General features: G+C 71.2%; 48 protein-coding genes and 1 tRNA gene (1 of these 49 running past the window's edge). 31 read left to right on the forward strand and 18 right to left on the reverse strand.

Annotation, left to right across the window (positions count from 1 at the left end; genetic code table 11):
* Positions 1-1,227 precede the first annotated feature (1,227 nt).
* From AB0I21_RS38920 to AB0I21_RS38940, 5 genes are all read right to left on the reverse strand, one after another.
* Entirely contained in the window at positions 1,228-1,479 is a 252-nt protein-coding gene (locus AB0I21_RS38920) for a hypothetical protein (protein WP_360568705.1), read from the reverse strand.
* Positions 1,480-1,511: 32 nt separating this feature from the next.
* The gene (locus AB0I21_RS38925; RefSeq protein ID WP_360568706.1) at positions 1,512-1,973 is read right to left on the reverse strand and encodes a hypothetical protein; all 462 of its coding nucleotides are present in this window, start codon (positions 1,971-1,973) and stop codon (positions 1,512-1,514) included.
* An 86-nt stretch (positions 1,974-2,059) separates the two neighbouring features.
* Positions 2,060-2,575, reverse strand: a complete 516-nt coding sequence (locus AB0I21_RS38930; RefSeq protein ID WP_360568760.1) for a YbaK/EbsC family protein — start codon at positions 2,573-2,575, stop codon at positions 2,060-2,062.
* Entirely contained in the window at positions 2,575-4,281 is a 1,707-nt protein-coding gene (locus AB0I21_RS38935) for a substrate-binding domain-containing protein (RefSeq protein WP_360568707.1), read from the reverse strand. Before AB0I21_RS38935 ends, AB0I21_RS38930 begins: the two co-directional genes overlap by 1 nt.
* Before the next feature lie 98 nt (positions 4,282-4,379).
* On the reverse strand, positions 4,380-5,141 hold the full coding sequence (locus AB0I21_RS38940) for an arginase family protein (RefSeq protein WP_360568708.1): 762 nt from the start codon (positions 5,139-5,141) through the stop codon (positions 4,380-4,382).
* Between AB0I21_RS38940 and AB0I21_RS38945 the strand changes: the two genes are divergently transcribed.
* On the forward strand, positions 5,140-6,858 hold the full coding sequence (locus AB0I21_RS38945; protein ID WP_360568709.1) for a tetratricopeptide repeat protein: 1,719 nt from the start codon (positions 5,140-5,142) through the stop codon (positions 6,856-6,858). The two genes, AB0I21_RS38940 and AB0I21_RS38945, sit on opposite strands and share 2 nt — an antisense overlap.
* Here AB0I21_RS38945 and AB0I21_RS38950 read toward each other — a convergent pair.
* Complete coding sequence (locus AB0I21_RS38950; protein WP_360568710.1) at positions 6,798-7,565, reverse strand: DUF4184 family protein; 768 nt, start codon at positions 7,563-7,565, stop codon at positions 6,798-6,800. The genes AB0I21_RS38945 and AB0I21_RS38950 overlap by 61 nt on opposite strands.
* A gap of 224 nt (positions 7,566-7,789) precedes the next feature.
* On the opposite strand from AB0I21_RS38950, the gene AB0I21_RS38955 reads away from it, so the two are divergent.
* Complete coding sequence (locus AB0I21_RS38955; protein WP_360568711.1) at positions 7,790-9,082, forward strand: VWA domain-containing protein; 1,293 nt, start codon at positions 7,790-7,792, stop codon at positions 9,080-9,082.
* Here AB0I21_RS38955 and AB0I21_RS38960 read toward each other — a convergent pair.
* Both AB0I21_RS38960 and AB0I21_RS38965 read right to left on the reverse strand, forming a co-directional pair.
* A complete protein-coding gene (locus AB0I21_RS38960; RefSeq protein ID WP_360568712.1) occupies positions 9,065-9,502 on the reverse strand; it encodes a SufE family protein in 438 nt (145 codons plus the stop codon). The two genes, AB0I21_RS38955 and AB0I21_RS38960, sit on opposite strands and share 18 nt — an antisense overlap.
* Before the next feature lie 17 nt (positions 9,503-9,519).
* On the reverse strand, positions 9,520-9,945 hold the full coding sequence (locus AB0I21_RS38965) for a CBS domain-containing protein (RefSeq protein ID WP_344508461.1): 426 nt from the start codon (positions 9,943-9,945) through the stop codon (positions 9,520-9,522).
* A 146-nt stretch (positions 9,946-10,091) separates the two neighbouring features.
* Here AB0I21_RS38965 and AB0I21_RS38970 point away from each other — a divergent pair, with 146 nt between their 5' ends.
* Together AB0I21_RS38970 and AB0I21_RS38975 are read left to right on the forward strand one after the other, a co-directional pair.
* Entirely contained in the window at positions 10,092-10,859 is a 768-nt protein-coding gene (locus AB0I21_RS38970) for an SGNH/GDSL hydrolase family protein (RefSeq protein ID WP_360568713.1), read from the forward strand.
* Positions 10,860-10,863: 4 nt separating this feature from the next.
* Positions 10,864-11,703, forward strand: coding sequence for a sulfurtransferase (locus tag AB0I21_RS38975; protein ID WP_360568714.1), 840 nt, complete (start codon positions 10,864-10,866; stop codon positions 11,701-11,703).
* Positions 11,704-11,798: 95 nt separating this feature from the next.
* On the opposite strand, the gene AB0I21_RS38980 is transcribed toward AB0I21_RS38975, so the two are convergent.
* The 3 genes from AB0I21_RS38980 to AB0I21_RS38990 all read right to left on the reverse strand — a co-directional run bounded on the left by AB0I21_RS38980 (position 11,799) and on the right by AB0I21_RS38990 (position 16,286).
* Complete coding sequence (locus AB0I21_RS38980) at positions 11,799-12,749, reverse strand: hypothetical protein (protein ID WP_360568715.1); 951 nt, start codon at positions 12,747-12,749, stop codon at positions 11,799-11,801.
* Positions 12,739-15,192, reverse strand: coding sequence for a glycosyltransferase (locus AB0I21_RS38985; protein WP_360568716.1), 2,454 nt, complete (start codon positions 15,190-15,192; stop codon positions 12,739-12,741). Before AB0I21_RS38985 ends, AB0I21_RS38980 begins: the two co-directional genes overlap by 11 nt.
* Positions 15,193-15,341: 149 nt before the next feature.
* Positions 15,342-16,286 carry an ADP-ribosylglycohydrolase family protein gene (locus tag AB0I21_RS38990; RefSeq protein ID WP_360568717.1) on the reverse strand — a complete coding sequence of 315 codons (945 nt, stop codon included), beginning with the start codon at positions 16,284-16,286 and terminating at the stop codon, positions 15,342-15,344.
* Between AB0I21_RS38990 and AB0I21_RS38995 the strand changes: the two genes are divergently transcribed.
* From AB0I21_RS38995 to AB0I21_RS39050, 12 genes are all read left to right on the forward strand, one after another.
* A complete protein-coding gene (locus AB0I21_RS38995) occupies positions 16,285-17,508 on the forward strand; it encodes a hypothetical protein (RefSeq protein WP_360568718.1) in 1,224 nt (407 codons plus the stop codon). The two genes, AB0I21_RS38990 and AB0I21_RS38995, sit on opposite strands and share 2 nt — an antisense overlap.
* Positions 17,509-17,551: 43 nt before the next feature.
* Positions 17,552-19,327 carry an HSP90 family protein gene (locus AB0I21_RS39000; RefSeq protein WP_360568719.1) on the forward strand — a complete coding sequence of 592 codons (1,776 nt, stop codon included), beginning with the start codon at positions 17,552-17,554 and terminating at the stop codon, positions 19,325-19,327.
* Positions 19,317-22,148, forward strand: a complete 2,832-nt coding sequence (locus tag AB0I21_RS39005) for a tetratricopeptide repeat protein (protein WP_360568720.1) — start codon at positions 19,317-19,319, stop codon at positions 22,146-22,148. The genes AB0I21_RS39000 and AB0I21_RS39005 overlap by 11 nt, the downstream gene beginning before the upstream one ends.
* A gap of 52 nt (positions 22,149-22,200) precedes the next feature.
* Positions 22,201-22,824 carry a TetR/AcrR family transcriptional regulator gene (locus AB0I21_RS39010; RefSeq protein WP_360568721.1) on the forward strand — a complete coding sequence of 208 codons (624 nt, stop codon included), beginning with the start codon at positions 22,201-22,203 and terminating at the stop codon, positions 22,822-22,824.
* A gap of 67 nt (positions 22,825-22,891) precedes the next feature.
* Entirely contained in the window at positions 22,892-24,244 is a 1,353-nt protein-coding gene (locus AB0I21_RS39015; RefSeq protein ID WP_360568722.1) for a biotin carboxylase N-terminal domain-containing protein, read from the forward strand.
* Complete coding sequence (locus AB0I21_RS39020; protein WP_344508440.1) at positions 24,241-25,134, forward strand: hydroxymethylglutaryl-CoA lyase; 894 nt, start codon at positions 24,241-24,243, stop codon at positions 25,132-25,134. Before AB0I21_RS39015 ends, AB0I21_RS39020 begins: the two co-directional genes overlap by 4 nt.
* A 134-nt stretch (positions 25,135-25,268) precedes the next feature.
* Positions 25,269-26,303, forward strand: a complete 1,035-nt coding sequence (locus AB0I21_RS39025) for a hypothetical protein (protein WP_360568723.1) — start codon at positions 25,269-25,271, stop codon at positions 26,301-26,303.
* A 246-nt stretch (positions 26,304-26,549) separates the two neighbouring features.
* Positions 26,550-28,157: a chaplin family protein gene (locus AB0I21_RS39030; RefSeq protein ID WP_360568724.1), complete on the forward strand. Its 1,608-nt coding sequence runs from the start codon at positions 26,550-26,552 to the stop codon at positions 28,155-28,157.
* Positions 28,158-28,320: 163 nt separating this feature from the next.
* Positions 28,321-29,823 (forward strand): acyl-CoA carboxylase subunit beta, encoded by a 1,503-nt coding sequence (locus tag AB0I21_RS39035; RefSeq protein ID WP_360568725.1) that lies wholly within the window; start codon positions 28,321-28,323, stop codon positions 29,821-29,823.
* Between the two features lie 12 nt (positions 29,824-29,835).
* The gene (locus AB0I21_RS39040) at positions 29,836-30,993 is read left to right on the forward strand and encodes an acyl-CoA dehydrogenase family protein (RefSeq protein WP_360568726.1); all 1,158 of its coding nucleotides are present in this window, start codon (positions 29,836-29,838) and stop codon (positions 30,991-30,993) included.
* 48 nt (positions 30,994-31,041) lie between these two features.
* Complete coding sequence (locus tag AB0I21_RS39045; protein ID WP_360568727.1) at positions 31,042-33,201, forward strand: MMPL family transporter; 2,160 nt, start codon at positions 31,042-31,044, stop codon at positions 33,199-33,201.
* A 71-nt stretch (positions 33,202-33,272) separates the two neighbouring features.
* A complete protein-coding gene (locus AB0I21_RS39050) occupies positions 33,273-35,633 on the forward strand; it encodes a helix-turn-helix domain-containing protein (RefSeq protein ID WP_360568728.1) in 2,361 nt (786 codons plus the stop codon).
* 341 nt (positions 35,634-35,974) lie between these two features.
* Here the strand turns inward: AB0I21_RS39050 and AB0I21_RS39055 are convergent, their stop codons facing one another.
* Entirely contained in the window at positions 35,975-36,469 is a 495-nt protein-coding gene (locus AB0I21_RS39055; RefSeq protein ID WP_360568761.1) for a MarR family transcriptional regulator, read from the reverse strand.
* 108 nt (positions 36,470-36,577) lie between these two features.
* On the opposite strand from AB0I21_RS39055, the gene AB0I21_RS39060 reads away from it, so the two are divergent.
* Positions 36,578-37,153, forward strand: a complete 576-nt coding sequence (locus AB0I21_RS39060; protein ID WP_360568729.1) for a YceI family protein — start codon at positions 36,578-36,580, stop codon at positions 37,151-37,153.
* Positions 37,154-37,344: 191 nt separating this feature from the next.
* The gene (locus tag AB0I21_RS39065; protein ID WP_344508425.1) at positions 37,345-38,820 is read left to right on the forward strand and encodes a glutamate--cysteine ligase; all 1,476 of its coding nucleotides are present in this window, start codon (positions 37,345-37,347) and stop codon (positions 38,818-38,820) included.
* A 244-nt stretch (positions 38,821-39,064) separates the two neighbouring features.
* Here the strand turns inward: AB0I21_RS39065 and AB0I21_RS39070 are convergent, their stop codons facing one another.
* Entirely contained in the window at positions 39,065-40,525 is a 1,461-nt protein-coding gene (locus AB0I21_RS39070) for a hypothetical protein (protein WP_360568730.1), read from the reverse strand.
* Between the two features lie 151 nt (positions 40,526-40,676).
* On the opposite strand from AB0I21_RS39070, the gene AB0I21_RS39075 reads away from it, so the two are divergent.
* Positions 40,677-41,522 carry a PASTA domain-containing protein gene (locus AB0I21_RS39075; protein ID WP_360568731.1) on the forward strand — a complete coding sequence of 282 codons (846 nt, stop codon included), beginning with the start codon at positions 40,677-40,679 and terminating at the stop codon, positions 41,520-41,522.
* A 44-nt stretch (positions 41,523-41,566) separates the two neighbouring features.
* Here the strand turns inward: AB0I21_RS39075 and AB0I21_RS39080 are convergent, their stop codons facing one another.
* A complete protein-coding gene (locus AB0I21_RS39080; RefSeq protein ID WP_360568732.1) occupies positions 41,567-41,830 on the reverse strand; it encodes a hypothetical protein in 264 nt (87 codons plus the stop codon).
* 359 nt (positions 41,831-42,189) lie between these two features.
* Between AB0I21_RS39080 and AB0I21_RS39085 the strand changes: the two genes are divergently transcribed.
* From AB0I21_RS39085 to AB0I21_RS39105, 5 genes are all read left to right on the forward strand, one after another.
* Entirely contained in the window at positions 42,190-43,038 is an 849-nt protein-coding gene (locus AB0I21_RS39085) for a helix-turn-helix transcriptional regulator (RefSeq protein WP_360568733.1), read from the forward strand.
* Entirely contained in the window at positions 43,038-43,265 is a 228-nt protein-coding gene (locus tag AB0I21_RS39090) for a DUF397 domain-containing protein (protein WP_360568734.1), read from the forward strand. Before AB0I21_RS39085 ends, AB0I21_RS39090 begins: the two co-directional genes overlap by 1 nt.
* 145 nt (positions 43,266-43,410) lie before the next feature.
* Positions 43,411-43,920 carry a hypothetical protein gene (locus tag AB0I21_RS39095; protein ID WP_360568735.1) on the forward strand — a complete coding sequence of 170 codons (510 nt, stop codon included), beginning with the start codon at positions 43,411-43,413 and terminating at the stop codon, positions 43,918-43,920.
* 115 nt (positions 43,921-44,035) lie between these two features.
* Positions 44,036-45,004 carry an adenosine deaminase gene (gene add, locus AB0I21_RS39100; RefSeq protein WP_360568736.1) on the forward strand — a complete coding sequence of 323 codons (969 nt, stop codon included), beginning with the start codon at positions 44,036-44,038 and terminating at the stop codon, positions 45,002-45,004.
* Positions 45,005-45,119: 115 nt separating this feature from the next.
* Positions 45,120-45,425 (forward strand): hypothetical protein, encoded by a 306-nt coding sequence (locus AB0I21_RS39105; protein ID WP_360568737.1) that lies wholly within the window; start codon positions 45,120-45,122, stop codon positions 45,423-45,425.
* Positions 45,426-45,516: 91 nt separating this feature from the next.
* Here AB0I21_RS39105 and AB0I21_RS39110 read toward each other — a convergent pair whose 3' ends face one another.
* From AB0I21_RS39110 to AB0I21_RS39120, 3 genes are all read right to left on the reverse strand, one after another.
* Positions 45,517-46,323, reverse strand: a complete 807-nt coding sequence (locus AB0I21_RS39110; protein WP_360568738.1) for a WecB/TagA/CpsF family glycosyltransferase — start codon at positions 46,321-46,323, stop codon at positions 45,517-45,519.
* 1 nt (position 46,324) lies between these two features.
* Positions 46,325-47,398, reverse strand: a complete 1,074-nt coding sequence (locus AB0I21_RS39115; protein ID WP_360568739.1) for an NAD-dependent epimerase/dehydratase family protein — start codon at positions 47,396-47,398, stop codon at positions 46,325-46,327.
* 212 nt (positions 47,399-47,610) lie between these two features.
* Positions 47,611-47,693 (reverse strand) — tRNA-Leu (locus AB0I21_RS39120).
* Positions 47,694-47,829: 136 nt separating this feature from the next.
* On the opposite strand from AB0I21_RS39120, the gene AB0I21_RS39125 reads away from it, so the two are divergent.
* The 7 genes from AB0I21_RS39125 to pknB all read left to right on the forward strand — a co-directional run bounded on the left by AB0I21_RS39125 (position 47,830) and on the right by pknB (position 57,230).
* Complete coding sequence (locus tag AB0I21_RS39125; RefSeq protein WP_344508403.1) at positions 47,830-48,606, forward strand: DUF3662 and FHA domain-containing protein; 777 nt, start codon at positions 47,830-47,832, stop codon at positions 48,604-48,606.
* Positions 48,607-48,691: 85 nt separating this feature from the next.
* The gene (locus AB0I21_RS39130; protein WP_327007183.1) at positions 48,692-49,171 is read left to right on the forward strand and encodes an FHA domain-containing protein; all 480 of its coding nucleotides are present in this window, start codon (positions 48,692-48,694) and stop codon (positions 49,169-49,171) included.
* Positions 49,168-50,586 carry a BofC C-terminal domain-containing protein gene (locus tag AB0I21_RS39135; protein ID WP_360568740.1) on the forward strand — a complete coding sequence of 473 codons (1,419 nt, stop codon included), beginning with the start codon at positions 49,168-49,170 and terminating at the stop codon, positions 50,584-50,586. The genes AB0I21_RS39130 and AB0I21_RS39135 overlap by 4 nt, the downstream gene beginning before the upstream one ends.
* A 75-nt stretch (positions 50,587-50,661) precedes the next feature.
* Positions 50,662-52,131 (forward strand): FtsW/RodA/SpoVE family cell cycle protein, encoded by a 1,470-nt coding sequence (locus AB0I21_RS39140; RefSeq protein ID WP_360568762.1) that lies wholly within the window; start codon positions 50,662-50,664, stop codon positions 52,129-52,131.
* On the forward strand, positions 52,128-53,648 hold the full coding sequence (locus AB0I21_RS39145) for a penicillin-binding transpeptidase domain-containing protein (protein ID WP_344508396.1): 1,521 nt from the start codon (positions 52,128-52,130) through the stop codon (positions 53,646-53,648). The genes AB0I21_RS39140 and AB0I21_RS39145 overlap by 4 nt, the downstream gene beginning before the upstream one ends.
* Positions 53,649-53,661: 13 nt before the next feature.
* A complete protein-coding gene (locus tag AB0I21_RS39150) occupies positions 53,662-55,383 on the forward strand; it encodes a serine/threonine-protein kinase (RefSeq protein ID WP_360568763.1) in 1,722 nt (573 codons plus the stop codon).
* A 119-nt stretch (positions 55,384-55,502) separates the two neighbouring features.
* Entirely contained in the window at positions 55,503-57,230 is a 1,728-nt protein-coding gene (gene pknB, locus AB0I21_RS39155) for a Stk1 family PASTA domain-containing Ser/Thr kinase (RefSeq protein WP_360568764.1), read from the forward strand.
* A gap of 112 nt (positions 57,231-57,342) precedes the next feature.
* Here pknB and AB0I21_RS39160 read toward each other — a convergent pair whose 3' ends face one another.
* Positions 57,343-57,671, reverse strand: the 3' portion of a protein-coding gene (locus tag AB0I21_RS39160) for an aminodeoxychorismate/anthranilate synthase component II (protein WP_360568741.1). The gene runs 316 nt beyond the window's last position; only the last 329 of its 645 coding nucleotides appear in the window; its start codon lies beyond the right edge, outside the window — the gene reads right to left on this strand; it ends in the stop codon at positions 57,343-57,345.

The raw sequence follows: 57,671 nt of genomic DNA on the forward strand, positions 1-57,671 counted from the left end.
GCCCGCTCGGCCGGGACGCCACGTCCAGGCCGAGCAGAGGCACGTGAAGTAGGACAGCTGAAGGTCCGCGTAGACGCCTCAAGATTTGGGCTGCCGCGACGTCCGCCGGGCGAAAGACCGTCGCTCCCGCGGCCGCTTCCTCCGCTTGTAGCTGAGCACCCTTGACCAACTTGGGCTCAGTGCGGGACTGACGGTCCGGCGACACCCTCCCCGGCGCCATCATTGTTGTGAAGGCCCGACCGGGTCAAGGTCGTACGTCCAGTAGGGCGCTCCACCTTGACCCGGTCGGGCCTTCACACAAGCCTGTCACCGGTGAGGGCGGCGCCTCTCTGAGCGCCCGCCTCAGAACCCGCTCACCGTGCGGCGCCGTCGTGTTCGGCCGGCGCCGCGTCCGCCGTGGGGCCGCGCCGCCGGCCACGCACCCTGATCGGTGGCCACGAGCGCCGCAGCCGGTAAGGATCCGGTAAGCCAGAGGATGTAAAACGCTGTTAGGCGTTGGCAGACGATGGCAAGCGTTGCGCAGGTCAGGGGCATGATCCGCCCGATTTAGGTGATCTCCAGACCGGCTTGCGGTCTAGGGGTTCGAGTCCCCTCGCTTCCACAGGCTTGGGCGCCCCCTGCTCGCGCGGCCCCTGCGGGGCCGGCTCACCGGGGCGCCTGTCATTCCCCGCGCAGCCCTTCGGGCCGCTCCCCAATGGGGGAGCTTCGCTCCACCCACGCCCCCTCAAGACCGTCGCCGGCCCTACTTGTGCGCCGCGGCCGCTCGCAGGGCGTCAGCGGGCCTGCGCCACAAGGCTTCCATCGCGCTCTCGTATGGTTATCCGGCTCGGCGGGCAAGCGGCGCCCGGTCCTGCGGGCCGGCGTCGAAAGCCCACTCGGCCGGGACGCCATGTCCAAGCCGAGCGGAGGCACATGAAGCAGGACAGCTGACGGTCCGCGTAGACGCCTCAAGATTTGGGCTGCCGCGACGTCCGTCGGGCGAAAGGCCGTCGCTCCTGCGGCCGCTTCCTCCGCATGTGGCTGAGCACCCATGACCGAGTCGGGCTCGATGCGGGACTGACGGTCCGGCGACACTGAGCGTTCGCCTCAGAACCCCGATCATCGTGCGGCGCCGTCGTAGCTGGCAGGGCGCGGCGTCCGTCGGGGTTCCGCGCGGCCAGCCACGAACGGTCCGCTGAACAAGACGGCGCACGCGGCAGCATCCACCCGCGTGCCGGCAAATGTTGATCAGAAGGTCGGAGCCCTGCCAGCGGCCAAGGCGCCGGTGTCGAGGTTGATGGCGAACGGAGTGTCCGAGATCAGAATCTCCCCGTCGCCCACGACCATGTGCTCGACGTAGTGCTCGCCTTCGAGCCGGAGCAGGTGCAGGTGCAGCACGACCGAAGACAGGGAGCCCTGCTCCACGAGCAGGTACCAGCCGATGCCCTCCAGGACCAGCAGACCGGCGGCAGAAGCACCCGGGTCGAGCGCCGGGTACACCAACGATCCGCGGGTTGGGAGTGCTCGGAGCCTCATCGGATCTCAGTAGGGGCGTTCTGCTCGGTGCTTTGCTGTGCGGTTCGCCGGCGGTCCAGCAGGAAGCCCGCGACGACGGCGATGAGCCCGGCGATCCACAGCGACGTGCTCGTGCCCGTCAGCTCCTCGTCGAAGGAGTCCCCGAACGACGTGATCAGGCCGTCCACGGCTCCGCTCCCGGCGAACATGACCAGGCCTCCGATCAGTACGGGATGCAGACCGGTCCGCCAGCCGATGGTGACGGCCAGCAGCATGGCAAGGCCGTTGATGACCATGGCGAGCAGACCCAGCTCGACCCACCACCCGATGAGCTCGTCCCGCTCATTGAGCACGGTGGACGCACCCACCGCGAGCACCCCGACGGTCAGTCCGGCCAGCCGCCACCCCAGGCCCACCTGAGCCAGGGACCACAAGATCGCCCCGATGAAGAACACGCCCCAGGCCACGTCGCTGATCACGGTCGCAGTCGATCACGCCCAGCATCTTTCGCGCTACAACCGTTCCCCTGAATGCCTGCTTTGGCCGGACGTTGCTTCGGCGGGGGTCAGCGGGCCAGGTCTGGGATGACCTCGGCGGTGGGGAGGGTGGCCAGGGCGGCGCCTGGGAGGACGATTTTGCTGCGGCGAAGGCCGCTGCCCACGATGACCCAGGGGACGTCGACGACGCGGGAGTCGATGAGGACGGGCCAGTCGGCGGGGAGGCCGATAGGGGTGATGCCGCCGTACTCCATGCCGGTCAGCGACACAGCGTCGTCCATGGGGGCGAAGCTGGCCTTGCGGACGTCGAGGCGTTTGCGGGCGGTGCCGTTCACGTCGGCGCGGGTGGTGGCCAGGATGACGCAGGCCGCATAGCGGACCGAGCCCTCGCGTTTGCCGGCGACGACGACGCAGTTGGCGGACTGTTCGAGGGAGACGTCGTACGCGGCGCAGAACTCGGCCGTGTCGGCCAGGGAAGGGTCGATCGGGGCGGCGAAGATGTCAGGGGAGTGCAGCGCCGCGAGGACCGGGGCGGCCAGCAGGTCCGGGGCCGAGGCGGCCGGGACCGTCTCCAGCTTGCCGATCAACGGCCGTCGTCCAGGGCGAGTGCCTTCATGAAGATGTCTCCGATCTTGGACGGGTCCTGGGCGATGAAGACCGCACCGCCCGTCGCGTCGACGATCTTCTGCATCTCGGCCTGGTTCACTTCGGAGCCGACGCCGATGATGATGATCTGCACCGGCTGGTCCTTGTTCTCCGCTTTTCGCAGAGAGCTGACGAGCGTGTCGAGGGACATGCCGGCGGGGTTGTTGTTGCGGCCGCCGGTGATGACCACGACCGAGTTGCCGCGGGTGGGGTCCCAGCCCTGCTGGACCGACTGGTACGCGGCGAACACGGTGTCGTAGAGGTTGCTGCCGCCCTTGGGGTTGGGCTTCAGGCTGCCCAGCGCGCCGCGGAGCTGGTCGCGCTGGGCGTTCAACGGGCCGATGGGCACCAGCTGCTGGTGGCCGGTGGAGAACGACCAGAGGCCGACCGCCCAGCTCTCGGGGAACATGTCCAGGCCTCCGAGCGAGGCCTGGACGGCGATCTGTTGCTTGGTGAGGCCGCCGGCGGACGGGACGGCCGTCTTCATCGCTGCGGAGGTGTCGAGGACCGCCAGCATGCGTGACGGTTGGGTGATCTCGATCCACATCTGCAGGGCCGCGTTGATGACCTTCGGCTCCGGCACGGGGGTGACGGTGCCGCCGGTCGAGGCGCTGGGGCCGAGGGTCATGTTGGCGCCGACGCTGCCGTCGTTGGCGCGCAGCTGGTGCGAGGAGAGCATGTTGCGGAAGTCCGCCCCGGACAGCACGACGCGGAACTGCTCCGCGGCGGCGGCCCGGTTGGGTGACAGGCGGGGCATCGCGGCATACGGGTAGTCCAGCGCGATCGGCGCCGGGTCCGGGTAGACGGCGATGAGCGGGACCGCCGGCCCGGTCGCGTTGTAAGCGTGCAGCGCCTGCTCCGACAGCGGCGCGAGCGTGACCGCGGTGGACAGGGTCCGCGGGTCGGCGTCGCGCGGGAACCGGGCTATGAGGCCCGACTGCTGCTCCGACTTCCCACTGGTCAGAGCCTTGATCGCGCCGACCGTCAGGGCGTCGCCCTCAGGGCCGAACTGATCTCGTACCGACGCCATCGCCACCATCGTGGAGATGCCGACGGCGTCGTGTTTGGGGTCGACGATGCCCGCGGTGATCCGGGTGTCGCCGACGATCTGCTGCAGCACCTGCTTCCAGGTGAGCTTGTTCTCCAGCCAGCCGAGTGACTTCGCCGTCGGCTCCGGCACCGCCAGCACTATCGGGCTGCGCGCCAGCGACGGTGCGGCCTGCGGCACCAGGTCCTCGCGGGCGGCGCGCATGCGCTGAAGCCAGATCGAGGAGTCCGGGATCCACACGTGCGGCACCACCGTCTTGCCGTCGGCCTGGCCGAGCGTGTTGATGGAGACGCCGTGCTCACCGGCGATCGCCGAGGCGACCTCCGATGCGCCCACGGCGGCCACATCGACCGAGACACACTCGTTGTCGACCCGCGGCTCGGTCTTGATCCACCGATTCGCGGCGTCCTTGATGGCCGGCGCGATCTCCGGGCTCGCCGCGACTGACAGCCGCACCGTGCCCGAGCACCCCGCCGACGACATCACTTGGTAGCCGCCGTAGACGGCACCGATGACGAGGAGGGGAAGGATCATGCCGGCGGCGAGTGCGACGAACCCGTTACTCCTCAGGTCCGCCGCTGCGTGCCGTCCTCTCACGGGTACCAATATTCCCTAGATACGAGGTAAATGGGTCCCGCGTTCGGCTATTCGTCCCACAAGTTCGCGCGACACGAGTACACTCCGCACTTCAATGATCACGTTGAGTCTGAAACTTGTTCGGATCCTTTCGGAAGCCTTTGCAGATCGTTTGGACGAACTCCCGCGCCTCGGCGCCGTTTCCGGGCCGCCAGGTGCACGCGAGGTCCACCGCGACCACCCTCCCCGTCGCGATGATCTCCTCCACCTTCGCGAGCACCGCCCCGAGCGACGGCCCGCCCGGCACGGGGAAGAGCAGACCGGGTAGCGGGTAGCTCCGCCCCGTCCACCACGTCGAGATCCACATGTACGACCAGCGGGCCGTCCGGAAGTTTCAGGTCCTGCAGCCGGAACCGGCGGATCCCCGACCCCCTCAGGTACTCCTCCTCGGCCGGATCGAGGTCCCGGGCGTCGACCAGCACGGCCCGCTCCTCGGCCAGCGCCCGGATCCCGAGCCGGTCGGCGATGAGCTCCGGCCGGTACCCCACCAGCACCCGCAACGGCATCCCGCCGATGTACCCCGAGGTGGTCGTCTCCAGCGTCTGCACATCCCCGTGCGCGTCGAACCACACGATCGCCGGGTCGACCCCGCGCCGCTGCAGGCCGGCGACGGTCCCCAACACGGTGGTGCAGTCCCCGGAGATCACCACGGGCGCCTCGGCGCCGCTCACCTCATCGGCGACCCGTTCGTACAGCACCGCCAGCCGCCCCCAGATGTCACCATCCTCGGGGAACTCGACGATGACGGTCACGTCCGCCGGCTCGTCGACCAGCCCGTCCAGCCGCTCGTCCAGGTGGTAGGGAACGTAGATCGTGGTCATGCCCTCAGTCTCCCCCGGCGTCGCCTGGGGACCACCGCCGGTGCGCGGCCGCCCGGCCCGGCTCACCGTCCTGTCCGGCCCGTCCGGCGTCGGCAAGACCCGGCTCGCCGACGCGTACGCCCACCAGTGCATCGCCGACGGCTGGCCGCTGGTCCTGCGGCTGTCCGCCACGGACGAGATCAGCCTGCTCGTCGGCCTCGACCAGGTCGCGGAGTCGCTCGGCGCCTGGGACGCCGGCTCCGACGTGTCGCGGACCGTCCCGGCGGCGCTCACCCTGCTCCGCGACCATCCCGGCCCGGTGCTCATGGTCTACGACGACGCGCCCGACATGGATCTGGTGCACCGGTGGCGGCCGTACTTCGGCGCGATCCACGTCGTCGTCACCACGCGGGCCGCGGTCCCCGGCGCCGTCGAGCTGGGCGGCCACCCGCCGGCCGACGTGCCGCCCGACCTCGCCGGGCTCGCCGCGCGGGTCGATCACCACCCCGAGGCGCTGGCGATCGCGGCGGCGACGTGCGGGCCGGGGCGGCGCTTCCCGGCCCCCGACGACCATCCCGGCACCGACGTGGTCCGTCTCGCGCACGAGTCGCTGTCTCCCGAGGCGTACTGGCTGCTGGAGTGCCTCGCCGTCCTGGCGCCGTGCGGCATCGACCCGCGGCTGCTCGGCGGGAAACAGCCCCTCGACGTGCCGCCCGCGCTCGCGACGGTCACCGCCGGCCGGGTCACGCTCACGAACTTCGTCCGGCACGCGATCGCCGCCCGCAGCCGCGAGCTGGGCCGGGCCGACACCGTGCTCACCCACGTCAGCGGCGCCCTGGCCCGCATGGTCAAGCGGATCGACGGATCGAGGGCCGCCGCGGCCGAGCTCGCGCTGCATCTGCAGGCGGCGTTCCTGCACGCCGACACCGCCACCGCCAAGACCCGCAAGCGGCTCGTCCACCTGCGCAGCAAGAGCACCGACCTGCTGCTGCGCAGCCACAACACCAGCGCCGTCGACACGCTGGGCCCGGCGATCCTGACCGACGCGACCTTCGTGCACGGCAATATCGCGCACAGCGACCTGGTCTTCGCCCACGCCACCCTCAAGCGGGCCCGCGACGCGCTGGGCCACCCGGCCGACACGCTGCGGGCGGCGCGGGACCAGGTCGCGGCGGCGACGCGGGTGCTCGGTCCGTGGCACTCCGAGACGCTGGACCGCCGCGTGACGCTGGGCATCGTGCTGCGGCGCCAGTACGCGTTCGAGGACGCCCTGGCCGTCCACGCCGCGCTCCTGGCCGACTGCCGGGCGGCCCTGGACGCCGATCATCCCGACACGCTGGAGGCCCAGTACCAGGTGGCCGTCGACCACCGGCTGCTCGGCCGGCTGGACGAGTCGGAGCCCCTGCTCGAGCACACGTACGCCGCCCGCCGCCGGCTCCTCGGCCCGCACCACGTCGCCACCTGCTACAGCGGTGAGTCGCTGGCCCTCGACTGGCTGGAGACCGGCCGCGTGGACGAAGGCATCCAGCTTCTCTCGCAGGTGCTGGCCGACCAGTTGGCGTCGGCGGCTCCTGTACCGGAGTGCATCGCCAACATCGAGCACAACCTCGCCGACGCCTACCGGCTCGTGGGCCGCCACGCGGAGGCGAAGGCCCTGTATCAGCGGTGCATCGCCGGCTACCCGCGCGGAGGGTTCGTGGAGCTCATGGCGCGGGGCGGGTTGGCCGCGCTGCGCTGAGCCCTGCGGGTGGAGACGACGGCCGCGGCGGTGAGCAGGGCGAGCATCAGGGACGTGATGAGCCGGACGATCACGATGTGCGGGCCGTGGTACCCGAGGTGCCACGTCACCAGGGCGCCGGCGGTGAACACGGCGGCGGTCGTCGGCCAGAACAGCTTCGGGGCGGGCCTGACCGGCGGTGGCGTGCCGTGCCAGTCGCGGAGGAGGCGGTGGCTTCCGGCGTACCAGATGAACAGCGGCGTCAGGAGCAGGGAGGCGTAGTCGCTGGTCTGCCGCACGGCGAACCACGAGGTCAGCGGGCCGGGGTGGGTGACGAGGTCCCACAGCAGGTGGCTGGCCACCCCGATCGCCGCCGAGCTCACCGTGATCCACCACCGGTGTCGGACCCGGCCGAGGACGCCGTAGTCGCGCGCCCAGCCGCCCTCGCGGCCCAGGTGCGCGGCGACGGCCGGGGCGCCCAGGCGGATGAGCCACGCGACGAGCAGCGCGACCGGCAGGCTGAACCACAGCGCGCCGAAGAGGTGGTCGGGCTCGTAGCCCCAGGCGTGCACGGCGTGCCGCGGCGCCGCGACGGGGAGCCGGTCGAAGAGGTAGGCGGTGTCGGGCGCCGCGGCGCCGGCCACCAGCGCGACGCCGTCGAACCACCTGGGCCGCCACAGCTTCAGCGGCAGGACGGCGAGCGGATGGGTCGGCAGCGTCGAAGGCAAAGTCTTTCCGCTCCTCGTGTCGAAAGGGTTCGTCGTCGTTCGACGCGTCATTAGAACCCAACCTGAAGGAGCACCGAGATGCGCAAGATCGTTGCCGGGCTACTCACGTACGGGCCGGCCTGAGCCCAAGCATCGGCCGTTTCGCAGGTCGCGGCGACGTTGCACGTGAAACATGAGCCGTTCGTGCGAGGACCCGGTGATCGCCGCGTGCGAGGTTGTCAGTCGTGACAACGCTTGGCAAGGGTGGGAACACGGCGGTGCAGGTCGGCACCGTCCGGGTGGTCGTCGGCTGGCAGCAGGGGGCGGGGGTGCCCGACGTCGACTGCACGGCGTTGCTGCTCGACCCTGCGGGCAAGGTGCGCGGCGACAACGACATGGTGTTCTACAACCAGCCGAAGCACCCGAGCGGCGCCGTCGTCCACGACGGCAAGCAGCAGGCAGGTGGCTGGGGGTACGACGCGGTGAGCGCCGACCTGCGGGCGGTGGAGCCGGGCGTCGACCGGATCGTGGTCGCCGCGTCGGCGGACGGCGGCTCGTTCGGGCAGGTCCCCGGGCTGCACGCCACGGTCTACGACACCGCCACCGGCGCCGAGATCGCCCGGTTCACCGATATGCGGGCCACGACGGAGACCGCGTTCGTCGTGGGTGAGCTGTACCGCCGGCAGGGTGCGTGGAAGTTCCGCGCGGTCGGGCAGGGGTGGGACACCGGGCTGGCCGGGCTGGCGACCGCCTTTGGCATCTCGATCTCCGGGGAGGCCGCGGCGCCCGCGGCGCCCGCGCCGGCTGTTCCGGAGCAGCGGCCGGGGGTGCGGTTCACCAAGGGCGAGGAGCGGCTGCCCGCCGCCGACCGGCAGCGGCTCAACCTGCGCAAACAGCAGGTGCTGGTGTCGCTGGCGAAGCGCGGTGCCGCCGGGATCCGGGCCAGGGTTATCGTGGTGCTCGACGCGTCGGGGTCGATGCATCGGCTGTACAAGAGCGGCATCGTCAGCCAAGCGGTCGAGCGCATGGCCGCGGTCGCCGCTCAGCTGGACGACGACGGGACCATGCAGGTGTGGGCGTTCGCCGACCTCGCCCGCCAGCTGCCGGATCTGACCATCGCCGAGATGCCGGGCTGGCTCGCCGCCCAGACGCCGAAACGGCCCTCGGGCGTCGGCGGCAGCAACAACGAGGCGAGCGTCATCGACCAGGTCCGGCGCTGGACCGCCGCGAACCCGGTGCCCGACCCGACCCTGGTGCTGTTCTTCTCCGACGGCGGTGTCCACCGCAACGTCGAGATCGAGCGCCAGCTGCGCGACGCCGCGAGCGAGCCGACGTTCTGGCAGTTCATCGGCCTGGGCAAGGGCAACTACGGCATTCTCGAGCGGTTCGACCGGATGGCGGGCCGGGTCGTGGACAACGTCGGGTTCTTCGCGGTCGACGATATCTCGAAGGTCAGCGACGCCGAGCTCTACGACCGCCTGCTCGGCGAGTTTCCGACCTGGATCCCGGAGGTGAGGAGGCTAGGCATCCTGCGCTGAGGCGGCCTCGCGGACCTGGCGCTGGAGGCGGGTCAGGACGGCGGTGCCGCCGCGGACGCGCAGCGGGCTGATCGCCGTGGCGAGACCCATCCGGTGGTACAGGTCGGAGGGGACGGCCAGGACCTCGGCGGCGGTGGCACCCTCGAGGCCTTCGCTCAGGATGCCCGCGAAGGCGCGGGTCGTCGGCGCCTCGGGCGGGCAGTCGAAGTGGAGCTCGACCTGATCCGTGGGTGTCACCACCGCCTTGAGGAAGAACGGCGTCTGGCACTCGGGCACCTGCTCCATGCCTTCGTGCCCGTCGAACGACGCCGGCAGCGGGCGCACCGCGTCAGCGAACTCGAGCAGCATCTCCAGCACCACGTCGCGGGGCGCGGAGGCGAACTCGTCGACGATGGCGGCCAGCTTGCCGGGCATGTCCATACCTCAAATCTAGCCGCTCAATTGTTGGGTGCGGCCTTGCTGATGCCGCCGAGGACCGAGTCGGGGTCGATCTCCTCGGCCAGGTCCCCGATCGAGACGATACCCACGAGGCCCTGCGCGTCGTCGCAGACGAGCACCCGCCGCACGGCCTGGTCGCGCATGAGCAGCGCCGCCGTGTGGATGGAGTCCTCGGGGCGGACCGTGACGAGGTCGCGGGTGACGATCTCGCCGATCGTCGTGGCGGCGGGGTCGCAGCGCTCCGCGACGGCGCGCACGACGATGTCGCGGTCGGTGACCACGCCGGTGAGACCGGGGCCGTCGGCCACCACGACGTCGCCGATGTCCTGCTCACGCATGGTGCGAGCCGCCTCGGCGAGGGTCGTCTCACTCGGGAGATACACAACATTGGTGGTCATCACGTCGCGGACGGTCTGCATCGTCATGGTCGCCCTCCCGGCTGTTGATGCCCGTTTGTTACCCGAACCCGGAAGGGCTGAACCAGGTGTGGCGTGCGGCAAAGTCGCTTCCAACCCCCCTGGTGCCCTGAAAAGATGCGATGCAGGCATGCAGACCATGGGGAGGTTGTGCAGTGGCGGGGTGGACGAGCTACGTCGCGGTCGGTGACAGTTTCACCGAAGGCATGGACGATCCGAGACCGGACGGCAAGGGCTACCGCGGCTGGGCGGATCTGGTGGCGGGCTGTCTCGCCCAGGACCTGCCGGACTTCCGCTACGCCAACCTCGCGGTGCGGGGCCGCCTCTTCGACAACATCGTCGCCGAGCAGGTGCCGCTCGCCACGGCGATGAAGCCGGACCTGATCAGCTTCGCCGGCGGCGGCAACGACGCGCTGCGGCGCGGGTTCGAGGTGGACATCCTGGTCGCGCGGTTCGACAAGACGATCGAGCGGCTGCGGGCCACCGGCGCCGACGTGGTCCTCTTCCGCTTCGCGGACCTGACCGGCAGGATGCCGGGCGGCAAGATGCTCCGCCCGCGGGTCGATGCGCTCAACACCGCGATCGACGGCATCGGCGCGAAGCACGGCGCCCACGTGGTGAACATGTGGGACGACGCCGAGTTCGGCAACCCGCGGCTGTGGGGGATCGACCGGCTGCACCTCTCGCCGGCCGGGCACCGCCGGGTCGCCGGCCACGTGCTGACGGCGCTCGGCGTCGACTGCGACGCATCGTGGCTGGCCGCACCACCACCGCCGGAGGATCTGTCGTGGATGTCGCGCAAGGCGGCCGACGCGCGCTGGGCGACGCAGCACCTGGCCCCGTGGGTCAAGCGGCGGCTGACCGGAAAGTCTTCCGGAGACATGGTGACCGCCAAACGGCCCGAGCTCGCGCCGCTAGATTGAACTCATGAAACTCGTCACCACCGACTGGCTGGCCGAGCGGCTCCACGACGACGGTCTCGTCGTCGTCGAGTCCGACGAGGATGTGCTGCTGTATGGCACCGGCCACATCCCAGGCGCCGTGAAGGTCGACTGGCACACCGAGCTCAACGACCAGGTCACCCGCGACTATCTCGACGCGGAAGGCTTCGCCGCGCTCTGCGAGGCCAAGGGCATCGGCCCCGACGACACCATCGTCTTCTACGGCGACAACTTCAACTGGTGGGCGACCTACGCGCTGTGGGTGTTCTCCCTCTTCGGCCACCGCGACCTGCTGATCCTCGACGGTGGACGGTCCAAGTGGATCGCCGAGGGGCGCCCGCTCACCAAGGACGCGCCGGATCGCCCGAAAACCACCTACCCGGTGCCCACCAGGGACGACACGAAGATCCGTGCGTTCCGCGAGGACGTCATGGCGCACATCGCCGCCGACCGCCCGCTGGTCGACGTCCGCTCACCCGGCGAATACACCGGCGAGCTGCTGCACATGCCCGACTACCCGCAGGAGGGCGCGCTTCGCGGCGGCCACATCCCCGGCGCGGTCAGCAAGCCGTGGAAGCAGGCGACCCAGGAGGACGGCACCTTCAAGCCCGTCGACGAGCTGCGCCAGATCTACGTCGGCGAGCTCGGCCTCTCCCCGGACGACGACGTCATCGCCTACTGCCGCATCGGCGAGCGCTCGTCCCACACGTGGTTCGTGCTGACGCATCTGCTCGGCTTCCAGCACGTACGCAACTACGACGGCTCCTGGACCGAGTGGGGCAACCTGGTCCGCGTCCCGGTCGTTAAAGGCAGCAGCCCGAAGTAGCGACAAACAGGACGGCGGCCCACTGCAGGGGGCCGCCGTCTTGTGTAGGCAGCCGAACGGCGGCCCGGTGTGGGGCCGCCGTTCGGTTGGCAGAGCTATTCGTTCTCGGCGGGTAGGCTGACCAGGTAGTCGACCACCTCGGAGAAGCGGGCGCTGGCCATGGCGACGCACAGGTCGGCGGCGCCGTAGTACAGGCGGAGCTCGTCGCGGGCCTCGTCGTGGACGAGGCCGGTGGGGAAGACGACGTTGGGCACGTCGCCGACCCGCTCGTACTCGGCCTCGGGGCCCAGGACCCAGCTCGGAGTCCGCCGGATGATTTTCGTGGGGTCATCCAGGTCGAGCATGACCAGGCCCACGCGGTACAGCGACGTCGCGACCATCTGCTTGACGCCGTGGTAGACGCAGAGCCAGCCGTGCGGGGTCTCGACCGGCGGCGGGCCCATGCCGATCCGGGTGGCGTCCCACCAGGGACCGGAGCGGGACTGCATGACCGGCTCGGGGGTCGTCCACGCCTGCAGGTCAGAGGACTTCGACAACCAGACGTCGGCCCGCGCGGACAGCACGGACACGGGCCGGTGGAACAGCACGTACTGGCCGTCGATCTTGCGGGGCAGCAGCGAGGCGTTCTTGTCCTCGGGCGGCATGACGATACCGAGCGGCTCGACCGACTCGAAGTCCTCGGTGCGGGCGAGCGCGACGCAGGGGCCGCTGGGTCCGTACGCGGTGTAGGCGATCACGTAGCCGCCGAGCCCGTCGACGTACGTGACCCGGGGATCCTCGACGCCCCAGCAGCTGTGCTGGTCGGTCGGGTCGTCGGCGATCAGCGGCTTGGCGTCCACGACCCAGTCGGTGCGGCCGTCCTTGCTGCGGGCGACGGTCAGGTGCGAGATGCCTCGCCGGTCCTCGATCCTGCACAGCAGGACCGTGTCCCCGTTGTGCAGGCAGGCGCCCGGGTTGAACACGCTGTTGATCGGATAGGGCCAATCCCCGGCCGTGAGCAGGGGATTGGTGGGTTCCCGGTGGAACAGCTCCGCGTCAAAGTGCATCAGGTTGGCCCTCCGTGGTGCGCAGGCGGGGCGGCTGGGCGGTCGCGCTGAAGCCGGCCGAGGCCCGTCCGACGGCCCGGGTGCCCGTCGGCGCCTTGTTCGGAGTCGGCCGTGACGGGCCGGTGACCGGCAATGACGTCGGGACCGGCGTCGTGGCGACGACAGGGTGGGGCAGAGCGGCCAAACCGGCCTTGAGCAGGCTGAGTAGCGCTTGGTAATAGGCTAGCGTGGACTCGGCACCCTGGTTCCCATTTGGCTCAGTAGCAGACAAACCATCGTGGCAGGCGCCCGTCGCGTCGATGTAGAGCCGCGCGCCGGCCCGGTTCCTGCCGAGGAACCAGGAGTAGCCCCAGCCCGCCAGCCGCGCCAGCGCCGGGTCCGCGGTGTACTGCCAGGCGTCGACCATCGCCTCGGTGATCGCGGCCGCGTCCAGCGGCTGCTCGTCGCCGTCGTCGGCCAGCCAGACCGACGGCGACTCTCCCCGCCGGTGCCACCGGTTGCCGACGCAGCGCAGGGTGCCGTCGGCGAGCCCGACGTGCTGGGCGTACCAGTCCAGCGCCGCCATCGCCCGCGCCGCGATCGCGTCGTCCTCCAGCAGCGCCGCGCCGAGCAGCATCGCCTGCGGCAGCCGGGCGTTGTCGTAGGTCAGCTCCGGCTCGAACCAGCGCCACGACGGGTCCACCGCCGACGTCGCGACCAGCGCCTCGTCGAGCCGGCGCAGCAGCGGCGCCGCCTGGTCGGTGCGGCCCGCCCGGGCCAGGCCGATCAGCGCGTACGCGGCGGTCCGCAGCCCGATGTCCGGCAGCTGGTGGGTGCGCGCGCCCAGCTCGTCGAGCAGCGCCGCCGCCGGCCGCCGGATGTCGTCGGGGACGGCCGGCGTGCCGACCAGGACACCGAGCGCCCAGACGGCCCGGCCGACGTGGTCGCCCTGGTGCGGCCAGTCCTGCCATGTGCCGTGGTAGCTCAGCATGTTGTGCATCGCGCCCGACGGGTCGTAGGCGGCGGTCAGGAAGCGGATCGACTGACGCAACCAGCGCGTCGCCTGGGCCGTCTGCTTCGTGTCGATGCCGATCGCGAGCAGGTCCGCCGCGACGATCGCGAGCCGGGCCACGTCGTCGACGCAGTAGCCGGACTCCAGCGAAGGGTTGGCGCCGTGCGAGAACTGGATGATGCCGATCTCGTCGGTGAGCCGGTCCAGGTGCGCGAGGTTGAGCAGCGGGGCGGCCGCGGTCGAGTGACCGGGGCGGGCCGTCGCGGCCTGCGTCTGGCGCAGCACGTCGGCGACCAGCTCCGCCTCCCGCGCGGCGACCGCCGGCCAGGGCAGCCACACGGCGCACGCCTCGGCCACCGACTTCGCGGCGGCGAGCGCGCGGCCGTCGGTGAGCAGGTCGATGATCTCCGCCGCGAGCGCCGCGTCGTCGCCGCACGGCACCACCCGTCCGGCGCCGCCGGCGAGCATGTCCTCCGCGTAGCTGTACGACGACGACACCGCGGGCAGGCCCGCGCCCAGCGCGAACGTGAGCGCACCCGAGCAGATCTGCTCCGGCGACCGGTACGGCGTCACGAACAGCGTGCTCGCGTGCAGGATCGCCGACAGCTCGTCCAGGCCCAGGAAGGCGTCGACGAAGTGCACGTGGCCGGCCAGGCCCAGCAGCTCCACGCGGGACCGCAGGCTGTCGCGGTAGGCCTCGCCGTCGCGCCGCTTGATCTCCGGATGCGTCGCGCCCGCCACGATGTACTGCGTGTCCGGGTGCTCCTTGACCACCGCGGCCAGCGCGTCGATCGCGATGTCGATGCCCTTGCCCTCACTGAGCAGGCCGAACGTGGTGAGGGTCGGCTTCCCGGCGACCGTGTCCAGCAGGTCGCGCAGCTCCGGCCGCAGCGTCGCGGGGTCCGGTGGCTGGCGCATCGCCTCGGGCGCGCCGTGCGGGACCACGACCAGCTGGTGGCCGGCGGCCACGCCGGTGCGGATCGCGACCCGGCGGGCGGTCTCGGTGAAGACCGTGACCCTCGCCGCCCGGGCGCAGAGCGCGCGCAGCGTCGCCGCCTGCCCGGACGAGGGGCGCGACAGCACCGTGTGCAGTGTCAGCAGGTAAGGAATGCCGCACGCGTTGAGCGCGCGGGTCAGTTCGAGCAGGTGAGAGCCGTCGGTGCCGCCGAAGATCCCGTACTCGTGCTGGATCAGCACGACCTGGACGCCGGCCTCCCGCATGGCGCGGGCGGCGGCGGAGTAGTCCTCGATGCGGTCCTGATTGATGGTGACGACGACCTCGTCACCGTAGCTGTGCCCGTCACGGTCGATGGCCACGACGACTGTTTCCAGATCGTCGCTGGCGACACCAAGTGCCTCCCGCAGGTCCGCGGTGTACGTCGCGAGCCCGCAACGGCGAGGCAGATAGGTCGACACGATACCGAGGCGATAGGTCGCGGCAGGGTGTGACATGAGCACATTGTTACCCCCGGGCCTGCCAAAAAACCTTGATACGCCCGGATGGGACTCTGGGGTGAATGTGCTGCTCAGTACATCTTCGTGGAAACCTGGTCCGGCGTGATCGTTCGGGTGAATTACCGTTCAATTATCACGTAGAGTATTCAGGCCCACATGGGTAGCGGTTCACGTGACTCGATCCATTCCGGCGGCACGCCGACCGTGTCACCGCGGGCGCCGACGCCCGTGTGCGCCGCGATGACGCCGCCGGCGATCGCGCACATCGAATCGGTGTCGCCGCCCACCCGTACACACGCCGCCAATGCCTCCGGATAGTCGTCGAGATACCGCGCGGCCACCCACAGCGCGAACGGCACGGTGTCCTGCGCCAATGCGTGTGCGCCGTTACCGACCTCCGCGGCGACCTCCCCGGGATCGGACGCCTCCGCCATGCGGGCGGCGCGGCCGATGCCGTCCCGGACGTCGGACGGCGGCAATGCGTTGAGCACCATGCGCAGCAGCGACTCGCGCGGCGTGTGCCGGGCCGCGAGCGCCGCCGCGAGGGCGACCGCGACGGCACCCGACACGCCTTCCGGATGCCGGTGGGTGACCTCCGCCGACAGCGCCGCCTGCCGCGCCGCGACGTCGGGGTCGCCGGAGAAGAACGCGCCCAGCGGCGCGACCCGCATCGCCGCCCCGTTGCCCGCGGAGCCGCGGCCGGCGAACAGGGCGCCGGCGGCGACCCGCCACGGGACACCCTCGTCGATGCTGGTCAGCAGCGACCGCGCGCCGCGGCCGTAGCCCCGGTCGCGGCTCCAGCGCTGCGCGAACGCGCCCGCCAACCAGTCCTGGTCGACCCGGCCGTCCCGGCGGAGTCCTTCCAGCAGCGTGCAGGCCATCTCGGTGTCGTCGGTCCAGCGCCACGGTGCCGGCGGCGGGGCGAATCCGGCACCGGCGGGCAGCGGCGGGTGCATCTCGAACGGCGCGGCGAGCGCGTCACCGACGGAGAGACCGGTCAGGCTGTCGAGCGCGGCGCGGAGATCCACCCGCCGAAAATAGTCGATGCGGGCCGGGAACGGCGCCGGCGGATCGCGGCTCGTGGTGGGCATGAAGCGTCGTGAACTGCTCGGCCTGGGCGGGGCCGTCCTGATGGCGTCCTGCGGATCCGGCTCGAAGCCGAAGAACATGGAGCCGGGGGAGCTGCTCGCCGTCTCCGTGGGGGACGGGATGACCGTCGTGGAGTCCGGCACCGGCCGCCGGGTGGTGACACCCGCGGCGACCCTCGCGACCGCCGACGGCAGGCGGCTCGTCAGCGCCGTCGCCGAGCCGGGCGCGTCGCGCGTCGTCACCCGCGACGCGCGCACCGGCGACGTCGTCGCGCAGACGACGGTGCGGGGCGCCGGACGGCTGGCCGCGGTCGCGCCCGACGCCGGGCTGGTCGCGCTCGTCGACGGCGATCCCGCGGGCCGGCTGGAGACGACGATCGTGGTTGCCGGGCCGGCGGGCGAGCGGCACCGGCTGAAGCTGCCGGGGTTCGTGCAGCCCGAGGCGTTCTCGTCCACCGGCACGAGCCTCTTCGTGCTGGACATGCTGCCCCCGGAGCATCCGGACAGCTACCGGGTGCGGGTCCTCGACCTCGCGGCGGGGCAGCTCACCGCGCTGAACCTGCCGAACGCGGAGGCGGGCGTGAAGGTCCTCGTGCCGGAGGGCGCGGAGGAGCAGATGCGCGGCGAAGGGCGGCAGGCGGTCTTCGACGCCCGGCGGCAGCGGCTCTTCACGCTGTACAGCCACCAGCCGGACCACGTGCACGTCCGCGACCTGCTGCACCCGGAGACGGGGGCGCGGGACGGCAGGCCGGACGTGCACGCGTTCGTGCACACGCTCAGCGTCGCCGACGGGTGGGCGGTCTGCGTCGACCTGCCGTCGTCGTTCGGCACGGGGCCGGTCGAGGGGCTGACGATCGCTCAGCGCGGCGAGGAGGTGTGGGTCGCCGACGCGGGCAAGGGCGTTCTTGCGGTCATTTCCGCCGATGTACTGGCCGTCACGCAGGAGATTCGGTTCACGCCGGTGGCGGGCCGGGCCCGGTTGGCGGTGTCCAGCTCGGCGGCGTACCTCGCGGCCGGGCGGCAGGTGCAGGTGTTCGACACCGGTTCGAAGTCGCCGCGGGCGACCTGGGCCCTGCCGGGCGACGCGCGGGGCGTCGCGGTGTCGGACACGGGGCTGTACGTGGGGCAGGCGGAGGCCGTACACCGGCTGCATCCGGAAACCGGAGCACCGGTGGCGACCGTCGCCGTGCCGGGGCTCACCGCCGTGGAGCACGTCCTGGGGTGAGAACGGGGCGGAGAATGTCGGTGGGTCGCGGTAGCGTGCGCGCGTGGATCGGACGTTCCAGGTGGACCTGCGCGGGGTCGTGGACCTGCTCAGCCACCATCTCTATGCGAGCCCGCGGGTTTACGTGCGCGAGCTGCTCCAGAATGCCGTCGACGCGATCACCGCGCGGCGCGCGCTCGACCCGGCGGCGCCGGCACGGGTGCGCATCGACCCGCCCGACGTCACCGGCGACGGCACCCTGCGCGTGTCCGACACGGGGATCGGTCTGACCGAGGAGCAGGTCCACCAGTTCCTGGCCACGATCGGGCGCAGCTCCAAGCGCGACGACTTCGGCTTCGCCCGGCACGACTTCCTCGGCCAGTTCGGCATCGGCCTGCTCTCCTGCTTCCTCGTCGCCGACGAGATCCGCGTCCTGACCAGGGCGGAAGGCAGCCCGACGGTGCTGTGGCGCGGCTTCGCCGACGGCCGCTACAGCGTCGCGCCCGCCGGCGAGGACCGGCTGCACGTCGGCACGACCGTGACGCTGGTGCCCCGGCGCGACGCCGACCAGTGGCTGCTGCGGCGGACCGTGATCGAGCTCGCCACCCTCTATGGCTCGCTGCTGCCGGTGACCGTCGAGGTCGGCGACGTCCAGGTCACCGGCGACGGCCTGCCGTGGCGGGCGGGCGACGACAACCGGCGGGAGCGGCTCGTCGCGCACTGCCGGGAGGTCTTCGGGTTCACCCCGTTCGACGTGGTGGACCTGTCCGTGGCCGAGGCGGGGCTGACCGGGGTCGCGTTCGTGCTGCCCACCCCGGCCAACCCGGCGGCCCGCGCCGGCCACCGCGTCTACCTCAAGCGGATGCTGCTCGCCGAGGGCGCCGAGGGCGTCCTGCCCGAGTGGGCGTTCTTCGCGCGGTGCGTCTTCGACGCCGGCGAGCTGCGCCCGACCGCGAGCCGCGAGGCGCTGTATGAGGACCAGCTGCTCGAGTCGACCCGCGAGGCGCTCGGCGACCAGCTGCGCGGCTGGCTGGTCCGGCTCGCCACCCGCGACCCGCGGCGGCTGGCGGAGTTCCTGGAGATCCACCACCTCGGCGTCAAGGCGCTCGCCGTGCACGACGACGAGATGCTGCGCCTGGTCGAGCGCTGGTGGCCGATGGAGACCAACACGGGCCGGATGACGCTCGCCGACTTCCGCGCCCAGCACGGCCTCGTGCGATACACGGTGCAGGTCGACGAGTTCCGCCAGATCGGCGCGGTCGCGGCGGCGCAGGGCATGCCGGTGGTCAACGCCGGCTACGTGTATGACGCGCAGCTCATCGAGCGGCTGCCGCTGATCGAGCCGGGCGCGCTGATCGAGCGGGTCGAGCCCAGCGACCTGACCACGCACTTCGACGCGCTGGAGCCGGGGCTGGAGCTGGCCCGGCGGCCGTTCGTGGCCCGCGCGCAGCGCGCCATGGACCGGCTCGGCTGCGAGGTGGTCCTGCGCGCGTTCGACCCGGCGGGCATGCCGGCCATGTATCTGGTGAACCGGTCGGCCGCGTTCGCCGCCGAGCTGCGGGCCACCCGGGAGCGGGTCGACGAGGTGTGGGCCGACGTGCTGGACGCCCTCGCCCGCACCGACGACGAGGACCGGCCCCAGCTGGTGCTCAACCATCGAAACCCGCTGGTCCGGCGGGTCAGCGAGCTCGCCGACGAGGACCTGGTGCGCCTCGCCGTCGAGGGCCTGTACGGTCAGGCGCTGCTGCTCGGACACCATCCGCTGCGGCCGGCGGACGCCGCGCTGCTCAACAGCTCATTCCTGGGCCTGCTCAACAAGGCGGTCGCGCATGAAGACTGAAGACGAGCTCTGGACCCTGCTGCGCGAGGCCGACCACATGCCGTATGGCAGTGGCCAGATCGCGCTGGTCGAGCAGATCGTGCAGCACGCCGACGCCGGCGGCTTCGACGAGCTGCGCTTCGCGGCGCGGATGCAGGCCACGACGGCGTATGTGCACGGCGGGGAGACCGCGAAGTCGTTCGTGACGTTCTCGTGGTGCCGCGCGGAGTATGACGCGCACCCGGATCGCTTCGACCGGCACGCCGAGAGCCTGCTGCTGTGGCAGTTCAAGTACATGGTGTCGGGCCTGCTGAAGTTTCCCGAGGTGCCGCTCGGCCGCACGCACGACGTGCTCGACGACATGGAGCGCCGCTTCCGCGCCGGCGGGCACAGCCTGCAGGCCGTCTACTCCTACCGGCACGCCGTGGCCGCGCACATCGGCGACCCGGCCGCCGACGAGTGGTATGAGCAGTGGTGCGCGACGCCCCGCGACGACAACTCCGACTGCGTCGGCTGCGACCCGACGTCGAAGGTGTATCACCTGGTGTCGGCCGGCGACGACGAGGCGGCGGTCGCGCTCGCCCAGCCGGTGCTCGCCGGCCACCTCACCTGCGCCGAGCAGCCCCAGTCGATCCTGACGTCGCTGCTGGTGCCGTATCTGCGCACCGGCCGGCTCACGGAGGCCGCCGACGCGCACCGCCGCGCCTACCGCAGCCTGCGGGGCAACCTCGCCGACCTGCAGCGCATCGGCGAGCACGTGGTGTTCTGCGCGCGGACCGGCAACGAGACCCGCGGCCTGGAGATCGTCGAGCGGCACCTGACCTGGCTCGACAAGGCCCCGCACCCGCAGGCCGACATGTGGTTCTCCGCCGCGGCGGCGCTGCTGCTCAGCCGCCTCGACGCCACGGTCGTGATCACCGGTGTGCCGGCGGCGGAGCGGGCGGCGCCGGGGGGTGCCGAGGGGCTGCCGGCGCCGGTGCTCGCCGAGCGGCTCGCGGCGCGGGCGCGGGCCCTGGCGGCGCGCTTCGACGCCCGCAACGGCACGGCCAACATCGGCCGGCTCATCGAGGCCCGGCTGCACGCCGAGCCGCTCGTGGACCACCTGCCGCTCAGCGCCGTGGCCCGCACGCTGCGGACCGCCGCCGTGCCCGCCGCGACCAGCGCGCCGCGCCCGCTGCCGACCGACCCGGCGGAGCTGCTCGACCGGGCGGAGGAGCTGTTCGAGGAGTACCGCTTCACCGAGGCACGGGCCGCGTGGCAGCGCTTCGACGAGCTCGTCGACGACCCGGCGCCCGCGCTGGCGGTCCGGCGGGTGGAGGGCCGCGGCCGGATCGCGAGCGTCGACGAGGAGCCGGAGGTGGCCGAGGCCGCGTTCCTGGAGGCCGCCGCCGGTCACCGGCGGCTCGGTGACGAGCGGTCCGCGCTGATCGCCGAGGCCCGCGCGCTGCTCGCCCCCGACGCCGAGGACCGGCAGGAGGAGGTCCTGGCCCGGCTGACCGAGGTCACCGAGCGGATCGTCGCGATCGGCGACGCCGACACCCGGGCCGAGGCGCGGCTGCGGCTCGAGTATCCGCTGCTGGCGCTCGACCGGCTCGACGACGCCCTCGCCGCGGTCGAGGCCGCGGTCGCCGAGGAGCCGGCCCGCCCGGCGTTGCGGGCCGAGCTGGCCGGGCGGCGGGCCCGGTGCCTGCTGGTGCTGGAGCGCTTCGAGGAGGCGGTGGCGGCCGCCGCCGACTGCCGCGAGCAGTATGGCCGGCTCGGCGACCCGCCGCCGGTGGCGCTCGCGTCGCTGATCCAGGGGCACGCGCTGGCCAACCTCGAGCGGTTCGACGCCGCGGTGGAGGCGTTCGACGCCGCGCTCGCCGCCGCGGTCGAGCGCGACCCGCGGCTGTCGGCGCTGGTCGGCCGGGGGCGGGCCAGGCTCGCCGGCGGCCACCCGGCCGAGGCCGTCGACGACCTCGTCGAGGCGATCGCCGACCACGTCGCGCACGGCGAGGACGGGCCCGCCGCGATCCTGCGCTTCGACCTGGCCAACGCCTATGACCAGGCCGGGCAGCCGCTCGACGCGGCCGAGGCGGCGGAGAGCTCGATCGACGTGCTCGACCGGATCGGCGCCCAGGAGTATGCGGACCGCACCCGCTACCTGCTGTCGCGGATCTACCGGGAGCTCGACGAGCCCGACCAGGCGCTCGCGCTGCTGGAGACGCTCGCCGGCAACCTCGACGGGTTCGACAACCTGCAGTCCCGCGGCCGGATGCTGCAGGAGGCGGCCCAGCTGCTCTACCGGGCCGACCGCGACGCGCAGGCCGCCGAGCGGTTCGGCGCGGCCGCGGCCGCGTTCGGGGCCGCCGGGGTGGTCCAGGCCGAGCTGTACAACCGCCGGATGCGGGCCCTCGCGCTGCGCTGGGCCGGTAGCGTCGAGGAGTCGCTCGCCGCGCTCGCCGAGGCCGACGCGCTGGCCGCGTCGTTGAGCCAGACGGTCGGGCCGTCCGAGCCGTGGCTGGTCTGGCAGCGGGCGATGCTCGACTGCGACGCGGCGCGGGTGCTGCTCGGCGCCGGCCAGGGCGACGAGGCCCTGGCCCGGGTCCGCGGCGCCGCGGACGTGCTGCGCGGCATCGGCGCGCTCGGCGAGGCCCTCGAGGCCGACCTGCTGCACGCCGAGCTGCTGCTGCGCTCCGGCGATCCGGCACCGGCCGAGCCGCTGCTGCGCTCGGTGCTCGGTGCCGCGCCCGCGGGCTCGCAGGCGGGGCAGAACGCGGCCTGGATGCTGGCCGAGGCGCTCGAGGCGATGGATCGCTCGGAGGAGGCCGCCGAGATCCGTCAGCTCCACCTCGGGCAGTGACAAACTTAACGACCGTTCAGCAGTTGTCTTGACACAAGGTTAGGCTTTCCCCATGACGCTGGAGCAATCGTCCGTGCGCCCACCTGCACAGACCCGCGGTGCCGGGCCTGCCGGACAACGCCGCCGCTCACGGCGGGAGGAGATCCTCGAGATCGCCGTCGGGCTCTTCGCGACCCGCGGCTATCACGGCGTGTCGATGGACGACATCGGCGCGGCGGCCGGCGTGACCGGCCCGGCCCTCTACCACCACTTCGCCGGCAAGGAGGCGATGCTGGCGGCCGCGCTCATCCCGGTCAGCGAGCAGCTGCTCGACGGCGGGCAGAAGCGCATCGCCGACTCGTCCGACGACCCGGCCGCCGCGCTCGCCGCGCTGGTCGACTTCCACGTCGAGTTCGCCCTCGCCAACCCGGCGGTCATCGCGCTGCACCTGCACGAGCTCGACCGGCTGCCCGAGGAGCCCCGCCGGCAGATCCGGCGCCTGCAGCGGCTCTATGTCGAGGAGTGGGTCAGCACGCTCACTGCGCTGCGCGGCGAGCTCAACGCCGGGGAGGCCCGAGTCCTCGCCCACGCCGCCTTCGGTCTGATGAACTCCACGCCGTTCCTCGGCGGAGAGGTCGACCGGACCCGCCGCGCCGAGCTGTTGCGCGCCGCGACACTCTCCGCGCTGCAAGGGTGACCCTCCGAGGGTTATCCACAGGCCATTCACGTGTTAACCCACAGAGTTATCCACAGGAGCGGTCCGCATGCTGAGTTCGCTGCTCGTCGCCAACCGCGGAGAGATCGCTCGCCGGATCATCCGGACCGCGCGCAGGCTGCGGATCCACACCGTCGCCGTGCACTCCGAGGCCGACGCGGGGCTGCCCTTCGTCAATGAGGCCGACGAGGCGGTGCTGATCGGCCCGGCGAACCCGGCCCAGTCGTACCGCAACACCGAAGCGATCCTGGCCGCGGCGAAGTCGACCGGCGTGGAGGCGATCCACCCCGGCTACGGCTTCCTGTCGGAGAACGCGGCGTTCGCCGCCACCGTCACCGAGCACGGCCTGATCTGGGTCGGTCCCGGGCCGGCGGCGATCGCCGCGATGGGCGACAAGATCAACGCCAGGAACCTCATGGCCGCCGCCGGCGTGCCGGTCGCGCCGGGCAGCACCGACCCCGCCACCACCGTCGAGGACGCCGTCTCCGCCGCGGCCTCGATCGGCTTCCCCGTGATGGTGAAGGCCGCCGCGGGTGGCGGTGGCATGGGCATGGCGGTCGCCGCCGACGAGGCCGCCCTGGTCGTGGAGTACGAGAAGGTCCGCGGCTTCGCCGAGCGGATGTTCGGCGACGGCTCGGTGCTCATCGAGCGCTACTTCCCCCGCGTCCGCCACGTCGAGGTGCAGATCCTCGGCCTCGCCGACGGCCGGGTCGTCGCCCTCGGCGAGCGCGAGTGCTCGGTGCAGCGGCGCAACCAGAAGCTCGTCGAGGAGACCCCGTCGCCGGCCCTCGACCCGCGGCAGCGCGCCGACCTGCTCGCCGCCGCCGTCCGGGCGGGCGAGGCGGTCGGCTACCGCAACGCCGGCACCGTCGAGTGCCTGTTCGACCCGACCTCCGGGCAGTTCTTCTTCCTGGAGATGAACACGCGCCTGCAGGTCGAGCACCCGGTCACCGAGGCCGTGTTCGGCATCGACCTGGTCGAGGAGCAGCTGCGGGTCGCGTCCGGCCTCGCGCCGACCTTCGACCCCGCGGCGCTGCGCGTCACCGGCCACGCCGTCGAGGTCCGGGTCAACGCCGAGGACCCGAAGCGCTTCCTGCCCGGCCCCGGCGCGATCACGACCTGGGTCGAGCCGACCGGCGACGGGGTGCGCGTCGACGCCGGGTACGGGCCGGGCAACGTCGTCACGCCCAACTACGACTCGCTGATGGCGAAGCTCGTCGTGCACGGCACCGACCGCGCCGACGCGCTGGCGAAGCTGCGGGCCGCGGTCGCCGGGTTCGAGGTCGTGGGGCCGAAGGTCAACCTGCCGTTCTTCGCCGAGCTGCTCGACAACGCCGAGTTCCTCTCCGGCGACTACGACACCGGCATCGTGAGCCGGATGCGCCCAGGAGGTGCGCGATGAGCTTCATTTCCATCCGTGAGGTCGGGCCCCGCGACGGTCTGCAGAACGAGGACCCCGTCCCCGCCGCCGCCAAGGTACGGCTCCTCGACGCGCTCTCCGCGACCGGTGTCGGGCGGATCGAGGCGGTGTCGTTCGTCCACCCGAGGGCGATCCCGCAGATGGCCGACGCCGACGAGGTGTGGGCCGCCGCGGTCAAGAACCCCGCGGTGCACTACTCGGCGCTGGTGCCCAACTCGCGGGGCGCCGAGCGGGCGCTCAAGGCCGGCTTCGGCGAGATCGAGGTCGTCGTGTCGGCGTCCGAGACGCACAACCAGCGCAACGTGAACCGGTCGACGGGCGAGTCGCTCGACGACATCGCCGCGCTGATCGCGCTGCTGCACGGCGCCGGCGCCACCGCCGAGGTGATCATCTCCACCAGCTTCGGCTGCCCGTTCGAGGGCGACATCGACCCGGCGCGGGTGGCCGGCATCGTCGACCGGGTGGTCGCCGACGGCGCGGACCGTGTCGCGTTCGGCGACACGACCGGCATGGCCACCCCCCGCCGCGTGCAGGACGTCGTCGGCCTCGTCCGCGACCGCCACCCCGACCTGCCGCTGCTGCTGCACTTCCACAACACCCGCGGCGCCGCCCTCGCGAACATCCTCACCGCGATGCAGCTGGGCATCACCGAGTTCGACGCGAGCGTCGGCGGGCTCGGCGGCTGCCCGTATGCGCCGGGAGCCACCGGCAACGTCGCCACCGAGGAGGTCGTGCACCTGCTGCACGACATGGGCCACGACACCGGCATCGACCTCAAGGCGATGATCGAGGCGGCGGCGATGGCGCAGGAGATCGTCGGGCGGGAGCTGCCATCGGGCGTGCTCAAGGCCGGTCCGCGAATCCCTTTCTGACGCCCGCTGTCCCACTTGTGCCCGATTCGCCGGGATAGTGGCGTGTCCCCGGCCGGGGCGATTCGTTGCTCAGTACGGAAACAGTCAGATGTCGGGCGACCCGCCCGGCACCGAGCCCGTACTGAGAGGCAGCCATGGCCCGGTCAAGGAGCGAGCGCAACCCGCGCACGGCCCCCTGTGCCCGGTCTGCTGCCCGTTTCGCCGTCAAGGGTCTGGTCGTCGCCGGTTTCGCCGGCGTGGCCTGGCTGCTGTCGGCGTCGGCGGCGCACGCCTCGGAGTCGTCGGGCTCGGACGGTTCCGCGTCCGGGACCTCCCTGATCGCGCCGGTGACCAACCTGGTCACCGGGGGCGGCGGGACGGGACTCGACCTGCTCGACCTCGGCGCCGGCGGCAGCCGTCACGGCGCTGATGGTCACGCCTCTTCCAGTGGCCGCACCTTCGGTCACATCGGGTCCACCGGTGTGCCTTCCAGGGTGTCCTCCGGCGCGCCTTCCGGGGTGTCGCCGCGCGAGTCGAGGGGTGACCTGATCACCGGGACGGTGCTGACCGTCCTGCGACCGGTGACGGGCACGGTCCTGGCCACGACCGACGGGGTCACGGACAAGGCGGCCGGCAAAGCCGCCACTCCGGCGTCCACCAAGATGCCCCGCTTGACGACGGTGAACGCGTCGAGCGCCACGAACTCACGCACCAAGAGGCCGGCAAAAGCCGGCATCACGATCGCCCGCAAGACGCAGACGCAGGAGCCGGCCGTCCAGGCCGAGCCGGTCGGCGTCGGGTCACCCGGCGACGTCGTAGCCGCGGCGACCGGCACCTCCCGTGCCGGCGTCGACTCGACACGCGTCGTCGTCTCCCGTGCCATGGGTCAGCTCGACCGGCTCGACGCCGGCGACGCCACGCACGAGAAGCCGGTCGCGGACCGGACCGAAGCGCAGGGTACGCGCCACGTGCCGCTGCTGCCCCGCCCGGCGCCCGTTCCGGCGCCGGCGGCCGGCATCACCTCGGGAGTTCCGGGCACCGGCTCGGGCCTCAACCACGACGGTGGCGCCGCCGCCACGCTGCCCGCCGCTCCGGCCGGCACGAAGGTGGTCACCTTCAGGCTGGATGCGGTCGAAGACGCCGAGCTGCGGTTGCTCGCAGCCGAGGAGCCGACAGTCTCACCCGACTGAGGCCGGCCGGCCAGCCGACGCGAAGCGAAGCGGGCCGAGCCGGAGCCAGCCAGGGTCCCCTGGGCCAGCATCGACCCGCATCGACCACATCGCGGCATCTCGCAACACCGAACACGCACCATCCGGGCGCACGTCGACAGGGCGGAGCCGGGCAGAGCCTGCCCGCACGCAGGTTTCGCGGCTCCGATCCGCGCCCACGCAAGCAGCACTGAACAGAAACACCTACCGAAGGGTCTCACTTTCACCATGAAGACGTGGGTTCGTAAGTCGCTCAACGTGGGCGTGCTTTCCGCGGGCTTCCTGCTCATCTCGGGCGGGGCCGCGCACGCCGACTGGACGACTGGCTACAACGCCGGCCTGCTGAACGGCAATCAGTTCGACACCACCCTCCAGCTGCCGGTCAACGTCTGCGGCAACTCGATCGCGGTGCTCGGCTTCGCCGACGCGTCCTGCGGTGGCGGCGCCGCGGCGGTCGACACCGAGAGCGCCACCACCGAGGACTGGACGACCGGCTACAACGCGGGCGTCGCCAACGGCAACCAGCTCGACACCACCCTCCAGGTGCCGGTCAACGTCAGCGGCAACGCCGTCAGCGTCCTGGGCTTCTCGAGCGCGTCCAGCCAGGGCGGCGCGTACGCCGTCAAGGGCGGCATGGCCTCCGACAACGGCCGGGGTCACGGGCACGGTCACGGCCGGGGCCACGGGCACGGCGGCGGCAACGGTGGCGGCAACGGCGGCGACAACGGTGGCTACACCGGGAACAACAACGGTGGCTACGCCGCCGGCGCCGACGACTACACCGAGAGCACCGGCAACCGCACCGAGGACTGGACCTCGGGCTACAACGCGGGCGTGCTCAACGGCAACCAGTTCGACACCACGCTGCAGCTGCCGGTCAACCTGAGCGGCAACGCGATCAGCCTGTTCGGCTTCTCCAGCGCGCAGAGCGCCGGCGGTGCCTGGGCGGTCAAGGGTGAGAGCGCCTCCACCGAGAGCGCGACCACCGAGGACTGGACCACCGGCTTCAACGCGGGCCTGCTCAACGGCAACCAGTTCGACACCACGGTCCAGGCGCCGATCAACGTCTGCGGCAACGCGATCGCGGTGCTCGGCTTCTCCAGCGCCTCCTGCGGCGGCGGCGCGGTCGCTGTCGACGGCGACGGCTGGGGCGGCGGCAACGGCGGTGGCAACGGCCACGGGCACGGCCACGGTCACGGCGGCGGCAACGGCGACTGGGACGACGACTGGGACGACAACGGCAACGGTGGCGGCAACGGCGGCTACGGTGACGACGACGCCGACAACAACGGTGGCTACGGCAACGGTGGCAGCAACGGCAACCCCGGCGCGTACGGCAACGCCGCGGGTAACGCCAGCAACATGAGCTCGCACGGCGCCTCCGCGTCGCACGGCAAGGCGAAGACCAAGAAGGTCACCAGCGAGCACAGCCGTGGCAACGGCGCCGGCACCGGCACCGCGAACGACGGCGGCTACGGCAACGGCGGCGGCAACGGCCAGAACAACGGCGGTTACGGCAACGGCAACGGCAACAACAACGGTGGCTACGGCAACGGCGCCGGCAACGGCGACGACGACCGGGGCCACGGCCGGGGCCACGGCCACGGGCACGGCAACGGGCACGGCAACGGCGGCGGCTGGAGCAACGGCGGCGGCGCGACCGCCGTCAAGAACTCGTGCAGCGACTGGACCACGGGCTACAACGCCGGTCTGCTGAACGGCAACCAGTTCGACACCACGCTGCAGGTGCCGGTCAACATCAGCGGCAACGCGATCAGCCTGTTCGGCTTCTCGCAGGCGTCCAGCCAGGGCGGCGCGGTCGCGTACTCCTGCTGACACCGGTGCCGGGGTCCCTCTGATCCGCAGGGGGACCCGGGGCCCCGCCGGGTGCACACCGACCCGTGCCCGACGAGCCATTGGTACTTGACCTCCGCTTCGGCTAACCTGAACGATCGTTAGGCATAACGATCGTTCAGGTTGCTGACGCGGAGGTCGCGCCATGTTGGAGGAGCTTCGGAAGCGGGTCGAGGCCGGCGGTGCCGAGAAGTACCACGCGGCCAACGCTGCCCGGGGCAAGCTCTTCGCCCGTGAGCGGATTGCCCTGCTCGTCGACGAAGGAACCTTCGTCGAGGACGGGATGTTCGCCAACGTGCTGGCCGAAGGCCTGCCGGCCGATGGCGTCATCACCGGCACCGCGACCGTCGACGGCCGCCCGGTCTGCCTGATGGCCAACGACTCCACGGTCAAGGCCGGCTCCTGGGGCGCCCGCACCGTCGAGAAGATCATCCGGATCATCGAGAAGGCCTACGACACCGGCGTCCCCATGGTGTACCTGGTGGACTCCGCCGGCGCCCGCATCACCGACCAGGTCGACCTCTTCCCCGGCCGGCGGGGCGCCGGGCGCATCTTCCACACGCAGGTCCGCGCCAGCGGCAGCATCCCGCAGGCCTGCGCCCTGTTCGGCCCGTCGGCCGCCGGCGGCGCCTACATCCCCGCCTTCTGCGACGTCGTCGCGATGGTCGAGGGCAACGCGTCGATGTACCTGGGATCCGACCGGATGGTCGAGATGGTCACCGGCGAGAAGACCACCCTCGAGGCGATGGGCGGCGCGCGGGTGCACTGCGCGGAGTCCGGCGTCGGGCACTTCCTGTGCAAGACCGAGGCCGAGGCGATCGAGACGGTCCGGCGCTACCTGTCCTACCTGCCGTCCAACTGGACGCAACCCGCGCCGGTCGCCGCGGCGGCCGCCGCCACCGGCCTGCCCGAGATCCCCGCCAGCGAGCGGCAGGCCTTCGACATGCGCAAGTTCGTGCGCGGTCTCGTCGACGAGGGCTCGTTCTTCGAGATTCAAGCGCTGTGGGCGCGGGAGCTCACCGTCGGCTTCGCCCGCATCGACGGCCGGCCCGTCGGCGTCGTCGCCAACAACTCGATGTTCAAGGGCGGCGTGCTCTTCGTCGACTCCGCCGACAAGGCGACCCGGTTCGTGCAGCTCTGCGACGCGTTCAACGTGCCGCTGCTCTTCCTCGCCGACGTGCCCGGCTTCATGGTCGGCTCGGCCGTGGAGAAGCAGGGCATCATCCGGCACGGCGCCAAGATGATCACCGCGATCTCCGAGGCGACCGTGCCCAAGCTCTGCGTCGTGGTCCGCAAGGCGTATGGCGCCGGCCTCTACGCCATGGCCGGCCCGGGGTTCGAGCCCGACGCCACCATCGCGCTGCCCACCGCCAAGATCGCCGTGATGGGGGCGGAGGCGGCCGTCAACGCGGTCTACGCCAACAAGATCGCCGCGCTGCCCGACGACGAGGCGCGCGCCGCGTTCGTCGCCTCGGCCCGGGCCGAGTATGAGCGCGACATCGACATCATGCGCCTGGCCAGCGAACTGGTCGTCGACGCGGTCGTCGAGCCGGGCGCGCTGCGCGGCGAGGTGGCCCGCCGGTTCGCCGCCGCCACCGGGAAAGACCGTCAATTCTCGCGCCGCCGTCACGGCGTCACGCCCGTCTGAGAGGTACCCGTCATGGTCGACTTCACCCTCGGCGAGGAGCTCGAGGCCCTCCGTCAGAGCGTTCGCGAGTTCGCCAACGACGTCGTGGCACCGGTCATCGGCGACTACTACGAGCGGCACGCGTTCCCCTACGACATCGTGCGCCAGATGGGCAAGATGGGCCTCTTCGGCCTGCCCTTCCCGGAGCAGCACGGCGGCATGGGCGGCGACTACTTCGCCCTCTGCGTCGCCCTGGAGGAGCTGGCGCGCGTCGACTCCTCCGTCGCGGTCACCCTGGAGGCCGGCATCTCCCTCGGTGCCATGCCGATCTACCGCTTCGGCACCGACGAGCAGCGGGCCCAGTGGCTGCCGCGGCTCGTCACCGGCGAGGCGCTGGCCGCCTTCGGCCTCACCGAGCCGGGCGCCGGCTCCGACGCCGGCGGCACCCAGACCCGCGCGGTGCTGGACGAGGCCACCGGCGAATGGGTGATCAACGGCTCCAAGGCCTTCATCACCAACTCCGGCACCGACATCACCGCCCTGGTCACCGTCACGGCCGTCACCGGGGTCAACCCGGACGGCTCCAAGGAGCTCTCCTCGATCATCGTGCCGAGCGGCACGCCTGGCTTCACGGTCCAGCCCGGCTACTCCAAGGTCGGCTGGTGCGCCTCCGACACGCACGAGCTGAGCTTCTCCGACTGCCGGGTGCCGGCCGCCAACCTGCTCGGGCAGCGTGGCCGCGGGTATGCGCAGTTCCTGCAGATCCTCGACGAGGGGCGGGTCGCGTTCGCGGCGCTCGGCGTCGGGCTCGCCCAGGGCTGCGTCGACGAGTCGGTGGCCTACGCCAAGCAGCGCCGGGCGTTCGGCAAGGCGATCGGTGAGTACCAGGCGATCCAGTTCAAGCTCGCCGACATGGAGGCCCGCGCGCACACCGCCCGGCTGGCCTACTACGACGCGGCGTCCCGGCTGGTGAACGGCCGGGACTTCAAGCGCCAGGCCGCCATCGCGAAGCTGCAGGCCAGCGACGCCGCGGTCACCAACGCCCGCGAGGCGACCCAGGTGCACGGCGGCTACGGCTTCATGAACGAGACGCCGGTGGCCCGGATGTGGCGCGACGCGAAGATCCTGGAGATCGGTGAGGGCACGTCGGAGGTACAGCGGATGATCATCTCGCGGTCGTTGGGTCTCTAACAAGACGGAGGATTTCGCCGCGCTCCACTGCCGTGCTTGCATACTGCGATGTTCGCGAAACTGGGCACGCTCATGGACCGCTACCGGTGGCCTGTCATCGGGGTGTGGCTGGCAGTGACCGTGGCCGGTGCCGTCTTCGGTGGCGCGCTGTTCGACCGGCTCGCCACCACGACCACCAACCGGGCCGACAGCGAGTCGGCGATCGCGCAGCAGCGCATCGACGAGCTGGCGCCCGAAGGGTCGATGGTCATCGCCGTCATCGAGGGCAAGGACGTCTACGACCCGGGGCTCAACGCGAGCGTCACCAAGGCCAGCCAGGAGATCAAGGCGATGGCTGGGGTGAAGGAGGTCAACGACCTCTACAACGGCCCCGGCGGGCAGATCGGCGCCGACAACATGAGCTCGACGGTGCGGGTCGAGCTCGACCCGAAGCTCGGTGAGGCCGCCCGCGAGAAGCTCGAGGACAAGGTCAAGGCGCGCCTGAAGCTGATCGAGGCGCCGAAGGTGACGGTCGGCGGGACGAAGATCGCGGAGCGGGCGTTCGGCGAGCAGTCGGTGCGGGACCTCGCGATCGGGGAGAGCATCGCGCTGGTCGCGCTGCTCGTCGTGCTGGTGCTGATCTTCGGCGGGGTGGTCGCCGCGGGGCTGCCGCTCGCGGTCGCGGTCGTCGGGGTCACGGGATCGCTGCTGCTGCTGTTGGTGCTCAGCTTCGCGACGAAGGTGAGCGAATACTCCCTGAACGTCGTGACGCTGCTCGGGATCGGGCTCGCCGTCGACTACTCGCTGCTCATCGTCGCCCGGTTCCGGGAGGAGCGGCTCACGCACGAGCCGGCCGAGGCGCTCGTCGAGGCGGTCGCGCGGTCCGGCCGGGCGGTCGCGATCTCCGGCGTCGCGGTCGCGGCGACCCTCGCGGGGCTGACCGTGTTCGCCGAGCCGCTGCTCGCCGCGGTCGCGCTCGGCGGGGCCGCCGTCGTCGTGCTGGCGACGGTCGCGGCGCTGACGCTGGTGCCGGCGCTGCTCTCGCTCGCGAAGGACAGGATCCCGGCGGCCGGCGAGGGCCGGTTCACCTTCAAGACCGACCTGCTCGCGAAGCTGGCCACCAAGGCGCAGCAGTCGCCGTCGGCGGTCGCGCTCGGCGTGACCGTGGGTCTGCTGGTGCTGGCGGCGCCGCTGCTCGGGGCGAACTTCGCCAACTCCGACGCGCGGGCACTGCCGCACAGCAACGAGGCGCGGCAGGCGTACGACGCGCTGCAGAAGAAGTTCAACGACGAGCACCCGGAAGACGTGGTCGTGCTGCTGGAGGCCGGTCCCGAGCGCGCCGACGTCCGCATGTTCATGAACCAGGTCAGCAAGGACCTCTCCGGCCAGGTGTTCCGCCAGGAGGTGCGCCCCGACGTGCCCAAGGGCTGGACGGTCCTCGACCTGACCCCGAAGGGTGAGGTCGGCGGGCAGGAGGGCCTCGACCTGGTGCGCAAGGTGCGGGCCATGCCCACGCCGTTTCCGAAGTGGGTCACCGGCCCGAGCGCCGAGGTCGTCGACTACCAGGACTCCCTCGCGCGCCGGCTGCCGATCGCGGCGCTCATCGTGCTGATCGTGACCGTCGCGGTGCTGTTCATGCTCACCGGCTCGGTCGTCATCCCGCTCAAGGCCGTCCTGATGAACCTGCTGACCCTGATCGCCACGCTCGGCGTCCTGGTCGTGGTGTTCCAGTGGGGCTGGGGGCAGATCCCGCTCTTCTTCGACTCCTGGGGCGGCATCGACCTGACGACGCCGGTGCTGCTGTTCGTGTTCATCTTCGGCCTGTCGATGGACTACGAGGTCTTCCTCCTGGCGCGGATCAAGGAGGAGTACGACCGGCGCCCCGACACCAACCGGGCGGTCCTGCGCGGCATCACGAAGTCCGGCCCGGTCGTGACGGCGGCCGCGATCTGCATCGTCATCGTGTTCCTCGGCTTCGCGGTCGGCGGGCTGGTCGCGGTGAAGGAGATCGGTGTCGGCATGACGGTCGCCGTGGTCATCGACGTCACGGTGGTGCGGGGACTGCTGCTGCCGGCGCTCATGACGATGCTCGACAGCTGGAACTGGTGGGCGCCGAGCTTCCTCAAGCAGCTGGGCAGGCGCAAGCCGGCGGCGGCCGGAAAGCCGGCCGCGGAGGACGAGACCGTCGAGGTGCCCGCCCTTGGCAACAACCGTGCCACCGGCAGGTAACGCATCGATAACCGTCGTAGTTCCGACGCCTGGCTACTTCCAGACGGCTCCGATAAGTACCCTTTCACAACATGTCTCCAGTTGCGGATCATGATCCGCGGGGCGCCGGGGCAGGGTTCGCCGCCGCGTTGCGGACCCGCCGCCTGGCCCGGGGACTGACCCAGGAGGAGCTGGCCACACGGGCCGGCCTCGGCGTGCGCACACTGCGTGAGCTGGAGCGGGGCAGGGTCGCGCGGCCGCAGCGGGGCACCCTCGCGCTGCTCGCCGACGCCCTCGACCTCGTCGGCACCGACCGCGATGACTTCCTCACCGGCACCGTCACCGCCGCCCCGGCGACCCTGCCGCTACCGACCGCGCCGGCGCTGATCGGCCGCGACGCCGACGTCGCCGAGCTGCTCGACCTGCTGGCGCACGCCGACCTGGTCGCGCTCGTCGGCCTCGCGGGCGTCGGCAAGACCGGCCTCGCCCACGCCGTCGCGCACGCGACCAGCGGCACCGCGGTCTCCGTGACGATCACCGACGTGTCCCAGCCGACCGACGTGTTCGCCGCGGTCGCCGCCGTCTTCGGGGTCGCCCGCGCCGAGGAGCTGCCCGACCGGCCGGCGCTGCTGGTCCTCGACGGGATCGACCGCTCGCACCGCAGCGCGGTCAAGGCGATCGGCTGGCTGCGGGCCCGGGTGCCGTCGGTGAAGATCCTCGCGACCAGCCGGCGCCCGCTCGCGGGCGCGGTCCCCGGCGCCGTCGACTGGCAGGTCGAGCCGCTGGAGCTGCCGCCGTCCGCGCCGGGCTCCGCGGCCGACGCGCGTCGCGTGCCGGCGGTCGCGCTGTTCCTCGACCGGCTCCGGCAGGTGCGGCGCGAGCCGGTGCCCGACGCGGAGCTCCCGGCGGTCGCCGAGCTGGTCCGGCGCCTCGACGGGCTGCCGCTCGCGATCGAGCTCGCCGCCGCCCGCGGGCGGGTCCTCGAGCTGCCGGAGCTGCTGTCCCGCTACGGCAACCGCGTCCTCGACCTCGCCGCCACCGACCCCGCCGGGCAGCGGCTCCGCGACGCCGTCGCCGCGAGCTACCACCTGCTGGACGAGCCGGAGCAGGCCGCGCTGCGCCGGCTGGCGATGTTTCGGGGACGATGGTCGCTGGAGCTGGCCGAGGCGCTGCTCGGGTTCAACGCCGAGGCGGTGCTCGACCGGCTCGTCGGGCTCGGCCTCGTCAGCGTCCGCGGCCCCGGCGACCTGCGCTTCCGCCTCCTCGACGTGGTCCGCGACTTCGCCACCGAGCGCTGCGTCGAGCACCTCGAGCTACGCGCCCTGCGCATCCGGCACGCCGAGGTCATCACCCGGCTCGCCGTCCGGCTGGCGGCCGACCTCGTCGGGCCGGCCAGCGGCGCCGCCGTGTCGCGCCTGGACTACCTCAACAGCGACATCAGGACGGCGCTGCGGTACGCCGCCGTCCGCGAACCCGTGATCGCGCTGCGCCTCGCCGGGGCGATCCCGCGCTGGTGCCGGCTGCGGGGCCGGGACGTCGAGGCGCACAAGCTGTTGCGACGGCTGCTCGACGACCCGCGCACCGCCGGCTGCGACCCGCTGATCCGGGCGACCGCGCAGGTCGCGGCGGGGATGCTCGCGATGGCACACGGGCGGGGCTTCGCCGAGCTCTGGCCGACCGAGGCGGCGCTCGAGGTGCTCGTCGCGCACGGGGACGCGGCGGGGGAGTTCGCCGCCCGCGGGGTCCTCTCCGGGGTCTGGCAGGCGGTCGGCGGCGCCGACGAGTCCCGCCGGCACGCCGAGGCGATGCTCGGGCTGGCGATCCGGACCGGCCGGATCCGCGAGATCGCCGTCTCGCAGAACAACCTGGCGTGGCACGACATCCGCACCGGCGACCTGGCCACCGCGGCCCGCCGGCTGGCCGGCGCCGGGCGTCGCGCCGCCGAGGCCGGTGACGCCCGCGTCCAGGCCCTCACCCAGGCCAACCTGGCCGAGGTCGCGCGCCTGGACCGCCGCTTCGACGAGGCCGTCGACCTGGCCCGCCGGGCGGCGTTCGCGTCCGCGGAGGTCGGCGACCCCACCCACCACGTCCGGGCGCTCGGCACGCTCGGGCAGGCGCTGGCCGAGTCGGGGCGCCCGCAGGAGGCGGCAGACGTCCTCGTCGAGCTGGCCGAGCTGCCCGGGAGTGCCGGGTTCACGGCGATGATCAGCGGCTATCTCGCACTGGGGCGGGGAGACCGGCCGGCGGCGGCGGTCGCGTTCGAGTCCGCGGCGAACCTGCTCGCCGGTCGCGATGACATCCGCGATGTACTGGAGGCGCTCGTCGCACTGGCCGCCTGCGCCGCGCCGGACGACCGGGAGCGGGTGCTGGGCGAGCTGGCCGGGATCCGCGCGCGGGGCGGGCTGGCGCTGCTGCCGCGGGAGCTGGCGCTGCTGGAGTCGCCCGAGCAGTAGGGCACGGACGAAGACCCCCCGGGCGCGTGTTGCCTTCCCACCTGCTTCGTCCGTGCCGGTCCCCCTGGGGTGTTTCTTCCCCGGGCGGACACTAACGAAGTCGATGGCCCGGAATGCGGCTTTGCGGGGTTTTCACGACCTCGGGCCGGCGGAAGCTGCCGGTGATCCTGCCGGTCGCTTTCTTTCCGTTCACGCGACGCGGTGTGCTTCGTCGCGCCGGGCGGCTTCTACGCGGCGCGGTGTGCCTCGGTCGTGCCGGGCGGTCTTACGCGGCGCGGTGTGCTTCGGTCGTGCCGGGCGGTCTTTACGCGGCGCGGTGTGCTTGGGCCGCCGGGCGGTCATTACGCGGCGCGGTGTGCTTCGGTCGTGCGGCTCGGGTCCGCGACGCCGGAGGTGGCGCCGGGGCGGACGGCGTCGCGGATCGTGCGGAGACCGCTGAGCAGCGTCTCCAGGTGCTCAGGCGACAGCCGGCCGGTGAACCACTCGTCGATCAGCGCGAGGTGGTCCGGCAGGACCTCGTGCATCTTGGCCACGCCGGCGGGCGTCACGACGGTGAACGAGCCGCGCCGGTCGGTCGGGCAGGCGCGGCGGGTCGCCAGGCCGTCGCGCTCCAGGCGGTCGACGACCCGGGTCACGCCGCTGGTCGACAGGCCGGTCTGCGCCGCGAGGTCGGTCATCCGCAGCTCGCCGCCCGGCGAGCGGGCGAGCCTGACCAGCACCTCGAAGTCGACGTTGCCGAGGCCGTGCTCGGCCAGCTGGACGTTGAGACGCGCGGTCACACCGGTGAAGGCCTCGACGAACAGGCCCATGGCGGTGATTCGCGGATCTTCAAGCATCTCGTCGGTCACAGTGGCAGTCTATCAGAAGAGCTTGACAAACGAGACTCTGCCGTGAGTATATTTGCTTCAGCAAACTTCTCCACCACAGCTCATCTGGAGGGCATCATGACCGCACCGGTCGGCACCCGCGAGTACAACGGCGTCGCGATCCCGACGCCGGGCAAGTTCGACATCGACCCGGCGCACACGCGGGTCAGCTTCGTCGCCAAGCACCTCATGGTGAGCAAGGTCCGCGGCGGCTTCACCAAGGCGACGGGCACCATCGTCATCGCCGAGGACCCGCTGGAGTCGCACGTCGAGGTCGAGATCGACGCCGCCAGCATCGACACCGGCGTGGCCGACCGGGACGGTCACCTTCGCAGCGCCGACTTCCTCGACGTCGAGAAGTGGCCGGCGCTGACCTTCAAGAGCACCCGCGTGACCGGCTTCTCCGGCGGCGAGTTCAAGCTGGTCGGCGACCTGACGATCCGCGACGTCACGCGCGAGGTCGAGCTCGACGTCGAGTTCGAGGGCCACGCGAAGAGCCCGTGGGGCCAGGAGGTCATCGGGTTCAGCGCGACCACCGAGATCGACCGTGAGGACTTCGGCATCACCTGGAACCAGGCGCTGGAGACCGGCGGTGTTCTCGTCGGCAAGAAGGTCAAGATTGAGATCGGCGCCGAGGGCGTGCGCCAGGGCTGAGCCTGAATTGCGGCTCTTTGCTCCTTAAGCCGGAGTTTGACCATGCTGCAGAGGGTGGGCGAAATCTCCCACCCTCCGCAAGGTTTCGATCACCGTAGGCTGAGGTTGCGCCCGTTTTGTCCCTAGCGGTACATCCAGACCACTCCTAACGTGGAGGGTCCACGGGGCCGGCCGGGGAGTTGGGGAACGGAATGGGGCAAGACGTCATACGGGGTGCGTTCACACGGGAGGATCGTGCCCGATATCGGTATAAAGTCCGCCGATGTCTTGACGTCTTCGCGCTGATGCTCAACGACTTCCGGTTCGATTCAGACCGGCCGATGACGGGGCTCGAGATCGAGCTCAACCTCATCGATCCCGAGGCGCAGCCCGCGATGCGCAACGCGGAGGTGCTCGCCGACCTGGCGGACCCGTCGTTTCAGACCGAGCTCGGGCAGTTCAACCTCGAGATCAACGTGGCGCCCAGGGTCATCGAGGGCGACGGCCTCGACGTGTACGAGCGGGAGGTCCTCGCCAGCCTCGTCCACGCCGACGAGCGCGCCCGCAAGTCGGACGCACAGCTGGTGCTCATCGGGATCCTCCCGACGCTGCGCCCAGAGCACACGGTGCTGGCCAACCTGTCCAACAACCCGCGCTACCAGCTGCTCAACGAGCAGATCATCAACGCGCGCGGCGAGGACATCGCCCTGGACATCCGTGGGCAGGAGCGGCTCGAGGCGGAGTCCGACTCGATCGCCGCCGAGTCCGCGTGCACCAGCGTCCAGTTTCACCTGCAGGTCGCCCCCGAAGACTTCGCCATGCACTGGAACGCGTCCCAGGCGATCGCCGGGATCCAGGTCGCGGTCGGCGCCAACTCGCCGTACCTCTTCGGCAAGCGCCTCTGGGCGGAGACCCGCATCGCGCTGTTCGAGCAGGCCACCGACACCCGCCCGGAAGAGCTGAAGGCCCAGGGCGTCCGGCCGCGGGTCTGGTTCGGCGAGCGCTGGATCACGTCGATATTCGACCTCTTCGAGGAGAATGTCCGCTACTTCCCGCCGCTGCTGCCCATCACCGACGACGAGGACCCCGTCGCCGTCATCGAGGCCGGCGGCGTGCCCAATCTGGGCGAGCTGCGCCTGCACAACGGCACGATCTACCGCTGGAACCGGCCGGTGTACGACATCATGAACGGCCGCCCGCACCTGCGCGTCGAGAACCGCGTCCTGCCCGCCGGCCCCACCGTCGTCGACCAGGTCGCCAACGCCGCGTTCTACTTCGGCCTGGTCGGCGAGCTCGTCCAGCAGGACCGTCCGATCTGGACGCAGATGACGTTCTCCGCCGCCGAGGAGAACTTCCACACCGCCGCCCGCGAGGGCCTCGACGCCCGCCTCTGGTGGCCCGACCGCGGCGAGGTGCAGGTCGCCGAGCTGGTCCTGGACGAGCTGCTGCCACTGGCCTCGGCGGGCCTGGACCGCTTCGGCGTCCGCCCGGCCACCCGCGACCGTCTGCTCGGCGTCATCGAGGGCCGCTGCCGCACCGGCCGCAACGGCGCCGCCTGGCAGACCGAGACCGTCAACGACCTGCAGTCCAGACACCACCTCGACCGCCCTGCCGCCCTCCGCGCCATGCTCCAGCGGTACAGCGTCGGCCTGCACGCCAACGAGCCCGTCCACACCTGGCCCATCTGACCCACCCCACCGTTGGGGAGCGGCCTCGTCCTGCCTTCGGGTCGTTTGGACGGTCGGCGCCGCCCGCATCACGCGTGACCAGGCACGCGTGGATAGACAGCGCCGTCATAGGCCAGGGCTTGTGGCGCGGCTCCGGCGTCGCCTGGTCCGGCGCCATCGCGGCGATCGTCCGGTGCGCAGACCGCTCGGGTGTTGAGCTTCCCGCTGCTCTGGTCGTGTGGTGGGCGTGGCCGGACCGTCGGGGTTACTCGGCGGACTTGCCGCGGCCGCGGCCTCGGGTGCGGCTCGGGGCGGGTTTGGGCGGCTCGGGGGTCGCCGGGGCGGTGTCGGTGGGCCATAGGGGCTCGACGGAGCCGCGGGCCGGGGCCGCCTTCTTGGGTGCGGGGTCGGTGTCGTCGGAGACGGTGTCCTCGGCGTACGCGCGGTTGGCGGACTCGGAGGCGTAGGTGCGGCCCGAGGACTCGCCGCCGTAAGCGCGGGACGGGGCGTAGGCGTCGGACTCGAGGTCCTTGGCCGAGTCCAGGTCGGCGGCCTTGGTGACGGCTGCCTTGGTGACGGCGGCCTTGCCGGTGGACGTCGGGGCCTTGGGGGCGGCGGCCGGGGACTTGCCTCCCGCGCCGATCGTGACCGGCTCGGGGGTGCGGTCAGGGGCGGCGGTCCAGGGGTCGTCGGCGTCCTGCGGCTCGCCCCGCTCGGTGCGGCGGCGGGCCTCCGCGGCGTCGGCGTCGGCCAGGGCCTGGGTCCAGTCGGCGATGTCGGAGGCGGCCCGGGCCTCGCGCTCCGCGGCGGCGGCCTGGCGGGCGGCGCGGGCCTGGGCGCGGGAGCCGCGGGGGCCGATGGCGGAGACGATGACGGAGCCCGCGAGGCCGGCGAGGACCGCATACGGGGCGATGACGAACGCCGACAGCTGCGGGTCGCGCTCGCCGACGGCGGGAGCGGCCAGGAAGTAGGCGAGGGCGACCAGGAGCGGGCCGGCCGCGCCGGACACCGCGACGCCGACGCGGTTGTCGCCGCGGCGGCTGGCGGGCCAGGCGGCGAGGGCACCGATGACCAGCGCTATGGCGAGCATGAGGAGCGCCCCGGGCAGGTTCACCATGTTGCGGATCCAGGTGGCGTCGGTGAACTGCCAGGTGCCGAGCTGTGCGGCGGTGGCGAGGTTGCCGTCGGCGCGGACCACGTCGACGACCGCGACGACGGCGAGGACCCACAGCCAGGCCGAGGAGGCGATGACGTTGGAAGCGATCGCGCGGGCGGCCAGGGCGCCGACCGCGATCAGCAGGCCGACGATGATGCCGGCGATCGCATAGCCGCCGGCGGTGAAGTAGGGCGCGACGTTGTCGGGGCGGGGCGTGCGCGACGGCACGGCGACCAGCGGCACGACGATGAGGGCGCCGACCGCCGCGGACAGCGCGATCACGATCCGCCAGGCGGCGGTCAGTGCGTGTGCCCCCGGGGTCGAGGCGTCGCCGGCGACCGGGGTGTCGGCGGGGCTGAGCCGGTCCGCGCACAGGGCGCCGATGACCGTCGAGGACGCCGCGAGCCAGGCCACCCAGGCCAGGCTGCTGACCCAGATGGTCGCGCTGTTGCCGGCCGGCTGCCAGGAGATGATGCCCAGGCCATAGCCAAGACCGAGCTGCGCGGCACCCGCGCCCGCCGCGACACCGATCGCGGTGAATATTGAGGTTGCCCAGCTTCGTGCCGCCATGCCGCGCAGCGTACGCCCAGCCGTCCACCCGGGCGAGTCGATGTCAGTGGAACGTCAGGCCGTGCAGACGGCGGTCGCGGAGGGTGGGCCTGAGGTGGGCAACCTGTCCACTGGCAGGCGATATGTCGGACAAGGTGGTGAACTGGAACCTATGTCAGACGAGCCGGACGCCACCGCCCCGTTCGATCGATTGCCGCCGTCGGACGGGGGACCGACGCCGCCACGAGCGGAAGACCCCGACGCGACCCGGATCGGTCCGGGCGGCCAGGACCCGGACGCGACCAGGATCGGCCCGCCGAGCAGCAGGCCCACGGATCCGGACGCGACCAGGATCGGTGGCGGCACGTCACCGCTGCGCCCCGACGACAGCGGCGCCACCAGGATCGGCGGCCCGCTCGGCAGCGACGAGCCGCCGCGGTGGTCCGCCCGCGCCAACGTCCCCCAGCCGGGTGACCCGTCGCTCCGCCCGGCCGCCGCGCCGGAGGAGTGGATCGAGGAGGAGGATCCGTACCAGGGACGCTCATGGTTCACCCCGGTGATCATCGGCGTCGTCGCGCTGGTCATCGTCGGCGCGCTGAGCTTCGGCCTGTACCTCATCTATCAGGCCACCGCGGACGGCGACAACGCACCGTCCGATCAGCTGCCGGTGCCGACGGTGGCCGGCAGCAGCGTCGTGCCGTCGCCGACACCGCAGCCGACGACCGCCGCTCCGACGTCGGAGGCGCCCACGGCGACCACCGCGGCCGCGCCGACCAGCGTCACGATCCCGCCGCTGACGGGCAACACCCTCGCCCAGGCGACGATCAAGCTGCAGCAGCTCGGGCTCGAGGTGAAGGTCGTCCGTCGCGCCGACGACTCCGTGCAGCCCGGCGAGGTCGCGGGGACGGATCCGGGCGCGGGCGAGATCGTCGCGCCGGGCGAGACCGTCACCCTCTTCGTGGCGACGGAGCCGACGAAGGCGCCGTCGAGCCGCTCCCCCTCAGCGGTCCCCAGCTAGGCGCCGGCGCTTCGCGATCGCCGGCTCCTGCACCGACGTCGACTCTATGCGGATGCGGAGACGGGCACCCGGCTGCCGGTCCGGGCGGTGCGGGTGACGAAGCCGGGCTGCAGGCCCTGGAGCTGCACGAAGATGGATCGGCGCTCGACGGCGTCGCCGGTGGTGTTGAGCTGGTAGCCGTCCAGCCACGCCCACCCGTCATAGGTCTGCCAGTCGTGCACCCGGATCACCCGGAACAGCATCGGCTGCACGAACTGCACGCTCGCGGCCTTGGTCACACGCAGCACGTCACCGGTCTTCGGTAACACAGGTAAGACTCCCGTCATCTGCCGGCAGGGGGAAGATCGGTCACGGGCACCCCCGTAACCGCCGATCGGCTCGATCGTTTGTCGCTGCGTCCGCAGTGGTGTCCCGGTCGTCCTTGACTCTCGTTGGCGCGAAGATGAACAGACCGTGACCGCCGCCACACCCACAGATTGCCCGAGGTCGGTGATCAATGCAACTTGCAGTGAGAAATTTCCATCTCACGCATGAGAGCGTCGCTCCCGAGTGGCGGGACCCCCGGGAGGTGGCGAGAATGTCGTGCCGATCCGGGTTGCGGACCTTCGTCGGGTTGCGCTGATCTATAGGTATCGGAAATTCCGTGGGCCGGCGCGGAGGTGCAAGCGTGGCAAGTCGACGAGGCAGCCCGACGCTGCGACGCAGACAGCTCGGTATGGAGTTGCGCCGCCTTCGCGAGGCGGCACACGTCACCATCGATCATGTCGCCGAGCGACTGGAATGTTCCGGATCCAAGATCTCGCGGATCGAAACGGGACAGACCGGCGTCACCCCGCGCGACGTACGGGACATGCTGGACATCTACGGTGTCGAGCCACAATACGCCGAGCAGTTGCTGAAAATCGCCAGGGAGGCACGCCAGAAGGGTTGGTGGCAGCTCTACGGTGACGTGCTCACCGGGGCCTACGTGGGCCTCGAAGCGGCCGCCGATCACATTCGTTCATATGAGGCGCTCGTCGTCCCCGGACTGCTGCAGACCGAGGAATACGCGCAGGCCATGATCCACGCGGCCCGTCCGGACATCAGTGTCACGGAGGTCGAGAAACGTGTGCGTGTCCGGATGAGCCGCCAATCGTTGGTCACCCAGGATGACCCGATAGATCTCTGGGTGGTGCTGGACGAGGCAGTGCTGCGCCGCCCGGTCGGCGGAAGAGCGGTCATGCGCCGTCAGCTCGAGCACCTGGGCACGGCAGCGGGATGGCCGAACGTGACCCTCCAGATCCTGCCCTTCTCCGCCGGTGCTCATGCCGGGATGGACGGGACATTCACGATGTTGCTGTACGACGAGTCCGCAGGGCAAAACTTCGTGTTCGCCTCGAACGCGGCCGGCGGTCTCTTTCTCGAGAAGGACGACGAACTGCAGCGCTACGGATTCATCTTTGACTACTTGCGCGCCAACGCACTCCGTCCGGACGAGTCAGTATCGATGATCGTGAAGCTGGCAAAGGAGTCGTAGTGAACATTGAGGCCAAGGGCTTCAGCGTGAATCTTGAGGGTGCTCGCTGGCGCAAGAGCACACGCAGCGGTCCGTACTCGGACAACTGCGTCGAGGTCGCGTTCGTCGGCGGGGCTGTCGCGTTGCGCGACTCGAAGGACAAGGCCGGACCGGTGCTGCTGTTCACCCCCGAGGAGTGGGTGGCCTTCGTCGGCGGGACCAAGGGCGGGGAGTTCGATCTCTCGTAGGTGAAACGCCAGGTCAAATTCGACCGGCCCGGCCCGCGACGGTGGTATCGCCGTTGCGGACCGGGCCGGTCATCGTTGTATTCAATGAGCGCTCAGGAACTTCACGCCAGATCCGAACACCCGAGTCAGATAAGGCTTGTATCCGATGAACAATGGCCCCGACAACTTCGGCAACGGTTCGTCGAAGACCGACGACCGTTTCTCCGGGCAGCTCGGTAGCTACCGCCCGGGCGGCCGCCGGGACGTCATCGGCGACGGGCCGATCGACGAACTGTCGCCGCGCAACGGTTCGCCGCTGGACCGTGCCTCGTCGCCGTTGGACCGTGCCTCGTCACCACTGGACCGTGCGTCCCTGCCGCTGGACAACTCGCCGATCGCCGCATCGCTGACGCCGCCGAAGCTGCCCGAGTCGTCCCTGGTGGCGGACCTCAGCCCGCTGACCGAGCCGATGTTCGGCCGCGGCGGCGTGCTGCAGGACTCCTGGCTCGACGGCCCCAGCCAGTCGATGGCCGACCACCCGCTGCTGCGGGGGCTCCTGCTGGAGCTGCCGCCGAAGGGCACGATGCCGCAGCAGGAGTGGCTGGACCGCTGGTTCGAGGCGGCCCGCTCGATCCTGGAGCTCATCTACTCGCAAGAGGCCCGAGGCCTGAAGTAGCTCGCCGGTCGACAGGTCGAATCCCATGCCGTAGAAAGCAGGGAGGCTCGACCTGGGGAGGTCGGACGGGCTCCGGTGCGCGCGAGCGCGCCGGGCCCGTCGATAAGTTGAACCCATGAGTTATCCCAAGATCGAGCTGCACGTGCACCTCGAAGGGGCGATCCCGCCCGCGACGCTGCTGGAGATCGCCCGGCGCAACGACCTGCCGCTGCCGGTCGACACCGTGGAGGGCGTGCTGGGGCTGTATGAGTTCACCGACTTCAAGAAGTTCGTCGAGGTCTGGATCCTCACCACGAACTGCCTGCGCACCGCGGACGACTTCCGGCAGATCGTGGTCGACTACGCCGGCGTGGCCGCGTCGCACGGTGCCGTGTACCTGGAGGCGATCTTCTCTCCCGGGGAGCGGGCCCAGCGCGGTGTGGCCTGGGAGGACCTGTACGAGGGCTACACCGACGGCATCGTCGAGGCGCGGGAGCGGCACGGCGTGATCGTCCGGCTGACCCCGGACCTCTACCGAGGCATGCCGGTCGACGTGGCGGAGGACGTCGCCCGGTGGAGCGTGCGCTACGCGGACCGGGGCATCGTCGGCCTCGGCCTCGGCGGCAACGAGCAGGCGGGCCCCGCGACGACCTACGCGAAGGCGTTCGAGCTGGCCCGCGACGGCGGACTGGCGATCGTGCCGCACGCCGGCGAGTCGGCCGGCGCCGAGTCGGTCCGCGAGATCCTGACCCTCGCACCCGACCGGCTGCGGCACGGCATCCGTGCCGTCGACGATGCCGGTGTACTGGCAGAGATCGTCGATCGGGGGCTGGTGCTGGACGTCTGCCCGACCTCGAACGTGCGGACCCGGTCGGTGGAGTCGCTCGCGACGCACCCGTTGCCGGCCCTGCTGGCGGCGGGGGTGCCCTGCACGGTCAACACCGACGACCCGGCGATGTTCAACACCGATCTGGCTCAAGAGCACCGCGTCGCTGCCGATCTCGGTCTCAGTGCGATGGACGCCTACCTGGCCGGCGTCGCGGGCGCTGCCTGCGACGACGACACCCGCGCACTGCTGAAGAGCAAGATCAGTGATATCGGCTGAATGTCCGATTGGTGCGCTACGTTCGGCCCGGGTCGGGTGTCGCAAAGTTGATGGTCGATCTTGAAATGTCCGCTTAGCTTTGGGCGGGTTCGCTGGTAGGAACGGGGAGGCAAGGGTGAGTGACGTGTCTGATTTGATGTTCGCATTGATGAGTGGCGGCGGCCTCCTGGCCCTCAGCATCGGTGCATTCGGCGTGCTTGACGCCTACCACAAGCGCGGGATAGGCGAGAAGCGCGTGGACTGGCTGATCGGCCTCTACGCGTTCGGCGTCGTCATGAACATCGTCGCTTACGTGTTGCTGGACCGCTGGTACATCGCGGCGCCGCTGGCACTCATGCTGGTGCCGGCCGAGCGCGCGCTGGAGAAGCGCGGCACCTTCAAGCGTCGCGCCGTCAAGGTCGACGCGATCACCGGTCGCTGAGCGCGGACAAACACTGACGCCGGTCCCCGCGGGGGGCCGGCGTCATGGTGTGCCTTCAGGCTGTGCTTCCGGACGGGCTACCCGCCGGGCTTCAGACCGCGAACGTGCTCAGCGGCTCCGTGGCCGGCGCCGGCGGCGTGGCCCGCCACAGGCGGGTCTTCTGTGCGCCGAGCCGGGCCAGGTAGGCCGGGTTGAGCAGCACGTAGCGGCGCCAGAGCCGCTTGGGCTCCAGGCCGAGCCGCCACAGCCACTCCAGGGCGTACTTCTGCATCCACGCCGGCGGGTTCTTCAGCCCGCCGGCGTGATAGTCGAACGCCGCGCCCACCGCCAGCATCGGCGCGTCCACCAGGTGGCGCATGCCGTAGACGAAGATCTCCTGGCGGGGGCAGCCGAGGCCGACCATCACCACGCGCGCGCCGGACGCCTTGATCCGCGCCGCGATCTCCTCGGGCTCACCCGGCTGCGCCGAGCGGAACTTCGACGCCTCCATGCCGGCGATCTTGAGCGCGGGGAACCGCTCGCGCAGCTTGCTGATCAGAAGTTCGAGCGTCTGCTCGGTCGAGCCGTACAGGTACACCGGCAGACCTTGCTCCGCGCTGGCCCGCAGGACCCGCAGCGTGAGCTCCGGGCCATAGACCCGGTCGGCGAGCCGCGCCCGGTGCAGCAGGTTGAGCGCCCAGCGCACCGGCTGCCCGTCGGGCGTCACGAGGTCGAACGCGTTGAGCCTGGCGCCGTGCGCCTTGTCCTGCACGCCGGTCATCACGCCGTGTACGGCGAGCGCCGTCACCGCGAGCGGCCGGCCCTCCCGGGCGGCGCTCATGACCTTCTCGACGGCGCTGTCGTAGTCGACGGCGCTGACCTGCACGCCGAGAACGTTCTGCTTCCCCTGGTCGATCAAGTCAGGCCGCCGGGGTCCACTTGCCGACGTTGGCCTCGTAGATCTCCTGACAGATCATCGGCACGTCGTACACCTGCTTCCAGTCCGGGTAGTCCAGCTGGAAGCGCTCGTTGGACCCGATCCACCACTGGTGGTCGCCGACCCGGTTGGCCTCGTGGTATTCGGTGACCATCTCGTTGCCGGTGATCCGCTGCGCGAGCGCGAACACCTCCAGGTGCGAGGTGTTGGAGTGCCGCCCGCCACCGAGGTTGTAGACCGCGGCGCTGCGCGGCGCCCTGAAGAAGGCCTCGAACGCGGCGACCACGTCGTGCGAGTGGATCGCGTCGCGGACCATCTTGCCCTTGTACCCGAAGATCTTGTACGTGCGGCGCTCCATCGCGCACCGCATCACGTAACCGAGGAAGCCGTGCAGCTCGGTCGCCGAGTGCGCCGGCCCGGTCAGCGTCCCGCCCCGGAAGCACGCGGTCTTCATGTCGAAGTAGCGCCCGTACTCCTGCACCATCACGTCGGCGGCGACCTTCGAGGCCCCGAAGACGGAATGCAGACAGGCGTCGATCGACATGTCCTCCTTGATGCCGTTCTCGTACGGGTGACCCGCCTCGATCTCCCACCGCGTCTCCTGCTCGACCAGCGGCAGGCTGTTGGGCCGGTCGCCATACACCTTGTTGGTCGAACAGTGGATGAACGGCGCCTCGATGCAGTGCTCCCGCACGTTCTGCAGCATGTTGAGCGTCCCGCCGGCGTTCACGTCGAAGTCCGTGAACGGGTCCCGCACCGCCCAGTCGTGACTCGGCTGCGCCGCGGTGTGCACCACCAGCGCGACGTCCTTGCCATACCGCTTGAAGATCCCGGCGAGCGCGTCCCGGTCGCGGATGTCCACGTCGTGGTGCGTGTAGGAGTCGCCCAGGTCGCTGGTCAGCCCCACCACGTTCCACGCGGTCGAGGCCTCGGCCCCGAAGAACTGCTTCCGCATGTCGTTGTCGATGCCCACGACATCCAGCCCCAGCGAGGCAAAATGCCGGACAGCCTCGGACCCGATCAACCCGGCAGACCCGGTGACGATGACGACGCTCACGAGCAGAACTCCTTGCCACTCCAGCAGGACCGGCCGAGCATACCCCGCACGGTGGAGTCGCCATTTTGACGCACGACCAACCGCCCGCTGCTATTGAGGGGGCGTGGGTGGAGCGCAGCTCCCCCAATGGGGAGCGAGGCTTCAGCCTCGCGCGAGGAATGACGAGACGAAAAATGAGCGCACTCCGCGAACGGAGTGCGCTCATCGTCTCGTGGGGAAGGGGGGAGTTGAACCCCCACGCCCTTTCGGGCACACGGACCTGAACCGTGCGCGTCTGCCATTCCGCCACTTCCCCTGGCAGTGCCCCAGCGTAGCGTGTGCCAACTCGGCGTTTTCACCGGGTTAGTACTAGGCTGCCCTGGGCGCCACGGAAGAGTAGCACGGGCTAGCCGGTGAGGATGCAACCGGGCGTGCGACGTCCGGATACCATCATGACCTCGGAACCCGAGGAGGAACCGGTGAGTGTGCTGCAGCGCTTCGAGAAGCGCCTAGAGGGCCTGGTCGAGGGGGCCTTCGCAAAGGTCTTCAAGGGGGTCGTCCACCCCGTGGAGATCCTCAACGCCATGCAACGGGAGGCGGAAGCCCACAAGGCGATTCTGGCAGGCGGGCGCACGCTCGTGCCGAATCGCTACGTGATCGACCTGTCGCCCTATGACCACAGTCGGCTGGCGCCGTATGCCGCCGCGCTCGCCCAGGAGCTCGCCCAGTCGCAGGCGGAGTTCATCGGCGAGCAGGGGTGGACGGTCTACGGCGACGTGATCGTCGAGATCGAGCGGGGCGACGGCCTCGACACCGGCATGTTCCGGGTCACGGCCGAGGTCTACACCGGCGGCGAGGTCGCGCCGCAGGCCGCGCCCGACCCCTACGGCGGCTACAACCAGGGCGGCGGCTACGGTCCCGGCCCCGGCGGCCCCGGTGGGCCTGCCCGCAACGTACGACTGGTGTCCGGCGACGGGCGAAGCTACCCTCTGTCGATCGGCTCGACCGTGATCGGCCGGGGCGATCAGGCCAACATGCGCCTGCCAGATGTCGGCATCTCGCGCCGTCACGCGCGACTCGACTTCGACGGTGCGCAGGTGGTGCTCACCGATCTCGGCTCGACGAACGGCACGATGGTCAACGGGCAACGCGTCTCCGCGGTCGCGTTGAATCCCGGTGACATGATCCAGCTCGGCACGACCACGCTCACCTACCGCGTGGATGGCTGAAGTCCTGCACCACGTGGTCGACGTTAGGCGGATCTGCATGAGTGCACCTGCTCGACCGGGCCTCCGGGCCCCTGATAGGTCGTAGATGGAATTTGTCATTACGGTCGCCCGCTACGGGCTGCTCGTGCTGCTGTGGATCTTCGTGTTCACGGTGGTGGGAGTGATCCGGCGCGACCTGTTCGCGGGCTCTCGAACGAGCCGGATCGTCGCCGCACCCCGGGGGGTTGGTGCGGCGACGGCTCCTGGCCGTCCGGCGAAGGTGAAGCGCGGCAAGACCGCCCACCAGCTCTTCGTCACCGCCGGCTCACTGGCGGGCACCCGGATCACACTCGGTGAGGCGCCGATCACAATCGGCCGCGCCGAGGATTCGACGCTGGTGATCACCGATGACTACGCCTCGGCGAAGCACGCCCGCCTCGTGCCCCGCGCCGGCCAGTGGTACCTCGAGGATCTCGGCTCGACCAACGGCACCTACCTCGACAAGACCAAGGTCGGCGCACCTACCCCCGTCCCCCTCGGCGTGCCGATTCGCATCGGCCGCACTTCTCTCGAGTTACGGCCATGACCCTCACCTTGCGCTACGCGGCCCGCAGTGACCGCGGTCTGATTCGGAGTGGGAACCAGGACTCCGTCTACGCCGGACCGCGGCTGCTCGCCGTTGCCGACGGAATGGGCGGCATGGCCGCCGGTGACGTCGCCAGCAACATCGTCATCGCCACCATGGCGCCGCTCGACGAGGATGTGCCCGGCAACGCCATGATCGACACGCTTCGCGGCGCCGTCGACCTGGCCAACCAGCAGATCCGCGACGCCGTCGAGGAAAACCCGGCCATGGAAGGCATGGGCACCACCCTCACCGCCATGCTGTTCTCCGGCACCAAGATGGGCATGGTTCACATCGGCGACTCCCGCGCGTACATCGTGCGTGACGGAGAGTTCGCCCAGGTGACCAAGGACGACACGTACGTCCAGATGCTCGTCGACGAGGGCCGGATCAGCCTGGAGGAGGCCAACAGCCATCCTCAGCGCTCGCTGCTGACGCGCGCCCTCGACGGGCGCGACGCCGACCCCGAGTATTCGGTGCGCCAGGTCAAGACGGGCGACCGCTACCTGCTGTGCAGCGATGGGCTCTCCGGCGTGGTCAGCGCCGAGACGATCGAGTCGACGCTGCGCGAGTACGTCGACCCCAACCAGTGCGCCGGCCGGCTCATCGAGCTCGCCCTGCGCGGTGGCGGCCCGGACAACATCACCGTGATCGTCGCCGACGTCACCGACGAGGACATCGTCGAGGAGCGGCCGATCGTCGGGGGTGCGGCCGCCCAGGACCGCGGCATGGCCACGTCCGCCGACCAGTCGATGTCCTCGGCCCGGGGCGCCGCGCTCGCCGCGCCGCGCCCGCCGGTGCCGGAGTCCGACGAGGATGCGCGGGCGCACGCCGCGGCGACCGCCCGTGACGAGGCCGGCCGCCCGAAGCGCCACCCGGTGCGCACCGTCGTCCTGCTGGTGGTGCTGCTGGGCCTGCTCGGCGGCGGCCTCTGGTACGGGTGGAGCGTCACCCAGTCGCGCTACTACGTGGGCGCGACCGACGACGGCACCGTCGCGATCTTCAAGGGCGTCCCAGGCAAGATCGCTTGGATCGACCTGTCCGAGGTCTACGAGTCGAGCACCCTCAAGCTCGACGACCTGACCCCGGCCGCCCAGAGCACGGTCAAGCAGGGCATCCAGGTCGACAGCCTGGACCAGGCCAAGGACAAGCTCGCGGCGCTGACCGACCCCGAGAACCCGTCGCGGAAGCAGCCGTGCCCGAGTGGCGAGCCGACCACCGACGCGTCCGCCAGCCCCACCGGCGCGGTCGTGCCCGGCATGACCGGCAGCGTCTCGGCCGGCACGGGTGCCGCGTCGCCGGCGCCGACCACGGCCGTGGTGACCACCGAGCCGCCGATGGCGTCCGAGACCCCGACCCCGTCCGCCAGCTGCTGATCCGACGATGACCCTGACCGCGAGGCCAAGAGGAATTCTGCTGTGACCGCAACAGCCATCCCTTCCCCGTCGCCCATGGACCCGGGTGGCGGGGCAGGTGCGCCGCGGCCGGGCACCCGGCGCAACGTCGAACTGGGGCTGCTGCTGTTCGTCGCCGCGATCCTGGTCATCTACGCGGGGGTCGTCGAGGGCAACGCGATCGGCGAGATCACCCCGGACTTCTGGGTGCAGACCGCGGTCCTCGCGATCATCTTCGGGGTCGCCCACATGGCGATCCGGTTCCTGGCGCCGTACGCCGACCCGGTGATCCTGCCGGCGGTCGCGCTGATCAACGGCCTCGGCGTCGCCTTCCTGCGCCGGCTCGACCTCGCCAACACCAAGGCACCCCAGCGGGCCGACCTGAGCGTCTTCGGCGGCGACGGCTTCCGCCAGCTCGGGTGGACCGCCGCGGCCGTGGTCGGCGCCATCGTCCTGATGGCGATCGTGCGGGACCACCGGTCGCTGTCCCGCTACGCGTACACGCTGGGCCTCGCCGGCATCGTGCTGGTGCTGATCCCGGCGGTGCTGCCGGCGCGGTTCTCCTCGATCAACGGCGCCAAGCTGTGGATCAAGTTCCCGGGCTTCTCGATCCAGCCCGGTGAGTTCGCCAAGATCTGCCTGCTGGTCTTCTTCGCCTACTACCTGGTGCGCAAGCGCGAGGTGCTGTCGATGGCGAGCAAGCGCATCCTCGGCGTCGACTTCCCCCGCGGCCGCGACCTGGGCCCGGTCGTGCTGGTCTGGCTGCTGTCGCTGATGGTCCTCGTCTTCGAGAAGGACCTCGGCACCTCGCTCATGTACTTCGGCATGTTCGTCGTGACGCTCTACATCGCGACGGTCCGGGTCAGCTGGCTCATCATCGGCCTGGCGTTCTTCCTCGGCGGCGCGTTCCTCGCGTACTTCCTCGGCAAGACCGTCGGCGGCCCGTTCCTCAACTTCTCCGAGCGCGCGACCACCTGGCTCGACCCGTTCGCCGACGCGGACAACAAGGGCTACCAGCTGGTCCAGTCGCTGCTCGGCCTGGGCACCGGCGGCCTGACCGGGGCCGGCCCCGGCGCCGGCCAGCCGCTCAAGGTGCCCGAGGTGCGCACCGACTTCATCTTCTCCGGCATGGGCGAGGAGATCGGGCTCTTCGGCCTGACCGCCCTGCTCGTGGTCTACCTGCTGCTGGTCGAGCGGGGCCTGCGCGCCGCGATCAACGTGCGGGACTCCTTCGGCAAGCTGTTCGCCGGTGGCCTCGCGTTCACGCTGGGGTTGCAGGTGTTCGTCATCGTGGGTGGCATCAGCCAGCTCATCCCGCTGACGGGCCAGACCACGCCGTTCCTCTCGGCGGGTGGCTCGTCGCTGGTGGCCAACTGGCTGCTGATCGGTCTGCTGCTGCGCATCTCGGACGCGTCGCGACGCCCGGCCGGCGGTGCGCCGTCGATCGGGCTGGGCGGGGTGTCCACCGGTGGTGGGGGCGGCGCGCCGGTCCAGATCCAAGAGCTTCCCACGGAGGTCGTGCGATGAACGCCCCACTGCGCCGGGTCGGCGTCGTGGCGCTGGTGCTGTTCGCGATGCTGTTCGTGAATCTGAACTACCGCCAGGTGGTCAAGGCCGACGACTACCGGACGCACCCGCGCAACGGCCGGGTCCAGGCCAGCGAGTACGAGCGCGCCCGCGGCAAGATCATCAACGCGCAGGGCATCGCGATCGCCGACTCGCAGGAGACCGGCGACACGCTGAAGTTCCTCCGCACGTATCCGCTCAAGGACAAGTACGCGCACGTCATCGGCTTCAAGCCGGTCAACCTCGGCGCGACCAACCTGGAGAAGCTCAACAACGACTTCCTGATCGGCACCTCGGACAAGCAGGCCGCCGACCGGATCGCCGGGCTGTTCACGGGCAAGGACCCGGCCGGCGGCAACGTGCTGCTGACGCTGTCGCAGGCGACGCAGGAGGCCGCGTACACCCAGCTCGGCAACAACAAGAAGGGCGTGAAGAGCGGCGCGGTCGTGGCGATGGACCCGGCCACCGGGGCGATCCTCGCCGAGGTGTCGCTGCCCAGCTACGACCCCAACCTGCTGAGCACCCACGACATCAACGCCGCCAGCGCCAACTACAAGAAGCTGGACACCGACCCGGCCAAGCCGATGCTCAACCGCGCGGTGCAGGAGATCTACCCGCCCGGGTCGACCTTCAAGATCATCACGTCGGCGGCGGCGCTGTCCGCGGACTCGTCGCTGACGCCCGACTCGGTCGTGCCGGGTGGCGAGTTCTACCAGCCGCCGCAGACCTCGACGTTCCGCATCAAGAACGCCCACGAGGGCATCTGCCCCGACCAGATCACGCTGAAGCAGGCGCTGACCGTGTCGTGCAACACGGTCTTCGCCCGCATGGGCGTCGAGCGGCTCGGCGCGGAGAAGCTCAAGTCGATGGCGCAGGCGTTCGGCTTCGAGGCCCAGCCGCGCTTCATCGAGGACCAGGAAAAGAACTACTGCAACGTCGCGGCCAGCCACACCGGCCCGATGACCGCAGGCGACGACAACCGCGTCGACCCGCCGGCCGTGGCTCAGTCGAGCATCGGACAGCGGGAAGTGAAGATGTCTCCGCTGCAAGGCGCCATGATTGCGTCGACGGTCGCCAACGGGGGGCGCGAGATGCGTCCCTACATCGTCGACCGTCTGCAGAACGCCGACCTGTCCAACGCCGACCGGACCGACCCGAAGGAGCTGGGCCGCCCGATCAGCGGCGACGTGGCAGCTTCGCTGCAGCAGATGATGTTCAGTGTCGTCACTGCCCGTGACGGCACGGGCCGCAACGCCAACATCCCCGGCTTGCAGGTTGGTGGTAAGACCGGAACGGCGGAGGACGGTGACGATGCCGGTGACCACGGCTGGTTCATCGGCTTCGCAATGAAGGACGGCAAGCCGATCGTCTCGGTCGCGGTCTTCCTCGAGAACGCTGGCAAGGGTGGCAGCGCGGAGGCGGCTCGCATCGCCGGCCTGGTCATGAAGGCATACGCGGACGAAAAGGGCATCAAATAATGAGGTGCGCGACATGTTGAGCGCCGGCACCACGTTGGGTGGGCGCTACCGCCTGGACGAGCGCATCGCCGGCGGTGGGATGGGTGACGTGTGGCGTGGCACCGATGAGGTGCTCGGCCGCACGGTCGCGATCAAGGTGCTGCTGCCCTCGCTGCTGGAGGAGGCCGGCTTCGCCCAGCGCTTCCGCGACGAGGCGCGCACCATGGCCACCATCAACCACCCCGGCGTGGTGGACATCTACGACTACGGCAGCGAGGGCGGCACCGCCTTCCTGATCATGGAGTACGTGGAGGGCGACGCCCTCTCCCGCACGCTGTCCCGAGTCGGCCGGCTCACCCCGGCCCGCGCCATGGCGCTCGTCGCCCAGGCCGCCGACGCGCTGCACGCGGCGCACGAGAAGGGCATCGTCCACCGCGACGTGAAGCCCGGCAACCTGCTCGTGCGGCCCAACGGCACGCTGGTCCTCACCGACTTCGGCATCGCTCGCTCCGCCGCCGCCGCGCAGCTCACCGCGGCCGGCTCGGTGCTCGGCACCGCCTCCTACATCTCGCCGGAGCAGGCCTCCGGCGCGCAGGCCACCCCGCTGTCGGACGTCTACGCCCTCGGCGTGGTCGCCTACCAGTGCCTCTCCGGGCAGCGCCCCTTCGAGGGCGACAACCCGCTGCAGATCGCGATGCGGCACGTCCGCGACATGCCGCCGCCGCTGCCCGCCGACATCCCGCCGCCGATCGCGCAGCTCGTCGAGCGCGCGATGGCCAAGGACCCGTCGGCCCGCTGGCCCAGCGCCGCCGCGATGGCGCAGGCCGCCCGCAGGGTCTCCGGCGCCGGTGGCGGCACCACGTCGGGCCCCGGCATCCCGATGGCGGCGCCGCTCGGCCCGCCCGGGTCGCCGGTCGGGCCGCCCGGCTCGCCCGTCGCGTACACCCCCGTCTCCGGCCCTCCGGTCTCCGGCGGCCCCATGTCGGGCGCGTTCGGCACGCCGGTCTCCGGCGGCGCGCCGACGTCCGGCGCCGGTGGCACGCGGATCATGCCCGGCGCCGCGGTCCCGCCGCCGCCGGGTGCCGCGATGGCCGGCGGGCACGCCGCCCGCGGCGCGGCAGGCGTCCCGCCGCCGCCCAGCAACGAGACCGCATACTTCCCCGGCGACGCCGGCAACTACCCGCCCACCGGCGGCTACCAGCCGGCCCCGCCGTCCAACAACCGGCCGGGTGGCAACCGCAACACGATGGTGCTGCTCGGCGCGGCCGCCGCGGTGCTGGTGCTGCTGCTGGGTGTCGGCGGCATCTGGTACGCGATGAGCGGCAACGACACGAAGGACGAGCCCAGCGCCCAGGGCACCACGGCGGCGGCCACGGCGGCGCCGACCAGCGCGAAGCCGACCGGTAAGACGGTCAACGTCCCGTGCGACTGGTCCAGGCTCCAGACGCGGCCGAGTGTGGTGCGGCAGCTGCAGCGTCAGGGCTTCAAGGTGAAGGAGACCCCGCAGGACGGCAAGAAGCCGATCCCGGGCCAGGTGTTGAAGGTCGAGCCGTGCGGCCCGACGACCCCGGTGGGCGACATCGAGGTGTTCTACCAGGAGGGCGGCGGCAAGCAGCCGACCACCGAGCCGTCGGACGACAACGGTGGCGCCGACGAGTCGCCGAGCGCGGGCAACTCGTCCGCGCCCGCCGGCAACAAGCCGTCCTGCCCGCCCGGCGAGACAAACGTCGGCGGCCTGTGCGTCAAGACAGGGTGATCCGTCCCACCGGATGGGTGCGTCCCGGCGGGCCGGATCGTCCCGACGGGCTGGATCGGAATGGGTTCTCGTCGCAAGACGTGGCAAGGTAAGAGTCGATGACCGAAGGACGACACGACATGACCGCCCAGCCTCGCCTCCTCGGCGGCCGTTACCAGGTCGGGGAGTTGCTTGGCTATGGCGGCATGGCCGAGGTCCATCGGGGCCGTGACCTGCGCCTTGGCCGCGATGTCGCGATCAAGACCCTGCGCACGGACCTGGCCCGCGACGCGACCTTCCAGCTGAGGTTCCGCCGTGAGGCGCAGAATGCCGCCTCGCTCAACCACCCCGCGATCGTCGCCGTGTATGACACCGGCGACGAGCGGGGGCCGGCGGGCGAGGAGTTGCCCTACATCGTCATGGAGTTCGTCAACGGCCGCACCCTCAAAGAGGTGCTCGCGGCCGAGGGGCGGCTCATGCCGAGGCGGGCCCTGGAGATCACGGCCGACATCTGCGCGGCGCTGGAGTTCAGCCACCGGCACGGCATCATCCACCGGGACATCAAGCCCGGCAACGTGATGCTCACCCAGACCGGCCAGGTCAAGGTGATGGACTTCGGCATCGCGCGGGCCCTGGCCAGCGGCGCCACGACGATGACGCAGACCTCCGCGGTCATCGGCACCGCGCAGTACCTGTCGCCGGAGCAGGCCCGCGGCGAGCCCGTCGACGCCCGCAGTGACGTCTACGCGTCCGGTTGTGTGCTCTTCGAGCTGCTGTGCGGCCATCCGCCGTTCGTCGGGGACAACCCGGTGTCGGTGGCCTACCAGCACGTCCGGGAGGACCCGCGGCCGCCGAGCAGCAGCAACCGCGACGTGACCCCCGACATCGACGCGGTCGTGCTCAAGGCCCTGGCCAAGAACCCGCTCAACCGCTACCAGAGCGCCGGCGAGATGCGCGCCGACGTCATGCGCGCGGCCGCCGGCCGCCCGGTCTCGGCGCCGCCGGTCATGACCGAGGACGAGATGCAGACCGTGATGGCGGCGCAGACCGCCTACCGGCCCGCGCCGCCCGCCTCGCGCCAGCCCGCCCGCGCCGCGCAGCGGCAGAAGCGGAAGAACTCCACCGGCATCGCGGTCGCGCTCACCGTGCTGAGCCTGCTCGCGGTCGCCGCGCTGTCGATCGGGCTCTACCTGGCCAACCAGGAGCCGATGGCGACGGTGCCTGACCTCGTCGGCAAGAGCGAGCAGGAGGCCCGCGACGCGCTGCGGCAGGCGAAGCTGGAGGGCGACGGGCGCCCCGGCGCCAACGAGAACTGCAAGACCGGCACCGTCATCCGGCAGAACCCGCCGAAGGGCCAGGAGGTCAAGGCGGGCACCCAGATCGACTACGAACTCTGCGGCGCGCCCACGATGGCCACCATCCCGACTCTGATCCGGTCCACCCAGAAGGAAGCCGAGCAGCAGCTGACCAACCTCAACCTGAAGCCCAATGTGGTCCAGAAGGACGGCTACCAGGCGAAGGACGAGGTCATCGGGTCCGACCCGCCGGCCGGCCAATCGGTGAAGATCGGCTCCACGGTCACGATCTACGTCTCGAAGAACAATCAGGCGGTCATGCCCGACGTCACGAACAAGACCCTCGCCCAGGCGCAGGCGCTGCTCGAGACGGCCGGCTTCACGGCGGAGCCGAAGACGACGGAGACGCAGGTGATCGACCCGACCAAGGACGGCCTGGTCATCAGCGCGTCGCAGTCGACCGGCAAGGTGCTGATGAAGACCGAGGTGATCACCCTGCGGATCGGGGTGCTGGCGAGCGGCAACCAGTCCGGCTCGCCGAAGCCGAGCGGTAGCGCCTCGCCCGGCAATTAGGCCCGGTTCACCCGGTTTTTCCACCCATCACCGTACGTACCCTGTGGATAACACGGCAGTTATCCACAGGGTTATGCACAGGCTCGCACCCTGAGGCGCACACGATGTGCGCCTAAGCGAACGCGGCGATCCGGCGGGCTTCCACCTCGGCGACGAGCTCCGGGGCCCGTTCCAGCGCGGCGGGGAGGCCGCAGACGGCCAGCCAGTTCGCCAGCATCTGGTGGCCGCCCTGGGTGAGCACCGACTCGGGGTGGAACTGCACGCCCTCGATCGGCAGCTCACGGTGCCGCATCGCCATGATCACGCCCGACTCGGTGCGGCCGGTCACCTCGATCTCCGGCGGCAGCGTCGACTCCACCACGGCGAGCGAGTGGTAGCGGGTCGCGATGAACGGGTCCGGCAGCCCCTTGAGGACGCCCTGGCCGCCGTGGGTGACCAGAG

Origin of the sequence: Dactylosporangium sp. NPDC050588 (assembly GCF_040654975.1) — a bacterium.
Lineage (GTDB): Bacteria > Actinomycetota > Actinomycetes > Mycobacteriales > Micromonosporaceae > Dactylosporangium > Dactylosporangium maewongense.

What these genes read in the sequence shown, in the direction of transcription:
- AB0I21_RS38945 (WP_360568709.1), top strand. Translation starts at nt 5,140, where the DNA reads ATGCCCTCAGTCTCCCCCGGCGTCGCCTGGGGACCACCGCCGGTGCGC.
- AB0I21_RS38940 (WP_360568708.1), bottom strand. Translation starts at nt 5,141, where the DNA reads ATGACCACGATCTACGTTCCCTACCACCTGGACGAGCGGCTGGACGGG.
- AB0I21_RS38960 (WP_360568712.1), bottom strand. Translation starts at nt 9,502, where the DNA reads ATGGACATGCCCGGCAAGCTGGCCGCCATCGTCGACGAGTTCGCCTCC.
- AB0I21_RS38965 (WP_344508461.1), bottom strand. Translation starts at nt 9,945, where the DNA reads ATGACGATGCAGACCGTCCGCGACGTGATGACCACCAATGTTGTGTAT.
- AB0I21_RS38975 (WP_360568714.1), top strand. Translation starts at nt 10,864, where the DNA reads ATGAAACTCGTCACCACCGACTGGCTGGCCGAGCGGCTCCACGACGAC.
- AB0I21_RS38980 (WP_360568715.1), bottom strand. Translation starts at nt 12,749, where the DNA reads ATGCACTTTGACGCGGAGCTGTTCCACCGGGAACCCACCAATCCCCTG.
- AB0I21_RS38985 (WP_360568716.1), bottom strand. Translation starts at nt 15,192, where the DNA reads ATGTCACACCCTGCCGCGACCTATCGCCTCGGTATCGTGTCGACCTAT.
- AB0I21_RS38995 (WP_360568718.1), top strand. Translation starts at nt 16,285, where the DNA reads ATGAAGCGTCGTGAACTGCTCGGCCTGGGCGGGGCCGTCCTGATGGCG.
- AB0I21_RS38990 (WP_360568717.1), bottom strand. Translation starts at nt 16,286, where the DNA reads ATGCCCACCACGAGCCGCGATCCGCCGGCGCCGTTCCCGGCCCGCATC.
- AB0I21_RS39005 (WP_360568720.1), top strand. Translation starts at nt 19,317, where the DNA reads ATGAAGACTGAAGACGAGCTCTGGACCCTGCTGCGCGAGGCCGACCAC.
- AB0I21_RS39010 (WP_360568721.1), top strand. Translation starts at nt 22,201, where the DNA reads ATGACGCTGGAGCAATCGTCCGTGCGCCCACCTGCACAGACCCGCGGT.
- AB0I21_RS39015 (WP_360568722.1), top strand. Translation starts at nt 22,892, where the DNA reads ATGCTGAGTTCGCTGCTCGTCGCCAACCGCGGAGAGATCGCTCGCCGG.
- AB0I21_RS39020 (WP_344508440.1), top strand. Translation starts at nt 24,241, where the DNA reads ATGAGCTTCATTTCCATCCGTGAGGTCGGGCCCCGCGACGGTCTGCAG.
- AB0I21_RS39025 (WP_360568723.1), top strand. Translation starts at nt 25,269, where the DNA reads ATGGCCCGGTCAAGGAGCGAGCGCAACCCGCGCACGGCCCCCTGTGCC.
- AB0I21_RS39030 (WP_360568724.1), top strand. Translation starts at nt 26,550, where the DNA reads ATGAAGACGTGGGTTCGTAAGTCGCTCAACGTGGGCGTGCTTTCCGCG.
- AB0I21_RS39035 (WP_360568725.1), top strand. Translation starts at nt 28,321, where the DNA reads ATGTTGGAGGAGCTTCGGAAGCGGGTCGAGGCCGGCGGTGCCGAGAAG.
- AB0I21_RS39040 (WP_360568726.1), top strand. Translation starts at nt 29,836, where the DNA reads ATGGTCGACTTCACCCTCGGCGAGGAGCTCGAGGCCCTCCGTCAGAGC.
- AB0I21_RS39045 (WP_360568727.1), top strand. Translation starts at nt 31,042, where the DNA reads ATGTTCGCGAAACTGGGCACGCTCATGGACCGCTACCGGTGGCCTGTC.
- AB0I21_RS39050 (WP_360568728.1), top strand. Translation starts at nt 33,273, where the DNA reads ATGTCTCCAGTTGCGGATCATGATCCGCGGGGCGCCGGGGCAGGGTTC.
- AB0I21_RS39055 (WP_360568761.1), bottom strand. Translation starts at nt 36,469, where the DNA reads ATGCTTGAAGATCCGCGAATCACCGCCATGGGCCTGTTCGTCGAGGCC.
- AB0I21_RS39060 (WP_360568729.1), top strand. Translation starts at nt 36,578, where the DNA reads ATGACCGCACCGGTCGGCACCCGCGAGTACAACGGCGTCGCGATCCCG.
- AB0I21_RS39065 (WP_344508425.1), top strand. Translation starts at nt 37,345, where the DNA reads ATGGGGCAAGACGTCATACGGGGTGCGTTCACACGGGAGGATCGTGCC.
- AB0I21_RS39070 (WP_360568730.1), bottom strand. Translation starts at nt 40,525, where the DNA reads ATGGCGGCACGAAGCTGGGCAACCTCAATATTCACCGCGATCGGTGTC.
- AB0I21_RS39075 (WP_360568731.1), top strand. Translation starts at nt 40,677, where the DNA reads ATGTCAGACGAGCCGGACGCCACCGCCCCGTTCGATCGATTGCCGCCG.
- AB0I21_RS39095 (WP_360568735.1), top strand. Translation starts at nt 43,411, where the DNA reads ATGAACAATGGCCCCGACAACTTCGGCAACGGTTCGTCGAAGACCGAC.
- add (WP_360568736.1), top strand. Translation starts at nt 44,036, where the DNA reads ATGAGTTATCCCAAGATCGAGCTGCACGTGCACCTCGAAGGGGCGATC.
- AB0I21_RS39125 (WP_344508403.1), top strand. Translation starts at nt 47,830, where the DNA reads ATGACCTCGGAACCCGAGGAGGAACCGGTGAGTGTGCTGCAGCGCTTC.
- AB0I21_RS39130 (WP_327007183.1), top strand. Translation starts at nt 48,692, where the DNA reads ATGGAATTTGTCATTACGGTCGCCCGCTACGGGCTGCTCGTGCTGCTG.
- AB0I21_RS39135 (WP_360568740.1), top strand. Translation starts at nt 49,168, where the DNA reads ATGACCCTCACCTTGCGCTACGCGGCCCGCAGTGACCGCGGTCTGATT.
- AB0I21_RS39140 (WP_360568762.1), top strand. Translation starts at nt 50,662, where the DNA reads ATGGACCCGGGTGGCGGGGCAGGTGCGCCGCGGCCGGGCACCCGGCGC.
- AB0I21_RS39145 (WP_344508396.1), top strand. Translation starts at nt 52,128, where the DNA reads ATGAACGCCCCACTGCGCCGGGTCGGCGTCGTGGCGCTGGTGCTGTTC.
- AB0I21_RS39150 (WP_360568763.1), top strand. Translation starts at nt 53,662, where the DNA reads ATGTTGAGCGCCGGCACCACGTTGGGTGGGCGCTACCGCCTGGACGAG.
- pknB (WP_360568764.1), top strand. Translation starts at nt 55,503, where the DNA reads ATGACCGCCCAGCCTCGCCTCCTCGGCGGCCGTTACCAGGTCGGGGAG.